Genomic DNA, 55,906 nt, shown 5'->3' with positions numbered 1-55,906 from the left:
CATACGATCCGCCTGCACTTTGGAGCCGCGCTCCCAGATCGGGTTGAGAATGGTGAGGATGTGGTCAGCCCTAATATCTCGGGCCTTCATCCGCATTACCTCAGGGTGGGGCTCTTGCATGTTCGTCTTGAGCAGCCGTTCCAACTCCTTCACGACGCCAGGTGTCGCCTTCACGCGGCGCGACTCAATGTAATCCAGGAACAAATCGTGAAAGCTTCCGCGGGCCGCTTCAATTTCGGCGAGGCGGAAACGTTCTAGCCGTTCCGCTTCTTCCAATGCGGCTGTGGCTGCACGACTAGCCGCGGCCGCTACTTGTTGCACCGAGATGTGCTCCAAGTACTTGGCAATACCGCCAGCGGCAGCCGCCTCAACTGAAATTCGCAAAGCCTCACCCCGGATACCATCCAAGCTCTGCTCGTCTGTACCCACACGCGGCTTCTTCGCAAGCGTCCCGAGAGGCAGCCGCTTGTCGCTGTCAGATGTGCGTTCCCGATAGTAGGCCTGAATAGCTCCGGAAGCTTTACGTTCGAGCAGCAAAGTCCCCTTTCCGCGAGAGCCGACCGGCTCCGACTGACGAGTCTTTACCGCATAGGCTTCCATCTCGGTCATTCGCGTACGCTTAGCCATTCTTTCCCCGTTTTCCCCATCCGTTCCCCGTTTCTCATGCAAAGGTACGCTAACAGGTGAAACATAGAAAGACACCGAATTGACTACAGACCAAGTAAAACCTGGACCAAGCAAAACAGGTGATACTTGATGAAGCGGGGCGAAGCCTCAGAGCAAACGGCTTGTAATCAGTAGTTCCCGGGTTCGACTCCTGGTGCCGCACCATTTAAAAACAAAGGCTTGCAGCGATGCAGGCCTTTGTTTTTTGTGCGAAACGTAACAAGACACGTAACAAGCCGCTTATCTAGGCGACCTCCGTGGGCGCTCAGCTCCAATTTGAGGGCAGCTTCTATGTCAACGACTCCCACCGAACCCCCTGAAATAGCTCGCCTGATGCAAACGCATGGCGACCTTTTCGATAAGCATTTCTCGCATAAGCTGGATGAACAGTCCGCCGTACTGAAAGCTCACCTCCTGATAGAGGGGTCATCCGTGACTTCAACTACCGCTCAGTTCAGAACCCAGAGCATCTGCGGGGAATACGGCTCACCTTTCAGCAAGTAGTCGGCATAGCTCGATCGCTCATGGTTATTAAAGGGTCAGGGAGCAACAGTCTCTGGGACATGACAGATCAGCTCAATAAGGCCGGTTCAGGGGGCCGGGGCACCCTCAGCCCCCTGGATCAAGGAATCAACGAACATTAAAAAACCACAGAACAAGACCCATGACAAAGCCTGCCCCTGCCATTTGCAGATAGAACGGCAGAAATGCTTTTAACAGCGCGACAATGTCATCTCCACCACTTAACCAATACCCGGCAATGTGAAAGAACGCACACATAAGCACAAGGGCCAACGCACAGGCACAAGGAAGATAAACAGCGACCCACCAGGGTTCATTTTTTCTCATTGCCGTCTCTTTTCTTCAAGTAGAAATCAGCGCCACCGTTGAACGCCCCTGACGATTCAGAATCGCCCAAATTACCGAATATGGAGGGAACGGGACTTTGCGGGGCGGGCTTGGTAATCGTCCACATCCCCGTCGGTACCCACTCATACTGCTTCGACACCGGGTTAAGCAGTTTATCCAAAGGGCCCTTGACCGCGTTACCAAAGACGAACCCCACGGACGCGCCCGCTTTACTTAACAAAGCGCCTATAAACGGATCATCGCCACCCTCTAATTCTGGGCGTCACGGGGATAAACAACGCATGGGTGTCACGTATCCTATACACGGGAATATTTTTTTCCGGTGCACCCATCAAAAGTGCGTAAGAAGTGTAAGTGAGATTTTTTATCTATCTCTATCCCTTACATTTCAATAGCTTAGAATCCCGGCGCCGGCGGGCGCATCGGCCACGGCGACAACCCGGGCAAAGCGTGGCAGGTGGTAACCGCCGGTGAGTTCAGGGAATTGTCGTTCTACGCTGCGGCGGATTGCGTCGTCCATCGGATGACCATCTGGTTGTCGATGAGCGCCACACTGGTGATGCGCTCGCCGTGATTGATCGTTGCACCTGGTCGCAACCCGGGAAGGGCTGCAATCATTGCGCTTTGGTTGCCCTGGTAGTCGTCGAACAGCTCCACCGGCAGCTGCAGCGGCGAGCGAACGCCAAAGAAGCTGTCAGCCCAACTGCCCACGAACACTTCCCCGTCACCCTGCTGCTGCCAGATGAAGTGGGGAATTTTGAAAACCCGGGCCAGGCTGTCCATGGCTTGATAGCCAGCGGCCAGACTGTAGAAAAACGGCGCCTTAACGCTGGCATACGGCTGTTCCGGGACGCGGAAGCGCAAGCCGGTGTGCTGGCCGATCTCGACCAAGGGCGCGCGCAGGTGGATGTAGCTAACGTTCCAAATCTTCGGCTTTCTGGTGTCTTCCTCTAAACCTTGAAAAGGTCCATTTCCCATACCGAAAATTCACCTTCCGACTTTTATTCCAAATTATGGGTGGCCAATAATTATGACGTATCCGTAAAACGGCATAACTGCACGAGCGGCATGATTTTGCGTCCTGAACTGGCTGCAGGAATGGCAAAACTGCCCTTCAAGCTCGGCGTTCTGAGAAAACGCGAAAGACTCACATTCCCGTACCCAGAACCGAACGCTGCAGCAGCAACGAAACAACTATTTCCCCAGTTGCACCCACCCCACCACCACGCTACCCTCCCTCGTCGCTGCCAATTCAGCGACCGGGCCTGAGAACCCGACATGATGCAGGCGCAACAGCGCCACCAATCACGATTTGCAGGCGTTTTTTTATGCCCGTAGTTTCGTGCAATGGCGGCTGTGCGTGGGAGACCTTCGGGTCTGCCGGGTTCCTGTATCTCCGGTTCTCAGCCTGCGCACAGCTGCCACCCATTCGCCTGAGAACGAACGTGGTAGCTCTCACTTGATATGGGAGTTTTACCGATGAGCGCTCCAAATCCGTCTGGCCTCACTACCCTCGGCGTTACCCCTTTTTCATTTCATTCCGACCAGCCTTTGTTCCGCGTCAACAGCGGGGTTTCCCTGCCTGAAGCGCTGTCTCACGTCTCCAATTTGCTGCATGTCGCCAAGCTGCTGGCAGAGGACGCGGCGATGATTCGGGATACGGACCGCTACGCCTGGGCTTCGCACTATCTGCAAGAAATGAGCAAGGCGGTGATTGATGATGTGGTGAAGGTGTTGGAGTCGCCGGGCAATAATCTGTAGGTGTGTCAGGTTGTGGATGTGTTGGCTGGGCCATCGCCATCGCGGGCAAGCCCGGCTCCCACATTTGATCTTTGTTGTTTGTTTTAGAGTGCCTGGCTTGAAGCCGTCACCCACAAAAACGCCCCGGGCCATCACGGTCCGGGGCGTTTTTTATTCAGCCGTATCGCTTAGTGCCCAGCACTCTGCCCACCATCCACATGCAGAATTTCCCCGGTCACAAACCCAGCCGACTCCAGGTACACAATCGCCTGCGCAATATCCCGCGCTTCACCCATGTGCCCCACCGGGTGCAGGCTACCCAACGCCGCATGCGTCTCTTCGCCATGCATCGGGGTCTTGATAATCCCTGGGCTCACCGCGTTCACCCGGATCCCGCGCTTGGCGTATTCAATCGCCAGCGACTTGGTCGCTGAGTTCAGCCCGCCTTTGGTCAGCGACGCCAGCACCGACGGCACGCCGTCGATCGCGTGGTCCACCAGGCTGGTGGTGATGTTGACGATGTGCCCGGCGCCCTGTTTGAGCATTTCGGTAATCGCCAGTTGGGTGATGTAGAAGAACCCGTTCAGGTTCACGGCCAACACGTTTACGTAGTCTTCGTGGGTGTAGCTGGTGAACGGTTTGGCGACGAAGATCCCGGCGTTGTTGATCAGGCTGTCGATGCGGCCAAACCGCGCCACGCCTTCGCGGATGACGCGCTCGGCGGTGGCCGGGTCGGCGATGTCGCCCGCTACGGTCAGGATGTCTGGATCGGTCGACGGTTTGATCGACCGGGAGGTGGCAACCACACGGTAATCCAGCTCGCGGTAAGCCTTCACTGCAGCAGCACCGAGGCCTTGGGATGCGCCGGTGATCACAACGACTTTTTTCGAATTGCTCATGATGAAACCTCTATATGAAAAATGGGATGGTTCAAGCAGCCGCGGCGGACATTTCCCGCAGCATCTGTTCGTAATAACTGACTGATTGCGACCCGGAGACCAGCTGGCGGCCGTTGAGGACCATGGCCGGCACGGAGTTGATGCCGTGCTCGCGGTAGAACACTTCAAGCTCGCGCACTTCGTTGGCGTAGGCGGTAGAGCCCAGCACCTTGCGTGCGCCTTCAATGTCCAGCCCGGCCTCGGCGGCTAAACGCGCCAGGGTTTCGTGGTCGCTGACGTTCTGGCCATCGCTGAAATACCCACGCAACAGCGACTTTTTCAGCTCGATCTGGCGACCTTGCTGCAACGCCCAAAACAGCAACCGATGTGCGTCGAAGGTGTTGTAGAAGTGGCTGCGTTTTTCCAGGTCGAAGGTGAAGCCGATGGCCTCGCCGCGCTCCATCAGCATCTTTTTACCGCTGGCGACTTCCTCGGCGCTGCGCCCGTATTTGCGCATCATGTGGGCGATGGCGTTTTCGCCTTCGGCCGGCATGTCGGGGTTGAGTTCGAAGGGTTTGAAGGTCAGCTCTACCGTCACTTCGCCCGCCAGGTTGTCGATGGCTTGCTCCAGGGCGGTGGCGCCCAGGGCGCACCACGGGCACACCACGTCGGAGATGAAGTCGATGGTGACGGGCGCGCTCATGACGGGTTTTCCGCGAGCTGTTTGCGGTACTGGGTGGTGGTGATCCCGGCATAGCCCCAGTTATCGGTGTCGACTTCCTCGATGACGATGTGGGTCAGGTCGGGGCGTTTGTTGAGGACGCGCTCGAGGGTTTCGGTGATTTCGGCAATGACCTGGGCTTTCTGCTCCGAGGTAACGCCGTCGCGGGTGATACGTACGCTGACAAATGGCATGACAAGGCTCCAGTGACGTGCCCATCGGCATGATGGGCAGGCAGTGAGGCCAATTTATGAGGTTGCTTGAGGTGGATAAAGGCGGGGCGGAGTACTTCATTAGTGATGCTATGTAATCAATCGAGACGTCCGGTGCTGCGTTTTTTTTACTGCTCCCTGGAATAACGGCCTTCCCCGCGCGTCTTGCCTACATGCTTAAGGCAGGCTGCAAACGCCTTGAGTGCTGGCCGATAACCCCTCACTTACGGACGTGCCCCACATGCTTAAATCCACATTCAAAACCCTGTTGCTGCCTACACTGATGGCCGCCGCGATGCTCACCGGCCAGGCCTATGCCGCCACCCCGGCGCTGTCGGACACCACCGTGGTGCTGGTGCACGGCGCCTTTGCCGATGGCTCCAGTTGGAACAAGGTGATTCCGTTGTTGCAGGCCAAAGGCTTGAAGGTGGTGGCGGTGCAAAACCCGCTGACGTCCCTGGCCGATGATGTGGCCGCCGCCCAGCGGGTGATTGATGCCCAGAGTGGGCGAGTGGTTCTGGTGGGCCATTCGTGGGCCGGCAGTGTGATCACACAGGGCGGCACCAGCGACAAGGTCAAGGCACTGGTTTATGTGGCCGCGTTCGCGCCGTCCGAGGGCCAGAGTTCTGCCGAGTCCGAGAAAGGCTACCCAACCCCGCCGGGTATCGAGACCATCAGTGCCGACGCTTCCGGCTACCTGTATTTGCCCGCCGCGTCCGTGGCGAAAAACTTCGCCCAGGACTTGCCTGCCGACCAGGCCAACCTGATCGCCGTGACCCAGGGGCCGATTCTGGGCAAGGCGTTCGACGATAAAATCACGGTCGCCGCCTGGAAAACCAAACCCAACTATTACATCATCGCCGCCAAGGACCGCATGATCGACCCGGGCCTGGAGCAGGCCTATGCGAAGAAAATCAATGCCACCACCACTGTGGTGCAAACCAGCCATGTGCCGATGCTGTCGCAGCCGCAAAAGGTCGCAGACGTGATCATCGCAGCCGCCAGCAAGCGCTGATCGCAGGCATAAAAAAACCCCGAACCAGTCGGGGTTTTTTATCGCCTGGAATCAGGCGCGACGCCGAATCAATTAGAAAACGTTGATTGGGTAGTCGGCGAACAGACGGATCTCGTTACCGCCCACGTTGTAGTTGCTGGCGTTGTTGGAAACGCGCAACCACGACGCACGGGCACGCAGGCTCAGGTCTTTGGCCGGGCCGCTCTGTACCACGTATTTGAACTGGTTGAAGATCTCACGCTCGGTGCCACTGCCGCGGTTGGAACCGTCGTCAATGTTGGTGCCGCGCACGTAGGCGATGTTGTAGGTCAGGCCAGGCACGCCGAAGGCGCTGAAGTCCAGGCCGTAGCCTGCTTGCCAGGAGCGCTCGTCCTTGCCGTTGAAGTCAGACCAGTAGGAGTTGGCCAGCAGGATGGTGTTGCCACCGTCGCCGATGCCGCCTGCGTTGCGGTAGCCGCCGTACAGGTAACCGGTGTCACCGGTGCTGCGCTGGTGGGCCAGGGTGAAGCTGTGCGGGCCAACGGCCCATGTGGCGCCCAGGCTCCAGATTTTGTTGTCGCGAGCGTCGGCGTCACCTTGGTTTTCCAGGGCGAAGCTACGGTCGAGCTTGGTTTTGTAGCCGTTGAAGTCGAAGGTCAACGATTGTTTCTCTGGCAGGGCCAGCACGTAGTTGACGTTGACGTATTGCTTCTTCAGCACGTCCTGCATGTTGGAAGCATAGAGCGCTGCCGACAGGCTTTCGGTGAATTTGTAGCTACCGCCGATGTAGTCGATGCTTTTCAGCGCGCCACTGTCGGAACCCTCGGCGCTCTTGCGAGCTTCCTTGGTGAAGTGACCAGCGTCCAGTTGCAGGCCGGCGATTTCTTTGGAAACGATCGAAGTACCTTCGTAGGTTTCCGACAACAGACGGGAATTGTCGTACTGCAGGACCGGCACGGCTGGCATCTGCTGACCGTATTTGATCACGGTGTTGGAGATGCGTGCCTTGACGGCTGCGCCGCCCTTGGCCAGGTCATCGGCTGCTGCACCGCTGTCGCCTTGCTTGAAGAAGTCGATACCGCCAGCGCCGCTGCGACCTTTACCACCATCCAGGCGAATGGCGTACTGGCCGATCACGTCCACACCCACACCGACGGTGCCTTGGGTGAAGCCGGATTCGAACTTGCCGATGAAGCCCTGGCCCCATTCGGCTTTGTCTTGCTTGCCGTTTTTGTAGTCGCGGCTGATGTACGCGTTGCGCGCCGCGATGTTCAGGTGGCTGTCTTCAACAAAACCCTTTGATTGGGATTGGTCGTCAGCCATTGCTTGCGTAGCGCTCAAAATCCCCAGAGCGATCAGCCCCATCCGTTGTTTCAACATTTTCTTATATTCCTTATTACTGGTTGAGTACGCGCTGTGACACCAGGCTCCGTGTTGCCTTTTCTGGTGTCGACTTTCCCAGATAAAAAAAGGCCCGCGGACGACGTGATATGCCGCGGGCCTTTTTTTATTGGGGAAGTCATGGCGGTTAGCCACAGGCGTTGGGGCGAATCCTATCCGCGCCCTTTACTGTGTGTCAATTTCGTGAATCTTCTGTATTTAGGCTAAAAAAGTCTAAGAAACATTAGATAGCCATCATCGTGCGAGGCTCTATCCAGCACTTCTCGGATCGTCACACCCTTGCAAGCCACACATTGGTGCACTCGATTGGGTGGTTTGAATCGAAATTGCGACTGTTTGTCTCAGCCAAACCGAGAAGGCTTCAGGCTTGCCCAACCAGGGGCTGATATCGAGCAACTGCAACTGGCCGTCCTGCTCCAGGGCCAACGTAGGAAAGCCCTGGCCGCCGATTTTTGCCAACCATTGGCGGCTGTCCTTGATGTGAGCGAGCGTTTCTGCACCCAGGGTTTCATCGAAAGCGGCCTCAAACGCCTGGGGATCCAAACCGATAGATTCGGCCAGACTCACCAGCACGTCGTTATCGGCGATTCGGCGACCTTCGACGTAGTGCGCCGTTTGCAAACGCGCCAGCAACTCCAGGCCGCGACCGGCGATTTTTTCGGCGGCAAGTACGGCGCTGATCGGCGGGGCCGAGTCGAACACCGCGCTATGGTCACGTAACAGGCCTTCGAAATACGCCTCGCCAAACGGTTGCCCGGTGTATTCGGCGATGCGCCGGTCGTGGGGCATTACGTAGTCACGCAACTGCGGCGAGACGGATTGGCGATTGGCCCCGGTCATCATGCCGCCGCCATGCAACTGGATCGGCACTACAGCCTGGGCAGCGTGAAGCAGCGGCTCGGCGCCGTAACACCAGCCGCACAGCGGGTCGTAAATGTAGTGAAGCGTGGCTGCCGACATGACGGGCTCCGATGGACGTTGATGCCCGGCAGATTAGTCTTACCCACAATTGTGAAAAACCCCGGATCAGCTCTCAGACTGTTTCGAGAATCGGTCGAATACCCCTGAAAAACATACGCCGTAACAGTTTTCAGAAAGGTACGTTTAGGAATAGATAACCTGCGCAAATAGTAAGCATTACCATTAGCGCACTTTTATCCTCCCAACCTTTTTGGATACACACCCCGATGCCTGCCCTGCGCCTGACGCCCATAACCCTTGGGCTTTCTGTACTGCTGTCTGCCGGTTTTGCCTGCGCGGCCACCGTCCTGCCGGAAACGTCCGTGAGCGCCGAAGCGGACGAAGACGACCCGCGCGTCAAGGAAACCAGTACCGCTACCCGCACGGCCACGCCCGTGCGCTATGTGCCCCAGGCCATCGACTCGGTGAAAACCGACAGCCTGCGTTCCTACGGCACCAATGACCTGGGCCAGGCCTTGAGCGGCGTGCCCAACGTCAGCAGCGGCGCCGACACGCGGTTCGACAGCCTGCGCATTCGCGGTTTCGACGCCAGCAACGACTTTTATCTGGACGGCATTCGCGACGACAGCCAGTACGTGCGTGACCTGCACAACATCGAACGCATCGACGTGCTCAAAGGCCCGGCGGCCGTGTTGTACGGGCGCGGCGGCCAGGGCGGCATCGTCAACCGGGTGAGCAAGCTGCCCCAGGCCGGTCGCGCCTCCAGCATCGAGGCCCAGGGCGGCAGCAATGATTTGCGCAGCCTGTATGCCGACCTCAGCACCGACCCCACCGACAACATCAGCCTGCGCCTGAATATGGGCAACCAGGACAACAACAGCTTCCGTGACGGCGTCAGCGGCAATCGCCAACTGTTTGCGCCGTCCATGAGCTGGCAACTGACCCCTGACCTGAACTGGCTGGTGCAATACGAATACAGCCGCTACAACCGCACGCCGGACCGTGGCATTCCCGGGGTCAACGGGCGCCCGGCGGATGTCAGCCGCAGCACCACTTATGGTGACAAGCGCGATTACATCGACGACAAGTCCCAGTCCCTGCGCTCCCGGCTTGCCTATGAGTTGAACGACAGTTGGCAACTGCGCCATACGCTGGGCGTGTTCACCCTCGACAGCGACTTCGATAACACCTACGCCGTCAGCTACGACCCCAAAACCAACAAGGTCGGGCGCCAGCGCTGGCAGCAGGACTTGACCACACGCAACATCCTCAACACCGTCGAACTGGAAGGCGGCTTCAGCACTTTTGGCCTGGAGCATCGCTTGCTGACCGGAGTGGAGTTGGGCAACCAGCGCCGTGACCCGAAACTCTATCGAGCTCCGCTCGCCGCTGTGCCAAGCGTGGATGTGTACAACCCCAACCCGGGCTTGCGCCACTACGGTCGCCTGCCGGCATTCAGCAGCAGTCACACCGAAGTGCAAAGCCAGGGCGTGTATGTGCAGGACCAATTGCGCCTGAACGATCAATGGCAACTGCTCGCCGGTTTGCGCTATGACCGCTTTGATGTCGAGTCCACCAACCAACTGACCAACGCCTCGGAACAGGTCGTGAGCCACAGCACCAGCCCGCGCGTGGGCCTGGTCTGGACGCCGCTGGAACACCATTCGTTCTATGCCTCGTGGAGCAAGACCTTCTCCCCGACCGGCGGCGGCCTGATCGGCATCACGCCCAACGCGGCGGGCAACGCCAACGACCTGAGCCCGGAGCTGACCAAACAGAAGGAAATCGGGGTCAAGAGCGACTGGCTCGACGACCGCCTGAGCACCACGCTGGCGGTGTACGAACTGGAACTCTACAACCGCCGCACCCGTGACCCGCTGGACCCGACCATCACCTTGCTCAGCGGCGAGCAGCGCTCCCGTGGCGTGGAGTTGACCGCTGCCGGCAAGATCGTCGGCAACTGGTATGTACGCGGTGGCGTCGGCCTGCAGGACGCCACGGTGGTGAAGGACAACAATGGTTTTGAGGGCAAGCGCATCAGCGATGTGGCCAAGCGCAATGCGAGCCTGTTCGTCACCTGGAAACCGGAGATGGGCTGGTACGCGGAAACCGGGTTGACGCTGGTGGGTGATCGTTATGCGGATAACGCCAACACCGTGGTGTTACCGGGTTATGGCCGCTGGGATGCACTGGCCGGGTTCCGGCAGAAGGAATGGGATGTAAGGGCGGCGCTGAACAATATCAACGACAAGACGTACTACGCCTCGGCGACCAGTGCGGCGCAGATTCAGTTTGGGGACCCGCGGAGCCTGGTGGTTACCGGAACATACAGTTTCTAAACAGCAACGCACTTTTCTGTGGCGAGGGAGCTTGCTCCCGTTGGGGTGCGAAGCGCCCCCAAAATAAGGCGACTGTGTTTTTTCAGATAGAACCAGTGATCTGTTTTGGGGCTGCTGCGCAGCCCAACGGGAGCAAGCTCCCTCGCCACAAGGTCCAGTGCAACATTGAAAAACAACCGTCAGTCTTTCATCAACTCACACAACGCCTGCACCTCATCCTCGCTGAACAGCCCCGCCGGGTACCGTTCGCTCATCACCCGGCGCGGGTCGGGCGTCCTGATCTGCCTCGAACCGTTTGCCTTCAACCAGAGCGCCAGCGCATGGATCGCGTCACCGTTCACCCGCAAAGGGTGGAACGTACGCGTGTACATCAGGTTGATATCGGCATTCATTTCAGCGCTCTCTCCGACGGCTTGAGCGGCTAACTTACTCAAGGTTTATGACAGAACCGCTTAGTCATACACCCTGCTCTGTGTCCCAACAGCGATACAAGAGCTATGCCAATGTGCCCGGTTTGTCGGCACATGGTCACAAAAAAGCCCACGAACCTGACGGGCCGTGGGCTTGCTGTGAGCGCCCAAACTGCGGCGCGCCCGATTGCCGCTCAACCGGGCATCAGGCTGTTACAAGTGCACTCAGTTTTTGTGCGGTGCCGGCTGTTGCTGGGTCAGGCAGTGGATGTTGCCGCCCCCCAGTAACAGTTCGCGGCCAGGCACCATCACCACTTCGTGCTGCGGGAACAGGTTCTGCAGAATCTCCTTGGCGCGGCTGTCCAGCGGGTCGTCGAAGCTCGGCGCGATGATGCCACCGTTGACGATCAGAAAGTTGACGTAGGAACCGGCCAACCGCACGGTGGGGTTGCGCTCCTGGGTGCCGTCGACCGGATCCACGCCGGCGCATTCTTCCTCGGTGGCGTACAGCGGCCCCGGGATCGGCATTTTATGCACTGTGAACGAGCGGCCCTGGGCGTCGGTGCTGCTTTGCAGTACGTCCATGGCGGCATGGCAGCGTGCGTAGTTCGGGTCTTGCGGGTCATCGGTCCAGGCCAGCAGTACTTCACCCGGGCGCACGTAGCAGCAGAAGTTATCCACATGCCCGTCGGTTTCGTCGTTGAACAGGCCGTCCGGCAGCCAGATGATCTTATCCACAGCCAGATTGGCACTGAGCACCGCTTCGATTTCCTCGCGGCCGAGGTGCGGATTGCGATTGCGGTTGAGCAGGCATTCTTCGGTGGTGATCAGAGTGCCTTCGCCGTCGACGTGAATCGAGCCGCCTTCCAGCACAAACCCTTCGGTGCGATAACGCGGGCTGCGCTCGATCTCAAGGATCTTGCCGCCCACCTGGGAATCGCGATTCCACGGCGAATACAGGCCGCCATCAAAGCCGCCCCAGGCGTTGAAGTCCCAGTTCACGCCACGCACTTCACCGCTGTTGTTGATCACGAAGGTCGGCCCGGTGTCGCGCACCCAGGCGTCGTCGCTGGACATCTCCACCAGGCGAATATTCGGCACGTCGAGGCGCGCGCGGGCGTTCTCATACTGGCCCGCCGAGACCGCCACGGTCACCGGTTCAAAGCGTGCGATGGCCTTGGCCACCGCCACGTGAGCGGCCTGCGCCGGCTTGCCGCCGAGGCGCCAGTTGTCCGGGCGCTCGGGCCAGATCATCCAGGTTTGGGTCTGTGGCGCCCATTCGGCAGGCATGTAGAAGCCGTCGGCGCGGGGGGTGCTGTGCAAAGTGGTCATGGCGATTCAGGACTCCAGGGAACCGTCGAGGGTTTTAAGCGCACCATACAGGTTCGGACGGCGGTCGCGGAACGAACCCCAGGCGCTGCGGATGTGTTCAAGTTCATCAAGGTCGAAGCGGTGCACCAGGATGCCCTCTTCGGTTTCGTTGAGTTCTTCTACTTTCTCGCCGTATTGGTTGGCGATGAAGGACGATCCGTAGAAGGTGATGTCGTAGCCGTCCTGCGCTTCGTTACCGATGCGATTGCTGGCCACCAGCGGCATCAGGTTGGCACCGGCATGGCCTTGTTGCACGCGCTGCCAATGGTCGCGGGACGAAATGCTCTTGTCGTGGGGCTCGCTGCCGATGGCGGTCGGGTAGAACAGGATTTCCGCGCCTTGCAGCGCCATGCTGCGGGCAGCTTCCGGGAACCACTGGTCCCAACAGATGCCCACGCCAATCTTCGCGTAGCGGGTATTCCATACCTTGAAGCCGGTATCACCGGGGTTGAAGTAATACTTTTCATGGTAGCCCGGGCCGTCCGGGATGTGGCTTTTCCGATAAATCCCGAGGTTGGAGCCGTCGGCGTCGATGATCGCGATGCTATTGAAACGCGCGCGGCCCGCCCGTTCGTAGAAGCTGATGGGCAGCACCACTTGCAGTTCCCGGGCTATGTTCTGGAAGTGCTTGATCGCGACGTTGTCTTCAACCGTGGTCGCCAGTTGCAGGTAGTCCGGGTTCGGCTTCTGGCAGAAGTACGGGGCCTCGAACAGCTCCTGGATCAGAATGATCTGTGCGCCCCTGGCAGCCGCCTCGCGCACCAGCCTTTCAGCGGTTTCAAGATTGGCTTCAAGGTCCCAGGAACAGGCCATCTGGGTCGCGGCAACGGTAACGATACGGCTCATGAATCATCTCCTCGGCGGCGGGCAAGTGGGTGCCTTTATAACGGATAAAAATCGGCTTTTGAAGCTAATAGTTATCCGCCCATCGAAAAATGATCATATTTTACCGATAACAATCGAGTTTTTTTATTACAGCCCTTCCTCCAATACCTTCGCCAGCATGTCGACGAAGAAATCCACGCTGCGCCGGGAAGTGACCATCGGCGGCTTGATCTTGAGGATGTTCAGATAGTCGCCGGTGGGTTGCATGAAGACTCCCAGTTCCCGCAGCCGATCGCACAGCCGCGCGGTCTCTTCAGTGGCCGGCTCCAGGGTCTGCCGGTCGCGGACCAGCTCCAGCCCCAGATAGAACCCGGAACCATGCACCGCGCCCACCAATGGATACTGTTCGACCAGCGCTTCCAACCGTGCCTTGAAGTGCCCGCCCACCACCTGGGCGTTTTCCCACAGTTTTTCTTCCTCCATCACGTCCAGCACCGCCATGCCGATGCGGCAACTCACCGGGCTGCCGCCGGACGACGAGAAGAAGTAACCCTCGGCCTCCAGCGCCTCGGCGATTTCCCGACGGGTGATCACCGCGCCCAACGGCTGGCCGTTGCCCATGCCCTTGGCCATGGTGATGATGTCCGGCACTACGCCCTGCTCTTCAAAGCCCCAGAAGAAATGGCCCATGCGGCCGTAACCCACCTGCACTTCATCGGCGATGCACACGCCACCCCGCTCCCGAACCCGTGCGTACACCTGCTGCAAATAGCCCGGCGGCAAGGAAATTCCGCCGGCATTGCCATACACCGGCTCACAAATGAAGCCCGCCAACTGGCGGTTCTGCGCGGCGATTTTCGCCAGGTTGTGTTCCACGCTGCGTACATAGTCGGGCGCACTGTCCTGCCCGCGGAACTCGCCACGATAGGTATTCGGCGCGGTCACCGGGTGCACCCAGTCCGGGCGACTGCTCAGGGCCTGAGGGTTGTCGGCGATCGAGGTCGACACCGCATCCGCCGCCACCGACCAGCCGTGGTAGGCCTCCAGCACGCTGAGCATGTCGCGCCCGCCGCTGTAGGCCCAGGCCAGGCGAATTGCCAGGTCATTGGCTTCGGTGCCGCTGTTGACCAGGAACACCCGGTCCATGGAATCCGGCGCCAGCGCCAGCAGACGCTCGGAAAATTCGGCAATCGCCGCATAGTGAAAGCGCGAGTTGGTGTTGAGCAACGACCATTGCCGCGCTGCCACCTGGGCCATGCGCGGGTGACCGTGGCCGAGCACCGCGACGTTGTTGAGCATGTCGAGGTAGGAACGGCCCTGCATGTCGATCAGGTGATTGCGCCAGCCGCGCTCGATGCGCGGCGGGTCGACGTAATAGTGCTTCTGCGAACGGGCGAAACTGGCGTCGCGGCGGGCCAGCAGGGCCTCGGGGTCCAGCTCCGGCTCGGCGTCGCAGGCCAACCCCAGCAGGGTGGCAGGGGACGGGCACAACGCTTGCCAGGCCGGCGCCCGGGACGGCGTGCAGAACAACGGCGGCTCAAGCTCGGCGCGGCACAGTTGCACCGTCAGCGGGCCGACAACCTCGCCGAGCACTTGGCCCTTTACCACCGCCGCGCCGTGCTGCAACAAGGCGTTCACGCCCCACAACCGAACGCTCAACTGCGCACTGTGCAGGCATAGCAGGCCGTCGGCGGCGTAACGCAAGGTGCCGGCAAACGGCGCCTCCACCGTGGCGCCCAGGGGCATGTGCAGCTCTACGTGAAGCGGGAAGGTGTCCGGTTCGATGGCGCTGTCGGGCTGGGTGCGGGACAGCCGATATTGGCCATAACGACTCGCGGCCAGCCCATGCACCAGGGCCGCCTCCTCTAGAAGCCGTCGATCAATACCTTCCTGCTGCCAATTCCCCGCCTCGAAATGCGGGCTGAGCACGCCCAGGTCGATCAGCGCGAACTCACGTCCAACCAGCCCCGGCAGCAACGGCGCGAACCCTTCGCCGACAATCGGCGGCAACTGGGCACCGACACTCCTCAGGATCGCCGCCTCCATCAGCTCAAAGGGCACCGATGTCGCCACGTTGAAAATTTCCCACTCATGCTCGGCGTTCTTCAGCAGGTAGGCGTTATCCGGGTCCAGGCCCTGCTGCTGTTCACTGCTCAGCACCAACACCGCAGCCCGCGCGACGATCAGCGGCCACAGCACCAGCAGCTCTTCGTGCTGCAACGGGGTAATCGCGTGGCATGCCTGGATCGCCGGCAGGATGGCGAACGGATCACCCTCGGCATGGTGCAGCAGTGCCGCACAGGTCACCGACAGGTCGGCAATGCGCCAGGTGTGCACCAGGTCGCCGAAATCGATCACACCCTGCACCTGCCAATGCCGCTGGGCGTCGCGCTGCCAGACCACGTTGTCATCGGTGATGTCCATGTGCACGGCCTGCCACGGCAGGTGATCGGCCAAAGGCCGCACACGGCGTTCCACCTGCTCGGCCACTTGCTCCAGCGCAGCCCGCTGGGGGAGATTTTCGAGGGTCGAGAGCAGATGGTTGATCAGCTCAAGGGCATGACGCGGGTCCCATTGCAGGGTGCGTTCCAGGCCCGGATGCTCGAAACCGGCCAGCGCCAGGCTCATCCGCCCGCACAGTTCGCCGAAACCTGCGATCACCTCGCGGCCCAGATGAGGCAGGTGAGTGAGCGGCTGGCCGTCTATGTAGTCCAGTAACCGCAGGTGCACGGTGTGCCCCGCGACGGTTTCGGTCAGCAGTTCTTCGCCGTCAAGGGACGTGATCACCTTGGGGACCCGCACGTCCGAATGTTCCTGCAAGTGCTTGAGGGCGGCGTGCTGGGCCTGCAACTCGACGGCGGCATAGTCGCCCCGGCAGATTTTCAGCACAAAGCGGCCTCGGTCACTGTCGATGCGGTAGTTGAGATCTTGCTGGCTGCCGAGGGACTTTAGCGCGCCGCCGAGGTCGTAATGCTGCTCCAGTAGCCGCGCCGCAGGGTCCGGTCCGACTTGCGGGCATGGCAGACTGGCGCGATGAATCAACGTGGCGAGCAACATGTGACGACCCCTGGTGTTTTTTATCAGGCGCTTATATCGCCATTGTTTACGGGGGTTACGCAACCCCTGCAAATGCGGTGTTTCGGCACGCAAATTGCCCTCGCCCCTTGCACCGCCTCGCTTCACAACTCAAGCTATGCTCCATTCGCTTAATGTCCGTCTAAGGAAAAGGGCTTCCGACATGCGCATTCTCATCACCGGCGGCGCCGGATTTATCGGTTCCGCTCTGATCCGACACCTGATTCAACACACCGAGCACGAAGTGCTCAACCTCGACAAACTGACCTATGCAGGCAATCTTGAGTCGCTGACCAGCATCGCGACCAATAGCCGCTATGAGTTCGTCCAGGCCGACATCATCGACCAGGCCACCGTCAGTGCCGTGCTGGCGCGCTTTGAGCCGCACGCGATCATGCACCTGGCGGCCGAGTCCCACGTGGACCGGTCCATCGACGGCCCGTCGGATTTTATCCAGACCAATATCGTCGGCACCTACAGCCTGCTGGAGGCCGCACGCGCCTATTGGCAGTCGCTCGAAGAGCCGGCCAAAAGCGCCTTCCGTTTCCACCACATTTCCACCGATGAAGTGTACGGCGACCTGCACGGCGTCGATGACCTCTTCACCGAAACCACACCTTACGCGCCGAGCTCGCCGTACTCCGCCAGCAAGGCCGCGTCCGATCACCTGGTGCGCGCCTGGCAGCGCACTTACGGCCTGCCGGTGCTGCTGACCAACTGCTCGAACAACTACGGGCCGTTCCACTTCCCCGAGAAGCTGATCCCGCTGGTGATCCTCAACGCCCTGGCGGGTAAACCGCTGCCGGTGTATGGCGATGGCCTGCAGGTGCGCGACTGGCTGTTCGTCGAAGACCACGCCCGTGCGCTGTTCAAAGTGGTGACTGAAGGTGTGGTGGGCGAGACCTACAACATCGGCGGCCACAACGAGCAGAAGAACATCGACGTGGTGCGCAGCATCTGCGGCCTGCTGGAAGAACTGGCGCCACAGCGCCCGGCGGGCGTCGAGAAATTCACCGACCTGATCACCTTCGTCAAGGATCGCCCGGGCCACGACCAGCGCTACGCGATCGATGCCAGCAAGATCGAGCGCGAACTGGGCTGGGTGCCCGAGGAAACCTTTGAAACCGGCCTGCGCAAAACCGTGCAGTGGTACCTCGATAACCTGGAATGGTGCCGCAGGGTGCAGGACGGCAGTTATCAGGGCGAACGACTGGGCAACACTGACATGAAGGATCTGATCGCATGATGAAGGGAATCGTATTGGCCGGTGGCTCCGGCACCCGTTTGCACCCCATTACCCTGGGCGTCTCCAAGCAGTTGTTGCCGGTGTACGACAAACCGATGATCTACTACCCGATCTCGGTGTTGATGCTGGCCGGAATCAAGGAAATCCTGGTGATCTCCACGCCGGTGGATTTGCCGCAGTACCGCAATCTGTTGGGCGATGGCAGCCAGTTTGGTGTGCGTTTCACGTACGCAGAGCAACCGTCGCCGGACGGCCTGGCCCAGGCGTTTTTGATTGGCGAAGAATTTATCGGCGATGATCCCGTATGCCTGATCCTGGGCGACAACATCTTCCACGGCCAGCACTTCGGCGACCAACTGCGCACGGCTGCCGAACGCCCATCTGGCGCTACGGTGTTCGGTTACTGGGTCAAGGACCCGGAGCGTTTTGGCGTGATCGATTTCGACAGCGAGGGCCGCGCGCTTTCCATCGAGGAAAAACCGGCGAAGCCAAAGTCGAGCTATGCCGTTACCGGCCTGTATTTCTACGACAACGACGTGATCAAGATTGCCAAGGCGGTCAAACCATCGCCACGCGGCGAACTGGAGATCACCGACGTCAACAACGCCTACCTAAAACGTGGCGACCTGCATGTGGAACGCTTCGGCCGTGGTTTCGCCTGGCTCGACACCGGCACCCACGACAGCCTGCTGGAAGCGTCGACGTACGTGCAGACTATTGAACACCGCCAGGGCCTGAAAGTGGCGTGCCTGGAAGAAATCGCCTACGAGAACGGCTGGATCGACCGCGACTATTTGTTGGAACGGGCCAAATATTTTGGCAAAACCGGCTATGGTCAATACTTGTTCACCCTCGCTGGGGAAACTAAATGAATGTAAACGCCACTGAGCTGCCCGGTGTCTTGATCATCGAGCCGAAGGTTTTTGGCGACCAACGCGGTTTTTTTTATGAGAGCTTCAACGCCCGGGCTTTCGCCCAGGCAACCGGTTTGCAACAAGAGTTTGTGCAGGACAACCACTCGCGCTCGCAACAAGGTGTGCTGCGTGGCCTGCACTATCAGGTAGAACACGCTCAAGGCAAACTGGTGCGTGTAACTGCTGGTGAAGTGCTGGACGTTGCGGTGGATATCCGCCGCAGCTCACCGCACTTCGGAAAATGGGCGAGCGTTCGCTTGTCCGCCGAGAATAATCGCCAGCTGTGGATTCCACCGGGGTTTGCCCATGGATTTGTAGTGCTCAGCGACTACGCCGAATTCCTCTACAAAACCACGGACTACTACACACCTTCCGCCGAACGGTGCATTCGCTGGGACGATTCAGAGCTCAACATCGACTGGCAACTGACCGGCACGCCAACCTTGTCCGCCAAGGACCAAAACGGTAAAAGCCTGAAAGAAGCCGACCTGTTCCCATGAGCGCCCCGTTGAAAATCCTCATCAGCGGCCAGCACGGCCAGGTCTCCCGGGAGCTGCAACAGCGCCTCCAGGGCCTGGGCGAGTTGATCGTGCTGGGCCGCGATCAGCTTGACCTGACGCATCCCGAGCAAATACGCCAGCAAGTGCGCGCCCATCGCCCGGGCTTGATCATCAACGCAGCCGCCCATACGGCCGTCGATCAAGCCGAGAGCGAGCCGGACGTGGCCTTCGCCATCAACGCCACCGCGCCCGGGATTTTCGCCGAGGAAGCCAAGGCGCTGGGCATTCCGCTGATTCACTATTCCACCGACTACGTGTTCGACGGCAGCAAGGCCGCGCCCTACAACGAGGACGATGCCACCCACCCGCTGGGCGTCTACGGTGCGAGCAAGCTGGCGGGCGAACAGGCGATCGCGGCCGTCGGCGGTGAACACCTGATCCTGCGCACCAGTTGGGTCTACTCGACCCACGGCAAGAACTTCCTGCTGACCATGCAACGCCTGCTGCAGGAAAAACCGCAGATGCGCATCGTTGCCGACCAGATCGGTGCACCGACCTGGGCCGGCACCATCGCCAACAGTACACGCGCGCTGATCGAACACTGGCAAGCGGGCCAGGCCGGGGCTTGGGGCATCTACCACCTGACCGCCCAGGGCGAGACCTCCTGGTTCGGCTTTGCCCAGGCCATTGGTGAGCAATTGCGCATCGAAGGCAAGGCGTGCGCCGAACTGGAGGCGATCCCTTCCAGCGCCTATCCAACGCCCGCCAAGCGCCCGCTGAACTCGCGCCTGGATTGCAGCCGCCTGCAACAACAGTGGCACGTCTCGCAGCCGCAATGGCACGACGCATTGCGCGAGTGTCTTGCCGAGCAGGCGTAGGCATAATGCGCCTGTACCCACAGGCGCACGACTCCCATGACTCCACCCCTTCCGCGAAGACCCCGCTGGCGCAGCCTGGCCTTGCTGGCGCTTTGCCTGGCACCGCTGTTGTGGCCTCTGGAGCACTTGGCCGAGCGTTATTACCGCAGCGAACTGGCCGGGCAGAACCGCCAGACGCTGGACCTCTACGTCGCCAACCTGCTGGGCACCCTGCATCGCTACGAAGTGTTGCCGCAGATCCTCGGCGACCTGCCGGCCCTGCGCACCGCCATCGACGCACCTCACGTCAGCACCAACCTGGTCAACGCCAACCACCTGCTCAAGGACGTCGCCGCCCAGGCCGGGGTGGAAGTGATGTACCTGATGGACACCACCGGCAAGACCCTCGCCGCGTCCAATTGGGACAAACAGGACAGCTTCGTCGGGCGTAATTTTTCCTTCCGTCCCTACTTCAGCGAAGCCATGGCCGGGCGCCTGGGGCGATTCTTCGGGCTGGGCACCACCTCGGCCAAGCGCGGCTACTTCTTCGCGGCCGCCGTGCGCGATGGCGACACGATCATCGGCGTGCTGGTGGTCAAGGTCGACCTGGACCACACCGAAAGCCTGTGGGGCAATACACCCGAACAACTGCTGGTGACCGACCACAACGGCGTGGTGATCCTCACGTCGCGCCCGCAATGGCGATTCCGCGCCACTCGGCCGCTGACCGACGAAGAACGCCGCGCCATCATCGCCATCCAGCCGTACCCGACCCGCGACCCGCAGCCGCTGAACCTCAGTTCCACGGCCTGGGTGCGCCAGTCCACCGACATCGCCGAAACCGGCTGGAAGGTCGAAATTCTCGCCCCGCGCACGTTAATCAGCCGCCCGGTGCGTACCGTGGTTGCGGTAGGGGGCGCCACCTTGCTGGTGCTGATGCTGCTGCTCGGCCTGATGATGCAGCGCCGTCGTCACTACCTGGAGCGCATCGCCTTCGAAGCCAAGGCCCGTCGCGAGCTGGAAATGCGCGTGATCGAACGGACCAGCGACCTCGAAGGCCTCAACCGGCGCCTGAAACAGGAAGTGCTGGAGCGTGAACATGCCCAGCAGGAACTGGTGCGCGCCCAGGATGACTTGGTACAGGCCGGCAAGTTGTCGGCGCTGGGCACCATGTCGGCGAGCATCAGCCACGAGCTTAACCAGCCGCTGGCCGCGATTCGCAGCTACGCGGAAAACGCCGGGATTTTGCTCGACCACGAGCGCACCGACGACGCCCGTGGCAACCTCAAGCTGATCAGCGAATTGACCGGACGCATGGCCTCGATCATCGCCCACTTGCGCGCCTTCGCCCGGCGCGACCGGCATGCGCCGGAGAGCGTGGCCCTGCAACCGGCGCTGGACGATGCGCTGGCGCTGCTGGCCAAACGGCGGCGGGCGATGGAAGTGGAGCTGATCCGCGACCTGCCCGAGGCAACCTTGTGGGTGGCCGCCGGGGAAACCCGCCTGCGCCAGGTGCTGGGCAACCTGTTGGCCAATGCCCTGGACGCCCTGACCGAAAAAGGCCCGCCGCGAAAACTCTGGTTGAGTGCCCAGACCACCGAACAGGGCGTCAACCTGTACATTCGCGACAACGGCCCGGGGTTCTGCATGGAAGCCCTGGGCCGCGCCAGCGAGCCCTTCTACACCACCAAGACCCGCACCCAGGGCCTGGGGTTGGGCCTGGCGATCTGCGACACCCTGATGCGCGCCTTTGGCGGTGAACTGTTGTTCGCCAACCACAAGGAAGGTGGCGCGCTGTTAACCTTGAAACTGCGCGCCGGAGCACCGGGTGTCAGTCTGCAACCGTCCGAGGACCGCAGTGTATGAGTATCGATAACCAGATTCAGGTGGTGTTGATCGACGATGATCCACACCTGCGTCAGGCCCTGTGCCAGACCCTGGACCTGGCCGGGCTGAAAGTACTGACCCTCGGCGAAGCCCAGGGCCTGACGTCGCGCCTGTCCCGGGATTGGCCAGGGGTGGTGGTGAGCGACATTCGCATGCCCGGCATGGACGGCCTGGAACTGTTGAGGGAGCTTCATGCCCAGGACCCGGAGCTGCCGGTGCTGCTGATCACCGGCCACGGCGACGTGCCGCTGGCGGTGCAAGCCATGCGAACCGGCGCCTATGATTTCCTGGAAAAACCCTTCGCCAGCGACGCCCTGCTCGACAGCGTGCGCCGCGCCCTGGCCCTGCGCCGCCTGGTGCTGGACAACCGCAGCCTGCGCCTGGCCCTCAGTGACCGCCAGCAATTGAGCACGCGCCTGGTGGGGCACTCACCGCAGATGCTGCGCCTGCGCGAGCAGATCGGCGCGCTGGCGGCGACCAAGGCTGATGTGCTGATCCTCGGCGAGACCGGCGCCGGCAAAGAGGTGGTGGCGCGTGCGCTGCACGACCTGTCGAACCGCCGCAGCGGCCCGTTCGTGGCGATCAACGCCGGGGCGTTGGCCGAGTCGGTGGTGGAAAGCGAGTTGTTCGGGCATGAGCCGGGTGCCTTTACCGGCGCCCAGAAGCGGCGCATCGGCAAGTTCGAATTTGCCAACGGCGGCACGCTGTTTCTGGATGAAATCGAAAGCATGAGCCTGGATGTACAGGTCAAACTGCTACGGCTGTTGCAGGAGCGCGTGGTGGAACGTCTGGGGGGCAATCAGTTGATCCCGCTGGATATCCGCATCATCGCCGCCACCAAGGAAGACCTGCGCCAGTCCGCCGACCAGGGGCGCTTCCGGGCCGACTTGTATTACCGCCTCAACGTCGCGCCGCTGCGCATTCCGCCACTGCGCGAGCGGGGCGAGGATGCGCTGATGCTGTTCCAGCACTTTGCCGACGAAGCCAGCACCCGCCACGGGCTACCCATGAAAGAGCTGCAACCGGGGCAACGCGCGCTGCTGTTGCGTCACAGCTGGCCGGGCAATGTGCGCGAGCTGCAAAACGCCGCGGAGCGTTTCGCCCTGGGCCTTGAGTTGGCGCTGGACAGCACCCCGGACAACCCTTCGGCCGGCGTCCTGACCAGCACGCCCGGCGGGTTGAGCGAACAGGTCGAGCAGTTTGAAAAAAGCCTGATCGCCGCCGAACTGGCACGCAGCCACAACTCCATGCGCAGCCTCGCCGAAGCCCTGGGCGTACCGCGCAAGACCCTGCACGACAAACTGCGCAAGCACGGGCTGAATTTCGCCGACAGCGGCAACAGTCACGCTGACGACGAATGACCCTTTTCCCCCTGCCACGAGGCCACCATGAGTCGCGATAGCCGTTACCTGGAATCGATCCTTCACCACGACATTCCCCTGACCCGGGAAATGGGCCTCAAGGTGCTCGACTGGCAGGACCGGCAACTGCAACTGCGCTTGCCGCTGGAAGCCAACATCAACCACAAGAGCACCATGTTTGGCGGCAGCCTGTATTGCGGCGCCGTACTGGCGGGCTGGGGTTGGCTGCATTTGCAGTTGCGCGAGGAAGGAATCGAAGACGGGCACATCGTGATTCAGGAAGGGCAGATCAGTTATCCGCTGCCGGTGACCACGGATGCGACGGCGGTGTGCCAGGCACCTGATGAAAAGGTGTGGAAGCGGTTTTTGGCCACCTACAAGCGTTACGGCCGGGCGCGCTTGGCGTTGGAGACGTGGATCGTCAACGAGGGCAGTGAAGAGCGGGCCGTGGCCTTTACCGGGCAGTACGTCCTGCACACATAACAAATGTGGGAGCGGGCTTGCTCGCGAATGCAATCTGTCAGTTGATACATCTGGCACTGAAAGACCGCTTTCGCGAGCAAGCCCGCTCCCACATTTTTGATCGGCGCTGTGCTTAAGATCGGGCCAGAGTCAGCAGCCGCTCACGCCACTCCGCTTTAGCCGGCAATGCCAGAAAGAACGGGTTCAACAACGACGCCCGCGCCGGGTAACTGAACGGCTGCCCATCCAGTTCAAGCACTTCACCGCCCGCTCCTTCCAGCACGCCTTGTGCCGCAGCGGTATCCCACTGCGAGGTCGGCGCCAGGCGCGGGTAGCAGTCGGCGCTGCCTTCGGCCAGCAGGCAAAACTTCAACGAACTGCCGATATTTGCCAGCTTCAATTCGCCCAATCCCACGCTCAAACCGGCCAGTAAACGCTCCTGCTCGGGGCTGCTGTGCCGACGGCTGGCAACCACGGTAAACGCCTCACCCGCTGCGGGCGTCTGGCGCACCTGAATCTGTTTGGGCGGCTCACTCACATCGGAGCGCCAGGCGCCCAGGCCGGCACCACCGAAGTAGCACCGACCACTGGTAGGCATCGATACCACGCCGAACACCACGCGGCCCTGTTCGATCAAGGCGATGTTGACGGTGAACTCCTCACTGCCGGAGATGAACTCCTTGGTGCCATCCAGCGGGTCCACCAGCCACCAGCGCTGCCAGCCAGCGCGCACACTTTGGTCGATATCGGCGTCTTCTTCCGACAGCACCGGAATGCTCGGGTCCAGGGCTGTAAGCCCGGCGAGGATCAGATGGTGGGCGGCGAGGTCGGCGGCGGTGACCGGTGAATCATCGGTCTTGGTGGTCACGGCCACGTCGGCACGCCAATACGGCAGGATGGCCTCGCCGGCCTGGCGGGCCAATTCAATCACGGGGGCAATAAACGGGTGACCCAGGAACAGTTCGCTCATGGCTGGAACGCTCCACGCTGGGTCAACAGGTCGCGTACCAGATACAGCGCCGCCAAGGCGCGGCCCTCGCTGAACTGCTCGTTCTGCGCCAACTGCGAAAGCTCCCGCAGGTTCACCCGGTCAACGCGCATCGGCTCCGGCTCGTCGCCTTCCAGGCGCTCTTCGTAAAGTTCGGTGGCCAGTACCACCTGGATTTTCTGGCTCATGTAGCCGGGGGACAGCGACAGTTCGGTGATGTGTTCCAACTGGCGGGCGCCAAAACCGGCTTCTTCCTTGAGCTCCCGGTCTGCCGCTGCCAACACGTCTTCACCCGGCTCGATCAGGCCCTTGGGCAATGACAGTTCGTACTCGTCGGTGCCGCCGCAATACTCTTCGATCAACAGCGCATGGTCCGCGTCGATCATCGCCACGATCATGACCGCGCCATAACCGGCTCCCCTGCCCACCAGGCGTTCGTAGGTCCGCTCCACGCCATTGGAAAAGCGCAATTGCAACTCCTCCACGCGGAACAAACGGCTACTGGCGACTATTTCGCGGGCGAGGACGGTGGGTTTCTGGCGCATGAGCGGCTCCTTGGCGTGATCGGGTTACTATACCGTGGCTTTTCCGATTGTCTTCGTCGGATATCTTTTCTTACATGAGTGTTCTTTATGCCTCCACTGCCCTGGCACGCCATCGACACCGTCCTGCTGGACATGGACGGCACCTTGCTCGACCTGCACTTCGACAACCACTTCTGGATGGAGCACCTGCCCCAGCGCTACGCCGAACTGCATGGCGTGAGCCGGGCCATGGCCGAAATGGAACTGCAGCCGCTGTTTGAGCGTAACGCCGGACAGTTGCAATGGTATTGCCTGGATTTCTGGAGCGCCGAACTCAAGATCCCGGTACGTGAACTCAAGTTGGAAACCGCACACCTGATCGCCTTGCGCCCGGACGCCGATACCTTCCTGGCGGCAATCAAACAGGCCGGCAAGCGGGTGCTCCTGATCACCAATGCCCATCGGGACTCGCTATCGTTAAAGCTGGAACGCATCGAACTGGCGCCTTATTTCGAGCGGCTGATCAGTTCCCATGACTACGGTTTCGCCAAGGAAAACCCGCAGTTCTGGGACGCCCTGCACGCCGACATCGCCTTCGACCCGGCCCGTAGCCTGTTTATCGATGACACCTTGCCGATCCTGCGCAGTGCCCGGGATTTTGGCGTAAGGCATTTGCTGGCCGTGAAAGAACCGGACAGCCGGAAGGGGCCTAAGGACACGGCGGAGTTTGCAGCGGTTGGGGATTATCGGGAATTGATCGTAGGTTTGTAACAACGCTGAAGATCCAATGTGGGAGCGGGCGTGCTCGCGAATGCGATGTGTCAGCCACTGAATATATTGACTGATCCACCGCATTCGCGAGCAAGCCCGCTCCCACATTTGGTCCGCGTATTACTCAGGAATACGCAGCGTCTGCCCTGGGTAGATTTTGTCCGGATGGGACAGCAGCGGCTTGTTGGCCTCGAAGATTTTGTTGTACTGGTTGGCGTTGCCATACACCGCCAGCGAAATCGCACTCAGGGTGTCGCCCTTTTTCACCACTACAAAGCGGGCGGCAGCGACAACTGGACCGGACACGGTGATCTGGTCATCAACACTCGCAACGCCAGCGATGTTGCCCAGCGCCAACAGGATTTTCTCTTTCTCTTCCTGGCTGGCGACTTCACCGGTCACGGTCACCTTGTCACCGTCAACGGTGGTTTGCACATTGGGGTTACCCAACCCGACCTTGGCCACGTGATCTTTCAACTGCTCGCTCGCGTTGGCATTACCCGGCGTCAACAGATCAATCAACTTCTCGCCTGCTTCCTTAACAAAACTGAAAATACTCATGGTGCGCTCTCCTTGGGATATGAATTCCAGATGCCAAAGACTAGACCAGTCCTACAGAATCGGGTTCCTGCCTGACCAAAGACCGGATAACTCCTACCGCTCCTGACCACAGACCCAAACGCGCTAGAATCCCCACCTGGACAACGCCCTGGAGCGAAGATGGACATCAAGCAGCTGAAATTCCTCATCGCCCTCGACGAAACCCGTCACTTCGGCCAGGCCGCTGCACGCTGCCATATCACCCAGCCGACCCTGTCGATGCGCCTGCGCAGCCTGGAAGAAGAGCTTGATCTTCCGCTGGTCAATCGTGGCCAGCGCTTCGAAGGCTTTACCGCTCCGGGTGAACGCGTGTTGGCCTGGGCACGCACGGTGCTGGCGGCGTACGACGGTCTGCAGGCCGAAGCGGCGGCCTGTCGCGGCAACCTGGTGGGTACGTTGCGCCTGGGCGTGGTGCCGTTGTCGAGCTTCGATCCGCTGGCATTGATGCAGAAACTGCATAAAGAGCACCCGAGCCTGCGCTTCGAGTTGTCAGCCCTGAGTTCCGAGCAAATCCTCGAACAACTGGCGAGCAACCGCCTGGACCTCGGCGTGTCGTACCTCGAACGCCTGGACGCCGAGCGTTTCGACTCCCTGGCCCTGGGCGAAACCCGCATGGGTCTGCTGTACGACCAACGGTTCTTCAGCTTCGGTGACAAGCCCCTGAGCTGGGAAGCGCTGATCGAACTGCCCTTGGGCATGCTCACCAGCGGCATGCACTTTCGCCAGTCCATCGACCACAATTTCCACAGCCGCGGCCTCAACCCGCAGCCGCTGTTGCAGACCGATGCCGTCCATCAATTGTTACAAGCCGTGCACGGCGGCCTGTGCTGCGCGGTGATGCCGCTGGACGGCGGCCTCGATGCGCTCACCGAGCACCTGCGCCTGCAACCCATTGAAGACGCTCACACTCTGGCCCGCCTGGGGCTGATCATGCGTCGCAGCGCACCGCGTTCGGCGTTGGCAGAAGCCTGTTTTGCGCTGTATCAGAAATCGCTGCCGGCGCCTTGATCGACGTCATCTATCGGTAGATCAGTACTGACGATTAGACGCGACCCTTTGTCGCGCCTAGTCTTACAGCTGAATACTCCCGGTGGTAATGCCCAATGAACGCCCAGCGCCCAGTTTGCGCGGCGCCCGCCCTCGAAACGCCCGCGCCCGCCGCCAGCCAGAGCTACCAGTTTTGTAATCTCGAACACACCGAATCGGCCAGCACCGCGCTCGCCGAAGAAGTGGCGTTGGCGATTGCCTACAACGACATCAGCCAGGCGGTGATGCTGGTGACGCCGACCGACCTTGAAGATTTTATTGTCGGCTTCAGCGTCGGTAGCGGCATTATCGAAGACGTTAGCGACATTTATGACCTGAAAATCAGCGGGTCGGGCTCGACCCAATACGCGCAGGTGCAGATCTCCAGCCGTGCCTTCTGGAACATGAAACAGCAGCGCCGGCAATTGGCGGGCACCAGCGGCTGTGGCCTGTGCGGCGTAGAAGCGGTGGAACAGGCGCTGCCCAACCTCAAGGTGCTGCCCGGCGCGCCCCTGCCGCCCGCCGAATGGCTGGAGGGCCTGCGCCAGCGCATCAGCGCGTTCCAGCCCTTGGGCCAATACAGCGGCGCGGTGCATGCGGCGGTGTTCATGAACAACCAGGGTGAATTGCTGCTGGGCCGCGAAGACATCGGCCGGCATAACGCCCTCGATAAGCTGATCGGCGCGCTGATTCGCCAAAAAATTCCGACCGACGGCGGCCTGGCGATTGTCACCAGTCGCTGCAGCCTCGAACTGATCCAGAAAGTATTGCGCGCAGGCATCCAGACCCTGGTCAGCCTTTCGTCGCCCACCGGCCTGGCCCTGCAATGGGCCCGCCGGCACAACCTCAATCTCATCCACCTGCCGCAGAAAAGTGCGCCGCGGGTCTATAGCCCTGCGATGGAGAATCAAGCGTGAGCACTCATCATCAAGCCGACGACAAACCCACCCCGCGCTACAAGCCCTACAAAGGCCCGGCCGGTGGCTGGGGCGCACTGATCAGCGTGGCGCAAGCCTGGCTGACCAGTGACAACGCGCTGAAAAACATCCGCATGATGCTCAAGACCAACCAGAACGGCGGCTTCGACTGCCCGGGCTGCGCCTGGGGCGACTCGCCGGAAAGCGGCATGGTCAAGTTCTGCGAGAACGGCGCCAAGGCGGTCAACTGGGAAGCCACCAAGCGCCGGGTCGACGCGGCATTCTTCGCCAAGCACAGCGTCAGCGCGCTGCTGGAGCAGAGCGACTATTGGCTTGAGTATCAGGGCCGCCTGACCGAGCCAATGAGCTACGACGCCGAAACCGACCGTTACAAGCCCATCAGTTGGGAGTCGGCGTTCGACCTGATCGGCAAGCACCTCAATGCACTGCCAAACCCGGACATGGCCGAGTTCTATACCTCGGGCCGGGCCAGCAACGAGGCGGCTTATCTGTATCAACTGTTCGTGCGCTCCTACGGCACCAACAACTTCCCGGACTGCTCGAACATGTGCCACGAAGCCAGCGGCGTGGCCCTGGCGCAAAGCGTCGGCGTGGGCAAAGGCACCGTGACCTTCGATGACTTCGAACATGCGGACGCGATTTTTGTCTGGGGCCAGAACCCGGGCACCAACCACCCACGGATGCTCGAACCGCTGCGCGAAGCGGTAAAACGTGGCGCCCAGGTGGTGTGCATCAACCCGCTGAAAGAGCGTGGGCTGGAGCGCTTCCAGCACCCGCAACACCCGCTGGAAATGCTCACCAACGGCGACAAGCCGACCAACACCGCCTACTTCCGCCCGGCACTGGGTGGCGACATGGCCATTCTGCGCGGCATGGCGAAATTCCTGCTGCTGTGGGAGCGCCAGGCCCAGGCCGAAGGCAAAGAGGCCGTGTTCGACCACGACTTCCTCAACGAACACACCGCCAACGTGCTGGATTACCTGGGCAAGATCGACGACACCTCATGGGATGAAATCGTCGAACAGTCCGGCCTGACCCTGGTGGAGATCGAGCAAGCGGCGCGCATGTACGCCAAAGGCAAGAACGTGATCATGTGCTGGGCGATGGGCATCACCCAACATCGCCACTCGGTGCCGACCATCCAGGAAATCGCCAACCTGATGCTGCTGCGCGGCAATATCGGACGCCCAGGCGCCGGCCTGTGCCCGGTGCGTGGCCACAGTAACGTGCAGGGCGACCGCACCATGGGCATCAACGAGCGGCCACCGGTGGCGTTCCTTGATTCCCTGGAGCGTCGCTTCCAGTTCCAGGTACCGCGAGACAACGGTCATAACGTGGTGGAAGCAATCCACGCCATGCTCGAAGGCCGCTCCAAAGTGTTTATCGGCCTGGGCGGCAACTTCGCCCAAGCCACGCCGGACAGCCCGCGCACCTTTGAAGCGCTGCGCAATTGCGACCTGACCGTGCAGATCAGCACCAAGCTCAACCGCAGCCACCTGATGCACGGCAAAGACGCATTGATCCTGCCGTGCCTGGGCCGTACCGACATCGACATTCAGGCCGAAGGCCCGCAAGCGGTGACCGTGGAAGACTCGTTCAGCATGGTCCACGCCTCCAACGGGCAGTTGCAGCCGCTGTCGAAGCAGATGAAATCCGAGCCTGCGATTCTCGCTGGCATTGCCGCCGCCACCCTGGGCAGCAAGCCGGTGGACTGGAACTGGCTGGTGGCCGATTACGACCGCATTCGCGACCTGATCGCCGACACCATTCCGGGCTTCAAGGACTTCAACGAGCGCCTGAAAAACCCGGGCGGTTTCTACCTGGGCAACTCCGCCGGCGCACGTCGCTGGAATACCCCGTCGGGCCGCGCCAACTTCCGCCCGAACATCCTGCCCAAGGATCTGGTGCACGAACGCACCCGCAACACCGGGCAACTGCCGGATCTGATCATGCAGTCGATGCGCTCCCACGATCAGTACAACACCACCATCTATGGCCTGGACGACCGCTATCGCGGGGTCAAGGGCCAACGGGATGTGTTGTTCGTCAATGAAGCCGACATCATCCGCCTGGGCTTCAAGCCGGGGCAGAAGGCCGACATCGTGTCGATCTGGGATGACGGCCGTGAGCGTCGGGTGAAGGGCTTTACCTTGCTGGCGTTTGATATTCCGGCCGGGCAAGCGGCGGCGTATTACCCGGAAGTGAACCCGCTGGTGCCGCTGGAAAGCACCGGGGATGGGAGCCATACGCCAACGTCGAAATTCGTGGCGATTCGCCTGGAAGCAGCGAGTGCGACCGGCTTGATCATGGCGAAGTCGGCCTAAGCGACACCTCGCCACAGGCAGCACCCGAGTTTTTCACGGGCACAAAAAAGGCCGCTTTTGCATAAAAGCGGCCGTTCCGAAGTAACTAAGGACTCGCAAAAACGACTTAAGTTCCCGATAAAAAACAACAACTTATAGAATTGTATACAACTCATACCACTGGTCGGGTTTCGATTGTTTCCGCCTCGATACAACCTCAGGATCGCGCCGTCATCCTCTTGAGGTTCCTCTATGAAGTTCTCCTCGATTCTCTTGTTGTCCCTTGGCCTGGTCAGTGGCGCAGCCATGGCCGGTGGCACCACCGAAGCCGGTGTGGGCGGCGCATTGGGCGGGGTTTTAGGTTCGGTCGTAGGTCAGCAGTTGGGCGGTAACACCGGTTCGGCCATCGGTGCAGCCCTCGGCGGCGCCGGCGGCAGTGCGGTCGGCGCAGACAAGCGCAGCCGTGGCGAAGCGGCCATTGGCGGCGCATTGGGCGCGGCCGGCGGCAACGTGGTGGGCCGCAGTGTCGGCGGCAGCACCGGCAGCCTGATCGGCGCAGCAGCCGGCGGTGGCGCCGGTGGCGCGCTGGGCAACTACATGGGCAACAAGAGCGATGACGACGACCGTCGTTACCGCGGGCGCGACGATCGCCGCTATGATCGCGATGACCATCGCGGGCGCGGGCATGCTTATGGGCATCGCAAGAACAAGCATCACTATCGCCACCGCTAAGACTGGAAATACCTTCCGGAAAACGCAGCAAAATAGTGTGGGAGCTGGCTAGCCTGCGATGCAGTCGCCTCGGTGTATCAGCCAAATCGCGGCGATGCTATCGCAGGCAAGCCAGCTCCCACATAAGCGGCGTTAAGCCACCAAGCGCTGCAAGGCACCTCGCAGCGCTTCTGGAATCGTTACCGGCTGGTTCGACGCCCGGTCCACGAACACATGCACAAACCTCCCCGCAGCACAGGCGTCCTCTTCGCCAGCCTTGAACACCGCCAGCTCATACTGCACCGAACTGTTGCCCAACTTGCCCACCCGCAGGCCGATCTCGATGCGGTCCGGAAAGGCAATCGACGCGAAGTAATCGCACGCCGAACTCACCACAAAACCCACCACCTCGCCGTCATGAATATCCAATCCGCCCTCCTCGATCAGGTAGGTATTTACCGCCGTGTCGAAGAAGCTGTAGTAGGTGACGTTATTCACATGGCCATACACATCGTTGTCGTGCCAGCGCGTGATGATCGGCTGGAAGTGACGGTAGTCGGCGCGCTGCGGCATTGAGTCAGACATGGGCAAATCTCGGGTCAGTGAATTTACAAGTCGTCCAAATGAGCTTCAGCCCATTCCCGCACTTCGGCATAGGGATATTCCTCAAGCGCAGCGAAGCCTGGAATGCTCTTCGCCTTGAGCTTGGTAAACAACGGCACGCTGATCCCGCCCAGGAACCGCGTCAAGCGCTCCGCGCCCGGCAAGTGGCCGTTGTACTCATGATGCCTGTGGATAAATTCACCGCACAGCGCCTGGAAGTTTTTATCCACAAGCGGCGGCAAGCTCGGCGGCGCTGGCAAGTGTGCAACGTTACCGTGGCACACCGAACAATGCCCGCATTGCCGGGGCGCGTTTTCATCGCCGAAATAGTGCGCCAGGCGGTAACCCAGGCACTCCTCTGTGGCGAACAGATCCAGCATGGCGTGAATCCGCGCCACCTCTGTCACCTCGTGCTGCTTGAAGCCTGTGTATAACTCCGTGCTCAGCGCGTGTGGATCGAAGTCGGTATTCAGCAGGCCGTAAACCTCGGTCATCTGCTTGCTTTCCATCTCGATCAGGCCCTGTTCCTGGAAGTAATCCAGGGCCTTCACCACCCGATTGCGCTCGGCCTGATGCTGCTGATAAAGCGCGTCGAAATCCACCGTCGCCCAGGTTTTTGCCCGTTTGCAGACCTGGATAATTGCCGCGACAAACTGCTGCCGCTCGCCGGAAAAACGTGCCAGCAGTGCTTCAGGCTCAATCAGGTACTTGAAGCGGTATTCGGCGTAAAACGCATAGCGCGGCGCGATCACGCCCTTGAGCTCAAGCTGCACCAGCAAGGTCTTCAGCGGCAGCTCGCGGATGTTGCTGTGGTCCGAAAGAGAGCGGAGTAGAAACTCCCACTGCCCTTCAGCACGGGCCGCCTGTATCTCCTCAAGGACGCGGCGAATGCCTTCCTGCTCCGGCGTGTCGCCGTACACAAAGTTTTCCAGGATATTGAGGCTGTCACGGTTAGCCAAGACCAGACAATCAGACGGCTGCCCATCACGTCCGGCACGACCGATTTCCTGGCTGTAATTCTCGATGGATTTGGGCAGGTCGAAGTGCACCACGTTGCGAATGTCGCTTTTGTCGATGCCCATGCCAAAGGCAATCGTGGCGACAATGCAATTGGACTGGCCGCCCATGAATCGCCGCTGAATGCCCTCACGCTTATCGTTGGGCAACCCTGCGTGGTAAGCCTCGGCCTGGATGCCGTTGCGATTCAAATGCTCGGCAATCTGTTCGGCGGTTTTCTGCAGGGTGACGTAGACGATACTCGGCTGATTGGCCCGCTCTTTCATCCAGGCCACCAGGCGTCGACGCTTGTCCTGGCCGGCGACGGGCTCTACCAGCAGGTTGAGGTTGGCGCGGTAAAAGCCCGTGGTGATCACATCGTCCGGCGCAATGGCGAACTTGGCCTGCATGTCGGCGATCACCTTGGGTGTGGCCGTGGCGGTCAACAGCAGCGCCTGGGGGATGCGGAACTGGCGTTGGTAGTCCGGCAGCTTCAGGTAATCCGGGCGAAAGTTGTGGCCCCATTCGGAAATACAGTGAGCCTCGTCCACCACCAGCAGCGAGATCGGCACGCTTTGCAGGAAATTGCGGAAGCGCTCGTTCTTCAAGCGCTCCACGGAAACCATCAGGATCTTCAGCTCGCCCGAACGCGCCCGGGCCATGACGTCATTGGCGTCATCCCGGCTCTGGGCCGAATCGATGCTGCCAGCGGAAATACCGTGGCGCTGCAAGAAACCCAACTGGTCCTGCATCAACGCCAGCAACGGCGACACCACCAGCGTGAGATGCGGCAGCAACACAGCGGAAAGTTGATAGCACAGGGACTTGCCGGAACCGGTGGGGAAAATCGCCGCCGCCGAACGGCCGGCCAGCACGGCGCTGATCGCCGCCTCCTGGCCCAAACGAAACTGTGGATAACCAAAGACCTGTTGGAGGGTGTTGTGCATAAGCTGTCACTCCATTGACCGCTGAACGAGCCCAAAACATAGACCAGCGCATTCAGCGAATCGAGAAAGGTCGCAAGTTAAAAAGAGTCAGGATGATACACAGCCTGGGCAATGGAGTAGGCACCAGTAGGAAACGTTCCAACCTCGCGCAGGACGCATCTCGAAACCCATTGCGCTACAATCAAGCTTCGCACCGAGAGGACGCTGTCATGGCCGAACTGACGTTTGAGCAAAAACAGGATCACTACGACAAGATCCGCCGATCCAACTACCTGGCCAGCCTGCGCCTGGAAGGGTTCGACACCCAGCCCGCCGACGTCGACAAGCCCCTGCCGACCCGCGAAGCCGTCCTCGCCAAGTACCGCAATACCCCACGCTGATGCTCGACAAATACGGCGTGGGCCAGGACCCGTACTGCTACCCCGGTAGCAGCGTCCTGCGTAACCGCCTGGATTTGTTCGACGAAGAGCGCCTGCACCAGGCCGAGCGGGAACTGTCTGAAATTGCCGTAGGCAGCCTGCCACTGTTTCCCCCGCCCTACGACCTTGAACGCCTGCAACACATCCACCGCACCCTGTTCGGAGACATCTACGACTGGGCCGGCGAACTGCGTACGGTCAACATCCAGAAAGGCGACACACTGTTCTGCACACCAGAGCGTATTCCGCCCGAAGCCGCAAAGATCGTCCAGCACATGGCGCAGGCCAACTGGTTTGTCGGCGTTACCCAGGCCGAGTTGGTGACACAGATCGCCGAGGCTTATGGCGACCTCAACGTGATCCACCCGTTTCGCGAAGGGAACGGCCGGGCGCAGCGGATTCTGTTCGAGCAGATCATCGTGAATGCCGGGTTTTCAGTGAACTGGTGGCTGGTGAAGAACGCAGCGTGGATACCAGCGAACATTGATGCGGTGGCGTGTGATTACCGGGGGTTGGAGGCGATTTTCGAACGGTGCATCAGCACCCCGCGCTAACATCGATCGCTTCCTACGCTCCGCATGGGAACGATCAGTTGACCTGTCTCGCCCATGACGTCGCGACATTCCAGAAATGCAGGCAGCATCCGTAAGAAATCCCCTCACACCCCGCGCTACTCTTCCCAAAATGCTTTCGACCAATCTCTCGCATCTCGTAGACCCACCACCGCCTGACCGAAACTAGCCTCTCTCCAACTGGCTCGGCAGAACCCTCTTGAACCTCGAAAGGACTCAACACATCGGCCACTACGGCGTCACCTTCACGGTGGTCCGCTTCAGCGTAGTACCTGGTAATCGACACACCTTGGCCAACATATGCCTGTCAGACGCGGGAGACTTCGCGAATGACGTTCACTACCGACTGACGGAGCTCTACGAAAAGATGCTGGCCGGCGACCTGCCTTGCAAGATGACAATAGCGATTTCCAAGCCGCTGACACGACCGCACGCTGATTTGCTCAATGAGCGCGGTAGCATCATTGCCTTGTTGATCGGTGGGGCTCTCGCTGCCCCCATCCATCCTTTTTCCAGATCAGCAGCTCGCATGATTGGGACCGCAGTGGGCCTGATCACGAAAAGTATCGATCGAAGCTATCACGCTGGCGACGTGGTCATTGGAATGGATGCCCAGGTCGAAGGCGGGATTGGCCCTCAGCACTCACTGTCTGCCATGGTCATACCGTTCCAAGGAGGGTGACCCTATGATCGACTATCTCCAATGGGTCGTCCTTCCCATTGCCTTGTTCTTGATAGCCCTGGCACTGTTCATCACACGAAATAAATTCCGCCTGAAACGTAACCATCCACCTCACCCACTCCGACGTGCCCCCACCATGAACCTGGCCCCCCACTTCCCCGAAGACACCGCCATGCAGCAACTCCTGCAACTGCTGCACGACGAAATCGGCCTGCCTGAACACAAGACCATCCGCCTTGAAACCTCAATCAACCTGGACCTGGGCTGCGACGGCACCGAGGCCAAGCAATTCATGGAGGCGCTGGAACAGGATTTCGCCGTCGACTTGAACGACTACGACGCTTATCGTTACTTCCAGCCTCCGGTCTTCGATGTGTTCCTGAAACGCCGAGCCAAAGGTCGCGGCGATAAAATCCCGCTGACCATCGGTATGCTCTACCTGGCTATCAAGACTCAGCGCTGGGACACCCAAACCCTGGAAAATCTCAGCTGAAGTGTGGGAGCCGGGCTTGCCCGCGATGAGGCCAGGACAGCCGACACACCTATAAGCCGATACACCGCAGCCCTCAAAAAAATAACAAGGACCTTACATGGACGTACTAATGGGCCTGCTGGCCGCCCTGCTCTGGGGCGGCACGGACTTCCTCGTGGGCCTCAACGCCCGAGCCGTCGGCGTAAAACGCGCGGTGTACTTCGGCCAGGCGTTGGGTTTCCTGATCATGACCCTGCTGCTGCTCATATTCCCGACCTTCCTCGTCAAATCCCTCGCGGCGCCTTTGAGTGTGTGGCTCCTGGGAGCCGCAGCAGCCCTGCTGACCGTCTCAGGCGCCCTTGCGCTGTCCAAGGCCTTCTCGCTGGGCAAAGCGGCCATTGTCGCGCCGCTGGTGACGTCCTACGGTGTCGTGACTACTTTGCTGTCATGGGCCAGCGGCGAACACATCAGTCTGATCCAGCTCGGCTGCATCGCCCTGTGCGTGGTGGGTGTGATCCTTTCCAGTATCCACAAGGACAACGGCGTGCCTCACAACAGCTCCAGCCGCTCAATCGCCTACGCAATGCTCGCAGCGTTGCTCTACGGCACAAGCTTTTGGGTACAAGGCCGCTACACCCTGCCGACGCTTGGCCCGGTCACGATGCTTTGGCTTGGCTATCTGGTAGGCCTGTGCGTGCTGGTGTTGATGGTGCTCAAAATCAAAGACGGCCTGAAAATCCCGCCGCTGAAAAACTGCGCAACGCTGACCGGCGCGAGCCTGATGAACCTCGGCGGGTTCTCGGCATTCTCCTGGGGCGCCATGGCCGGCTCGGTTTCCGTGGTGACGGTGATCAGTACCTTATCGGGCGGGATCGCGGCGATTCTGGGGTTTGTGTTTTTCAAGGAGCGACTGTCAGCGGTACAAGTAACCGGGGTCGTATTGGTACTGGTCGGCGCGGTGGTTTTGCACCTCGTCGACTGACCCTTCACCCACAAAAAAGCCGCCCACAAGGGGCGGCTTTTTCACAACGGCCGAATCTTACAACTTCGGACCCGCAGCCTTGATCGCATCGCTCACTTCAAACTTCTTGAAGTTCTCGATGAACAGACCCGCCAGCGCTTTCGCGGCTTCGTCGTAAGCAGCCTTGTCAGCCCAGGTGTTACGTGGGTTCAACAGGCCAGTCTCGACGCCCGGTACTGCCAACGGCACGTCCAGGTTGATGGTGTCCAGGTGCTCGGTCTCGGCACCAATCAACGCGCCGCTCTGGATCGCTGCAATCACGCCACGGGTGGTCGGGATGTTGAAGCGCTTGCCAACGCCGTAGCCGCCGCCGGTCCAGCCGGTGTTGACCAGGTAGACCTTGGAGCCGAAGCCGCGCACGCGCTTGATCAGCAGTTCTGCGTATTCACCGGCCGGACGCGGGAAGAATGGCGCGCCGAAACAGGTGGAGAAGGTCGACTTGATGCCGCCGCCCGAGCCCATTTCGGTCGAGCCCACCAGTGCGGTGTAGCCGGACAGGAAGTGGTAGGCCGCTTGTTCTTCGCTGAGGATCGACACGGGCGGCAGTACGCCGGTCAGGTCGCAGGTCAGGAAGATCACAGCGTTTGGCTCGCCACCGAGGTTTTTCTCGGAGCGCTTGGCCACGTGCTCCAGCGGGTAGGCGGCGCGGCTGTTCTGGGTCAGGCTGACGTTGGTGTAGTCGGCGTGCTTGGCATCGTCGATCACCACGTTTTCAAGCACGGTGCCGTGCTTGATGGCTTTCCAGATAACCGGCTCGTTCTTCTCGGACAGGTCGATGCACTTGGCATAGCAGCCGCCTTCGATGTTGAACACCACGCCCTCGCCCCAACCGTGTTCGTCGTCACCGATCAGGTAACGGCTTTCGTCGGCGGACAGGGTGGTTTTACCGGTGCCCGACAGGCCGAAGAACAGGGTCACGTCGCCGGCTTCGCCGATGTTGGCGGCGCAGTGCATCGGCAGTACGTCGGAAGCCGGCAGCAGGAAGTTCTGCACCGAGAACATGGCTTTTTTCATTTCACCGGCGTAACGCATGCCGGCGATCAGGACTTTTTTCTGGGCGAAATTGAGGATCACGCAACCGTCGGAGTTGGTGCCGTCACGCTCTGGCACGCATTCGAAGTTGGCCACGTTGAGCACTTGCCACTCGTCACGACCGGCCGGGTTGTACTGGGCCGGGTTGATGAACAGGCAACGACCGAACAGGTTCTGCCAGGCAGTCTGGGTGGTCATTTTCACGGCCAGGTAGTGGTCTTCTGCAGCCCCTACGTGAACGTGGGAAACGAAATGCTCTTGCGCGTTGTTGAATGCCTCGACGCGAGCCCACAGGGCATCGAACTTGTCGGCCGGGAACTTGCGGTTGATCGGGCCCCAGGCAATGGCAGCCTGGGTGGAAGGCTCTTCAACGATGAAGCGGTCGACTGGCGAACGGCCGGTACGATGACCGGTTTCTACGACCAGCGCTCCAGTATCGGCAAGCACGCCTTCACCGCGCTGCAGGGCTTCTTTGACCAGATCGTCAACACTCAGGTCAGTGTATACGGCGTTATTGGCTTGCGTCATGAGGTTCCCCGTCGGCCTATGGCCGAGTGCTCCAAACGTTTTGTAGTAGAAAGTTGCGCACTACTACCGCGAAAAAAGTGGGCCGGATTATGCCAGAAAAGCCCAAAAAGAGTAGGGCCCTCCGGTCAGAACGGCGGAAATCCGGCGTTTGTCAGGTGATTTACCTGTGCTTAAACGTTTTAGTGGCGGGTGCCTGAAGGGGTGTCTACGCCTGCGCCGGCGAATAATTGAGCAATATCGGCGGCGTCGAACAGGTAGCGCTGGTTGCAGAACTGGCAGTCGATCTCGATGTTGCCACCGTGTTCTACCACCAGGTCCTGCGCATCTTCCAGGCCCAGGCTGACGAGGGCAGTGGCCGAGCGCTCGCGAGAGCAGCTGCAGTGGAAACGCAGGGATTGCACGTCGAACAGGCGCACGGCCTCTTCGTGGTAAAGGCGGTGCAGGATGGTTTCGTTGTCCAGGCCCAACAGCTCTTCGGCTTTCAAGGTGCCGGCCAGGGCGGTGATGTGTGCCCAGCTGTCGGCGCGGTCTTCTTCATCCTTGATGCGGTCGGCCGGCAATTGTTGCAGCAGCAGGCCACGGGCGCGATGGCCATCGGCGTTGAGCCAGAAGCGGGTGCCCACTTGCTGGGACATCACGAAATAGTTGGTGAAGCAGTCGGACAGGGTTTCGCCGTCGAGGTCGACGATGCCCTGGTAACGCTGGCCTACGGTCGGATCGACGGTCAACGCCAGCACGCCGTCCGGCATCAGGTCGGCCAGGGTCGCGTCAGGGGCAATGCGGTCGGCGTCGTAACGGGCCAGGCCACGGATTTCGCGCTCGCTGGAGCACTCGATCATCAGCAGCGGGATCGGGCCTTCGGAGCGCGCTTGCAGGATCAGCAGGCCATCGAACTTCAGGGTGCCCACCAGCAGCGAGGCAGCCGCCATCAGCTCGCCGAGCAATTGCGCGACCGGCTCCGGATAGGGGTGCTTGGCAAGGACTTCGGCATAGCTGCGCTCCAGCGCGACCAGTTCGCCGCGGGCGTCGCTGTCGTCGAAGATGAAGCGTTGGGTGAAGTCGGTATCCGGTAGATCAGTCATAGGTCTGGGTATCTGAATTGATGACAAAAAGATGACAACGTTTATAGAATTACACGCTTTAGCACCATTTTGGTGCGGCCTTCTACGGGAAAACGAAGCGCTTTTAAAGCAAAGAGGAAACAGTTTATGAACAATCCGGGTTTGTTCCAAGCCAAGTGGAACCTCGGGCGATTGGCCCTGTGCAATTTACTCGCTCTGGGGCTGTTGTGTTTCTGGCTCTGGCCGGCGGGCCAAGCGCTCTGTGTGGTTTTCGACGAGTGGCTGTTTCATCTGCTCAACGACCCCTTGGCGAGCAGCCCGACGTGGCTGCATGTGTGGGCGGTGGCCAGTTTGCGGCCGTTTGACGCGGTGGTCGGGGTGATTCTGCTGACGCTGCTGATCCGCGGCGATTGGGTGTTCAAGGCGATCGAAGTACGCCAGGCGTTTTTCGGGTTCCTGGGTACTCTGCTGCTGTTGCTGTTTATCCGCATGCTGTTTTCCAAGCTGGCGGCGCAGATGGGCTGGCAACACCATAGCCCGTCGATGGTGATCAGCGGGGCGATCCAGATGAGTGACTATTTCCCCGGCCTTGAAAAAACCTGGGAACTGAAGGACCGCTCCAGCCAGAGCTTCCCGGGGGATCACGCGTCAGTGTTGTTGATCTGGGGGATGTTCATGACCGTGTTTGCCAAGCGAATCGGGCAGGTCCTGGTGATCTGGGGACTGGCATTGCTGTTCATGATGCCGCGGCTGGTAGCCGGCGCGCATTGGGGGCAAGACGATTACATCGGGGGCGTGTTGCTGGCGCTGTTGGCGTTGGGCTGGGGTTACTACACGCCGTTTGCGGCGAGGGTTTCGGGGTTTCTGTTGCGGGTGACGAGCCCCATGTTCGAGTGGTTTCAGCGGGTGCCGCTGGTTAATCGCTTGAGCGTCATTCGCAGCGCTTGACGGGATGTGGCAGGAGCCGGCCCGGCTCCTGCGGTTCGCCCGTTAATCATCATTGCCACTGCCGCGAAACTTGAACAGGTCACGTCGTTGTTTCTTGCTGGGCTTGCCATCGGTGGTCATGCCCAGGGAGCCCGCCTTGCGCATCGCCGCCGCGTTTTCGCGCTTGGCGATGCTGGCTTCGGTTTCGGTATACAACGCCTGCGCCTCGGGAGCGCCCCTGCGCACAATCGAGAGTGCCTGGACCACGACGGTTCGCTCATCAAAACCGGCACGAATCTGGAATTCGTCGCCAATGCGCGGCTCCTTGCCCGGCTTGCAACGCTCCCCGCGCCAATGCACCTTGCCACTCTCGATAGCCGCCTTGGCCAAGGCCCGCGTCTTGAAGAAGCGCGCCGCCCACAGCCACTTGTCCAAACGGACTTTTTCTTCCTCTTCCTGCTTCTGAGCCACTTGAATTCCTCGCTCTGAAAAATGTCGCAACTTTACCGTTGAAAGCCTTCAACGCATAAACCCTTGAGCTCACCTAAGATACGCCAGGTAGCATCCTGTTTTCGCGAGGTTAACGTGTGACCGACTTTCCCCTTTCACTCACCTCGCCCAAACAAGGCTGTGCGGGTTGCCAGCAAAGTGAACCCCTGGGCTTTGAGTTTGCCTTTGCGTATCAGCCTATCGTGGACCTGCGCGACCAGTCGGTCTTTGCCCATGAAGCCCTGGTGCGCGGCGTCAATGGCGAGGGCGCGCTGTCGGTGCTGGATCAGGTCAACGACAGCAATCGCTACCGTTTCGACCAGCAATGCCGCACCAAGGCGATCGCCACCGCCGCGACACTCAATATGCAGACGCACCTTTCAATCAACTTCATGCCCAATGCGGTCTATCGACCAGAACTGTGCATCCGAAGCACCCTGGAGGCGGCCCGCGCGCATAATTTTCCGTTGGATCGCCTGATTTTCGAGACACTGGAAAGCGAGCACGTAGATAACTATCGCCATTTGACGAATATTCTGCGTGAATACCGCGAATTCGGCTTCAAGACCGCCATCGACGATTTCGGGGCGGGCTATTCGGGGCTGAATCTGCTGGCCGATTTCCAACCTGACTTGATCAAACTCGACATGGCGCTGATCCGCGATGTCGACCGTGATCGTGTCCGTCAGGTGATCGTCCGGGGGATTGTCACAATCTGTGAGCAGTTGGGCGTTACTGTCATCGCCGAAGGCATCGAAAGTGCTGGCGAACGAGACTTTCTCGCCGACTGTGGAATATTTCTGATGCAGGGCTACTGGTTCGCCAAGCCTGCATTCAAAGCTTTGGCCAAGGTATCACCCGACGCCTGGGCGAATTAATTGCTGGTTATTCATATTGAAGACATTTGACCATTTGACCGTTGTGGGTCTGCGTGAGTGGGTGGCACTTCCCGACCTGGGAGTGGCGGGCCTGCGCGCAAAGATCGACACCGGCGCCAGTACCTCAAGCCTGCATGCCACCGAGATCGAGCCGTTTGAGCGCGACGGTGAAAAGTGGGTGCGCTTCACCGCGCACCTGGGCAGCGTGGTGCAACTGCGTCACCGGCGCTGTGAAGCGCCGCTGGTGGCGATGAAAACCATTAAAAGCTCCAACGGCCAGGCCCAGGTGCGGTATGTGATCAGCACCACCCTGGCCCTGGGCGATCGGGTGTGGCGTGTGGAATTCACCCTCGCCTGCCGCAAAGCCATGCGTTACCGCCTGTTGCTGGGTTCCAAGGCTCTGATTGACGGCCAGTTGGTGGTCAACCCCGGCCTCAAATACGTTCAAGACAAGCCGGTGTTCCCGGTCTCTACTACCTCTGCCACAGGTGTTGCATGAAGATCGCTGTGCTGTCGCGTAACCCGCGTCTGTATTCCACCCGTCGGCTGGTTGAGGCCGGCACCGAACGTGGCCATGAGATGGTGGTGATCGATACGTTGCGCGCCTATATGAACATTGCCAGTCATAAGCCGCAGATCCACTACCGGGGCAAACCGCTGGAAGGCTTCGATGCGGTGATCCCGCGTATCGGCGCTTCGGTGACGTTCTATGGCTGCGCAGTGTTGCGCCAGTTTGAAATGATGGGGGTGTTCCCCCTGAATGAGTCGGTGGCCATTGCCCGTTCGCGGGACAAGCTGCGCTCGTTGCAACTGCTGTCGCGCCGGGGTATTGGTTTGCCGGTGACCGGCTTCGCCCACTCACCGGACGACATTCCCGACCTGATCGAAATGGTCAACGGCGCACCCCTGGTGATCAAGGTGCTGGAAGGCACCCAGGGCATCGGCGTGGTGCTGTGCGAGACGGCGACGGCCGCCGAGTCGGTGATCGAGGCGTTCATGGGCCTCAAGCAGAACATCATGGTGCAGGAGTACATCAAGGAAGCCGGCGGTGCGGATATCCGCTGCTTCGTGGTGGGCGACAAGGTGATCGCCGCGATGAAGCGCCAGGCCAAGCCGGGAGAGTTTCGTTCCAACCTGCACCGTGGCGGTAGCGCCAGCCTGATCAAGATCACTCCGGAAGAACGCATGACGGCCCTGCGGGCAGCCAAGGTCATGGGGTTGAGTGTGGCGGGTGTGGATATCCTGCGTTCCAACCACGGGCCGCTGGTGATGGAGGTGAACTCGTCACCGGGCCTGGAAGGGATTGAGACCACCACCGGCAAGGATGTGGCGGGGATCATCATTCAGCATCTGGAGAAGAATGGTGGGCCGAATATGACGCGCACCAAAGGCAAGGGTTAAACCCCCTGTAGGAGCTGGCTTGCCTGCGATACAGGCACCTCGGTTTTTCTGGCGAACCGCGGTGATGCCATCGCGGGCAAGCCCGGCTCCCACACAAGCCCGCTCCCACATATGCTTTTTCGTTGCTGGCTAGACCGCGTCTCTAGGCAACATCAGCCCCAGCGGCAAACGCACTCGTGCCTCCAGTCCGCCGTCCGGCCGGTTGCGCAACTCAACATTGCCGCCATGCATCGAAGCAATCCGCCGCACAATCGCCAGCCCCAGGCCGGTGCCCTTGCCACCCCGGGCACGGTCGCCACGGGTGAACGGGTTGAATATGCCCTCCAGCTCCGCCGGGTCAATACCGGCGCCCCGGTCCATCACACTCAGCACCACGTAAGGCGCGCTGGTATCCCCGGAAACATACGCCGCCACTTCCACATCGGAACCGGCGTGATGCAGGGCGTTGCCAATCAGGTTGTTCAGCAACCGCTTCATCGATACCCGGCGCAACGCAAACGGCTGGATCGGCTCCAACCGCATGCGAACCTGCTCGCCGTTCTGGTTGTAGGGCGCCACCACCTCACGGACCAGGTCCGTCAGGTCGACCTCTTCCACCACCTCGTCCCGACCGTCACGGATAAACGCCAGGAACTGGTCGAGAATCGCGTCCATGTCTTCGATATCGCGAACCATGTCGTCGGTCAGGTCGGTGTGGTTGCCCATCAATTCCAGCGACAGCCGCAAGCGCGTCAGCGGCGTGCGCAGGTCATGGGACACCCCCGCCAGCATCAGCTCGCGCTCGCGCCCCGCCTGTTCGACATCCTCGGCCATCTGGTTGAAGGCGCTGTACACCTCGGTCATTTCACTCGGCGTGTCGCTGATGGGTAGCCGCACACTACGGCCCTGACCCAGCTGACGTGCAGCAAATACGAGGCGTTTGAGTGGTTGGTTGAGCTGGCGCACGAAAATCCAGGCGGACGCCGTTGAAAGCAGACCAATCGCCAGGAACCAGCCCAGCACGTTCCAGATCTTCTGCCCCCGCAAGGGATGCGGATACAGCGGCACCTTCAGCCAGTCCTCGCCCAGGCTCGGCGCCCGCACCCACAGCGCTGGCGACACATGCATGCGCAGCCGCACCTCGGTGTCTTCACCCAGTTCGGCCTGCATCTGGCGCTGATAGATTTCGCTGTAGGGCCAATGTTGCTCACCCTCGGGCACGCCTGCGCCCGCCACCCGAACCAGGGTGGCGGCCTTGGCGATCTTCTCGCGGTTCTCGGGGTCTGCGGCCCAATAGGCGCGCAAGGTCAAGGCGACACCGTGGCTGTACTGCCGGTCCACCAGCACGTCTTCGTTCATCAACAGATAAACCAGTGTCAGGGCCTTGGAAAACAGTACGACGATGAGCACCAGCCAAAGGGTGCGTGAGAAGAAACTCTGCGGGAACCACAACGGGGTTTTCATAAAAGACAGCTAGACACCTGGCAGGAGCGAGCGAGGCTCGCAGAATTGCAAACGCCGGGCAACCGGCTGACTCTTATCGAATCATCACCGGCAGGCCCGCTTCTGCAAATCATTGGTCACTTGGTTGCAGTGCCATCCGGCACAAACACGTAACCCACACCCCACACCGTCTGGATATAACGCGGCTTGGATGGATCAGGCTCGATCATCCGGCGCAGACGGGAAATCTGCACGTCGATGGACCGCTCCAGGGCGTCCCACTCGCGGCCACGGGCCAGGTTCATCAGCTTGTCGCGGGTCAGCGGCTGGCGGGCGTTCATCACCAGTGCCTTGAGCACGGCGAATTCGCCGGTGGTCAGCATGTGCACTTCATCGCCACGCTTGAGCTCACGGGTGGCCAACGACAGCTCGTAGTCACCGAAGGTCACGCTTTCGTCTTCGCTGCCGGGCGCGCCCGGTACCGGGGCGGCCTGGCGACGCAGTACGGCCTTGACCCGCGCCATCAGTTCATCCGGGTTGAACGGCTTGGCCAGGTAATCGTCGGCGCCCAGTTCCAGGCCCTTGATGCGGCTCAGCTCATCGCCCTTGGCGGTCAGCATGATGATCGGGATCTGATTGTTGGCGCCGCGCAGGCGTTTGCAGGCGGTCAGGCCGTCTTCGCCGGGCAGCATCAGGTCCAGCACCACCAGGTTGAAGACTTCACGTCCCAACAGGCGGTCCATCTGTTCGGTGTTTGGCACCGCGCGGGCACGATAGCCTTTGGAGTTGAAGAAGCGCTCCAGCAGGCTGCTCAGCCCCGGATCGTCATCAACGATGAGAATTTTTTCGCCTTCAGCAGTTTGTGCAGTGCTGCTCATTAGATGCTCCTCTTATCTCGGCGCGCATTATGGCGTAGCTGCCGTTATACGCACCGTGTGCATTGTTAGCAGATTTTTCCTCTACCGCCAGCGAACCCGCGCCTTACAACCTTGGCCGCAATCCCCCCAAGGGCGGATCGCTGGTTATAATGCGGCGCCTTTGTGCAGGGCAACGTCCGTTCGTTACCGTTTACTGCCAGGGGATTTTTTTCACCCGCTTGTAGTGATTTTTTCGATTTCGAGGGTCAATAGGCTGCCTCTTGACCCAGGCAGCGGCGCCAGTCGGGCCGCTCAACCAGCCTCGCACGCCTTGTTTTCCGGGCCTGCGAGCCTGCTTTCAGAATTTCAGGTGGTTTTATGGACAGCATCAACAGCCGCATCGCCGAGGAACTCGGTGTACGCCCACAACAGGTCGAAGCGGCCGTCGCTCTACTGGATGAAGGCTCCACGGTGCCCTTCATCGCCCGTTACCGTAAAGAAGTCACCGGCAGCCTCGATGATATCCAGTTGCGGCATCTGGAAGAGCGCCTGCGCTACCTGCGAGAACTCGACGAACGGCGTATCAGCATCCTCGCCAGCATCGAAGAGCAAGGCAAGCTGACCCCGCAACTGGAACGCGACATCAAGCTCGCCGACACCAAGACCCGCCTCGAAGACTTGTACCTGCCGTACAAGCAGAAGCGCCGCACCAAGGGCCAGATCGCCCTGGAAGCCGGCCTCGGCGAGCTGGCCGACGGCCTGTTCAACGACCCGTCCCTGGCTCCGGAAAGCGAAGCTGCGCGCTTTGTCGATGCCGAAAAAGGCGTCGCCGACGTCAAGGCAGCCCTCGAAGGCGCCAAGTACATCCTCATGGAGCGCTTCGCCGAAGACGCCAACCTGCTGGAAAAACTGCGCAACTACCTGAAACAGGAAGCCACCCTCAGTGCCCGCGTGATCGCCGGCAAGGAAGAGGAAGGCGCCAAGTTCCGCGATTACTTCGAACACGACGAGCCGCTGAAAAGCATGCCGTCCCACCGCGCACTCGCGATTTTCCGCGGTCGCAACGAAGGTATTCTGAGCTCCGCGCTGAAAGTCGGCGACGAGCTGCCGGGCACCATGCACCCGTGCGAAGGGATGATCGGTCAACAATTCGGCATCCAGAATCAGAATCGTCCTGCGGACAAGTGGCTCAGTGAAGTCGTGCGCTGGACCTGGAAGGTCAAGCTCTACACGCACCTGGAAACCGACCTGCTGGGCGAACTGCGCGACGGCGCCGAAACCGAAGCCATCAGCGTGTTCGCCCACAACCTGCATGACCTGCTGCTGGCCGCACCCGCCGGCCCGCGCGCAACCCTGGGCCTCGACCCGGGCCTGCGTACCGGTTGCAAGGTTGCCGTGGTCGACGCCACCGGCAAGCTGCTCGACCACGCCACGGTTTACCCCCACGTGCCGCACAACAAGTGGGACCAGACCATCGCGATCCTGGCCGCCCTGTGCGCCAAGCACTCGGTGGACCTGATCGCCATCGGCAACGGCACCGCCAGCCGTGAAACCGACAAGCTGGCCGCCGAGCTGATCAAAAAATACCCAGGCATGCAGATGACCAAAGTGATGGTCTCCGAGGCCGGCGCTTCGGTGTACTCCGCGTCTGAGCTGGCCTCCAAGGAATTCCCGGACCTCGACGTGTCGATCCGTGGCGCCGTGTCCATTGCTCGCCGCCTGCAGGATCCATTGGCCGAACTGGTGAAGATCGATCCGAAATCCATCGGCGTCGGCCAGTACCAGCACGACGTGTCGCAGCTGAAACTGGCGCGTGGCCTGGACGCGGTGGTTGAAGACTGCGTGAACGCCGTCGGCGTGGACGTGAACACCGCCTCCGTTGCGCTGCTGGCCCGTATCTCCGGGCTCAACGCCACCCTGGCGCAGAACATCGTGACCCACCGCGACGAAAACGGCGCCTTCAAGACCCGTGCAGCGCTGAAAAAAGTCGCACGTCTTGGCGAAAAAACCTTCGAACAGGCCGCCGGCTTCCTGCGCGTCATGAACGGTGACAACCCGCTGGATTCCTCGGCCGTCCACCCGGAAGCCTACCCGCTGGTACAACGCATTGCCGCTGAAACCGACCGCGACATCCGCTCGCTGATCGGCGACGCCGCGTTCCTCAAGCGCCTGGACCCGAAAAAGTACACCGACGAAACCTTCGGCGTGCCGACCATCACCGACATCCTGCAAGAGCTGGAGAAACCTGGCCGCGACCCGCGTCCCGAGTTCAAGACCGCCGAGTTCCAGGAAGGCGTCGAGGACCTCAAGGACCTGCAACTGGGGATGATCCTCGAAGGCGTGGTCACAAACGTGACCAACTTCGGCGCGTTTGTGGATATCGGCGTGCATCAGGACGGTTTGGTCCACATCTCTGCACTTTCGGAGAAGTTCATCAAGGACCCGCGTGAAGCGGTAAAAGCCGGTGACGTGGTCAAGGTGAAAGTCATGGAAGTCGACATCCCGCGCAAACGCGTCGGCCTGTCGATGCGCATGAGCGACACCCCCGGCGAGAAAATCGACGGTGCCCGCGGCGCACGCCCGGGATCCGCGCCACGCCAGTCCCAAGGCAGCGCACCCCGCAAGGAAACCACTGCGCCAGCCCCGGCCAATAACGCCATGGCTTCGCTGTTCGCCAACGCCAAACAACTGAAGAAACGTTAATGGAACTGCCAGCCGGCTTGACCCACAGTGCTTTCAGCGAACTCATTGGCTGCCGCCTGCAACGCCTGGAAACCGGCGTTGCCGAGGTGGCCATGACCCTGGAACCGCAGCTGCGCAACCGCGCTGGCAAGCTCCATGGCGGGGCGATCTTCAGCCTGGTGGACATTGCCATGGGGCTGGCCTGTTCCAGCTCCCATGGTTTCGACCAGCAGAGCGCGACCATCGAATGCAAAATCAACTACATCCGCGCCGTTTCCGACGGTGATGTGCTGTGCACCGCCCGGGTCATCCACCCGGGCCGGCGCACGCTGGTGGTCGAGGCTGACGTGTACCAGGACGAAAAACTGGTCGCAAAAGCACAAGGCACCTTCGCTGTCCTATAGCTCCCTGTCATCGATTTGAGTTAATTTCGGCGCTGCGAAAGTTGCGCCGAACTTTTCTTCGTGCGCGATAGCCAGATTCAAGGATGAAGCGGCACTTTCCGAGTGGGTCAATCCGGCTCGAAAACCAGGCGATAACGCCAGTTTCCACTTCACCCTTGTAGACCGTCCTGCCCACCCCCATATTGGGGCGACTGACGCGTGAAGGAATCCAACTTGAGCGAACTTCTCAACCGCCGCCTGGCATTGCTCGGCAAGCACGAACACCTCTCTTTGCTCGAGCAGTGCCTGCACGGCATCGAGCGCGAATGCCTGCGCGTCACCGGTGAGGGTCGGCTGGCACAAACGCCGCATCCCGAGGCCCTGGGCGCTGCACTGACCCACGAACAGATCACCACCGACTATTCCGAGTCGCTGCTGGAATTCATCACGCCGGCCCTGCCCAACCCGGCCGACACCCTGAGCAGCCTCGACAAGATCCACCGGTTTGCCTACAGCAAGCTCGGCAACGAGTACCTGTGGAGTCCATCGATGCCGTGCCCGTTGCCGGCCGAGGAAGATATTCCGATTGCCTACTACGGCACCTCCAATATCGGACAGCTCAAGTACGTGTATCGCAAGGGCCTGGCCCTGCGTTACGGCAAGACCATGCAGTGCATCGCCGGGATCCACTACAACTTTTCCCTGCCGGAAGACCTCTGGCCGCTGCTCAAGGAAGCGGAAGGCTTTGTGGGCACCGACCGGGACTACCAGTCCACGGCCTATATCGCGCTGATCCGTAACTTCCGCCGCTACAGCTGGCTGCTGATGTACCTGTTCGGCGCCTCGCCGGCCCTGGACGCCGGCTTCCTGCGCGGTCGCTCGCACCAGCTCGAAGTGCTGGATGCCGACACCCTGTACCTGCCTTACGCCACCAGCCTGCGCATGAGCGACCTGGGTTACCAGAGCAACGCCCAGGCCGGCCTGACGCCGTGCTACAACGACCTGGCGAGCTACACCGACAGCCTGCGCGAAGCGGTGGCAACGCCCTACGCTCCGTACGTCGAAGTCGGCACCCATAAGGACGGTGAGTGGGTACAGCTCAACACCAACATCCTGCAGATCGAAAACGAGTACTACTCCAACATCCGCCCCAAGCGCGTGACCTACACCGGCGAACGGCCGATCCAGGCGCTGATGGCCCGTGGCATTCAGTACATCGAAGTGCGCTGCCTGGACATCAACCCGTTCCTGCCAATGGGCATCGACTTGCAGGAGTCGCGCTTCCTCGACGCGTTCCTGCTGTATTGCGCGCTCAACGACAGCCCGCTGTTCGCCGACAACGAGTGCGGCAACGCCACCTCCAACTTCCTCAGTGTGGTCAAGGAAGGTCGCCGTCCGGGCCTGCAACTGCGGCGCCGTGGCGAATCCGTGGACATGAAGGAATGGGCCGCCGAGTTGCTGGAGCAGATTGCCCCACTGGCAGCCTTGCTGGACCAGAGCCAGGGCATCACTGAACACAGCCAGGCGCTGGACGCCCAGCTGGCGAAGGTCAAGGATTCATCCCTGACCCCGTCGGCCCAGGTGTTGGCGGCCATGAGCGAGCGTAAAGAGAGCTTTGCGCAGTTCTCGCTGCATCAGAGCCAGGTGCATGCGGAGCACTTTCGCAGCGAGCCGTTGAAGGCTGAGGAACAGGCACGCTTTGAGGAACTGGCGCGTAATTCGCTGGCACAGCAGGCGGAGCTGGAGCAGAACGAAGTGGGCGACTTTGACGTGTTTGTCGGCTCGTACCAGGCGAGCATCCTCGCTATCAGCAACTGACACGCCCCTGCATGAGCCGGCTTGCCGGCGATGGCGACCTCAAGAACGCCATCGCCGGCAAGCCGGCTCCTACACTGTTCATGCATCAACGCAGCGACCGCGTTTCCCCTCATAAGCTAATTCGAAAATGTTATTTATTTTCGGATTCTTAGATCATTTAGTCTTCTCACACGCCGACCTCCGGCCGCCTGATGAGGACTCCTCCCTTGAAACTGCACTTCCCCCTTCGCCTACTGGCGGCCTTGTCCCTGGCCGGCGCCAGCCTGTTTGCCCAGGCCGCCGACGTGACCATCGCTTACCAGACCACCGTTGACCCGGCGAAAGTCGCCCAGGCCGACGGCGCGTATGAAAAAGCCACCAACGCCAAGATCGACTGGCGCAAATTCGACAACGGTGCCGACATCATCGCCGCCATCGCTTCCGGCGACGTGCAGATCGGCTACCTCGGTTCCAGCCCGCTGACCGCTGCGGTTACCCGCAAGGTCCCGGTGGAAACCTTCCTGATCGCGACCCAGATCGGCGGTGCCGAAGCCCTGGTGGCGCGCAACGGTTCCGGGATCAACAGCCCGCAGGACCTGATCGGCAAGAAAGTCGCCGTGCCGTTTGTTTCCACCGGCCACTACAGCCTGCTGGCCGCGTTGAAACACTGGAACATCGACCCTTCGAAAGTGACCATCCTCAACCTCGCCCCGCCGGCGATCATCGCCGCCTGGAAGCGTGGTGATATCGACGCCACCTACGTGTGGGACCCGGCCCTGGGCGTCGCCAAGGAAAACGGCAAGGTACTGATCACCTCCGGCGAATTGGCCAAGTTCGGCGCGCCGACCTTCGATGCCTGGATCGTGCGTAAGGATTTCGCCGAGAAGCACCCGGAAATCGTCACGGCTTTTGCCAAGGTCACCCTGGATGCCTACGCCGCTTACCGCAAAGACCCACAAGCCTGGCTGGCTGACAAAGGCAACGTCGACAAACTGGTGAAGCTCTCCGGGGCCAAGGCCAGCGACATTCCGCTGCTGCTGCAAGGCAACGTCTACCCGCTGGCGGCTGACCAGGTCACCCTGCTCGGCGCACCGACCACCAAGGCCGTCACCGACACCGCCGCGTTCCTCAAGGAACAAGGCAAGGTCGACGCCGTACTGCCGGACTACGCCCCGTACGTCAGCCCAAAGTTCATCACTAACTGATACCAGGAGTTAACCGCGATGGCCTTGCTACAACTGGAGCGCATCAGCGCACAGTACCCAGGCAGCCCGGAGCCAGTACTGGCAGATATTTCCCTGAGCCTTGGGCCCCAGCAATTACTGGTGGCCCTCGGCCCTTCCGGCAGTGGCAAGACTTCGCTGTTGAACCTGATTGCCGGTTTTGTCGAACCCAGTGCCGGGCGCATCACCCTTGACGGTGTGCCGGTAAAAGGCCCCAGCGCCGAGCGCGGCGTGGTGTTCCAGGACGACGCCCTGCTGCCCTGGCAGGACGTGCTGGCCAACGTCGGCTTCGGCCTGGAACTGGCGGGCGTGCCCAAGGCCCAGCGCGAAATCCGCGCCCGGGAAATGCTTGCCCTGGTGGACCTCGCCGGTTTCGACAGCCGTCGTATCTGGCAACTCTCCGGTGGCCAGAAGCAACGTGTCGGCCTGGCCCGCGCATTGGCCGCCGACCCACGCGTATTGCTGATGGACGAACCCTTCGGCGCCCTCGATGCCTTCACCCGCGAGCAGATGCAGGAGCTGTTGCTGCAAGTCTGGCGGCGTACGGCCAAACCCGTATTCCTGATTACCCACGACATCGAAGAAGCGGTGTTCCTCGCCACGGACCTGATCCTGCTGGCGCCCAACCCCGGGCAGATCGTCGAGCGCCTGAGCCTGGACTTCGGCCAGCGTTATGCCGCCGGTGAGTCGGCACGGGCGATCAAATCCGACCCGCGCTTTATCGAAACCCGCGAACACGTGCTGGGCAAGGTGTTCTCCCAACGGCAGGTGTCCGCATGAGCAGTTACGAATTACCGGCCACGGCCGCCAAACCGGTGACCAAACCCGTGGTCCCTGTACGCCGCAGCCTGAGCACCCGCTGGATCAGCGTGCTGACCCTGGTGACGCTGGTTGCCATCTGGTGGGCCGTGACCGCCAGCGGGCTGATCGAACCGCTGTTCCTGCCACCGCCTTCTGCCGTGCTGCAAAAAGGCTGGCTGCTGGCAACTACCGGCTACATGGACTCCACCCTGTGGCAGCATCTGGGCGCGAGCCTCAAGCGTATCGGCCTGGGCCTCGGTTTTGCCGTGCTGACCGCCGTGCCGGTGGGCATTGCCATCGGCTCCAATCGCATCGCCCGGGGCATTCTGGACCCGCTGATCGAGTTCTACCGGCCGATTCCACCCCTGGCTTATCTGCCGCTGATCGTGATCTGGTGCGGCATCGGCGAGCTGTCCAAGGTGCTGCTGATCTACCTGGCGATTTTTGCGCCGATCGCCATCGCTACCGCCACCGGCGTGCGCACGGTCGACCCGGCCAAGTTGCGCGCCGCGCAGTCGTTGGGCGCCACCCGGGCCCAGTTGATTCGCCATGTGATCCTGCCGAGCGCCCTGCCCGACATCCTCACCGGCGTGCGGATTGGCCTCGGTGTGGGTTGGTCGACGTTGGTCGCCGCCGAGCTGATCGCCGCCACCAGCGGCCTGGGCTTCATGGTGCAATCCGCCGCGCAGTTCCTGGTCACCGATGTGGTGGTGCTGGGGATTCTGGTGATCGCACTGATCGCCTTCGCCATGGAAATGGGCTTGCGTGCCCTGCAGCGCAAACTGGTGCCTTGGCATGGCCAGGCACACTAAGCACATCTTCGACGAGAACCCCATGAGCAGCCTGACCGTAACGCCTCTCAGCACCGCCCTTGGCGCCCAGATCAGTGGCGTCGACATCACCCAACCGCTGACCATCGAACAGCGCGACGCCATCGAACAGGCGCTGCTCAAGCATTCGGTGCTGTTCTTCCGCAACCAGCCGATCAACCCGCAGCAACAGGCGCGGTTCGCGGCACATTTCGGCGACCTGCACATTCACCCGATCTACCCCAACGTGCCGGAACAGCCTGAAGTGCTGATCCTCGACACCGCCGTGACCGACGTGCGCGACAACGCCATCTGGCACACCGACGTGACCTTCCTGCCCACCCCCGCCCTCGGTGCAGTACTCAGCGCCAAGCTGCTGCCGGAGTTCGGCGGCGACACGTTGTGGGCCAGCGGGATTGCCGCGTATGAGGCGTTGTCCGAGCCGTTCAAAAAACTGCTGGACGGCTTGACCGCGACCCACGATTTCACGCGCTCCTTCCCGCTGGAACGCTACGGCAACACGCCGGAAGACCTGGCGCGCTGGGAAGAAGCCCGGCGCAAGAACCCGCCACTGTCCCATCCGGTGATTCGTACGCACCCGGTAAGCGGGCGCAAATCGCTGTTCGTCAGTGAAGGGTTCACCAGCAAGATCAACGAACTGGAGCCGGCGGAAAGCGAAGCGGTGCTGAAGCTGTTGTTTGCCCATGCCACCCGGCCGGAGTTCACCATTCGCTGGCGCTGGCAGGAAAATGACGTGGCGTTTTGGGACAACCGCGTGACCCAGCATTACGCCGTGGATGATTACCGGCCGCAACGGCGGGTGATGCACCGGGCGACGATTCTTGGAGATGTGCCGTTCTAACAGGCACACCACGCATCAAATGTGGGAGCGGGCTTGCTCGCGAATGCGGTGGATCAGTAATAAATTCGGTGACTGACACCCCGCATTCGCGAGTAAGCCCGCTCCCACATTGGATTGGTGTTGATGCAGGAGTCGGGCTCTGCCGCTTATTCCGCCGTAGACGGCTTCTCCCACAAGTTAATCCCGCCTTCCTGGGCGAACCGGTCAATCTCCGCCAGCTCTTGCGCACTGAAGCTCAGGTTCTGCAACGCGCCGACGTTTTCAATGATCTGCTCCGGCCGGCTCGCACCGATCAGGGCGCTGGTGACCCGCGGATCACGCAATGTCCACGCCAACGCCATCTGCGCCAGGCTCTGGCCACGGCGCTTGGCGATTTCATTCAACGCACGCGCGTGGGCAATGTTGGCCTCGGACAAATGCTTGGCCTGCAATGAACCACCACCCGGACGATTCACCCGCGCATCCGCCGGTACGCCGTTGAGGTATTTGTCGGTCAGCAAACCCTGGGCCAACGGGGTAAACGCAATCACGCCGGCGCCGAGTTCTTCGGTGACGTCCAGCAGGTCTTTTTCCACCCAGCGATTGAGCAGGTTGTAGGCCGGCTGGTGGATCAGCAGCGGAACTTTCCACTCCTGAAGCAGCGCTGCGATTTCGCGGGTTTTTACCCCGGAATAGGACGAGATCCCAATGTACAACGCCTTGCCCTGTTGCACGGCAGTGGCCAGTGCACTGGCGGTTTCTTCCAGTGGGGTGTCGGCATCAAAACGGTGGGAATAGAAAATGTCCACGTAGTCGACGCCCAGGCGTTGCAGGCTCTGGTCGAGGCTCGCCAGTACGTATTTGCGCGAACCGCCGCCCTGGCCATAAGGGCCCGGCCACATGTCCCAGCCGGCCTTGCTGGAGATGATCAGTTCATCACGGTAGTGCTTGAAGTCTTCGCGCAGCAAACGGCCAAAGTTGATCTCGGCGCTGCCGTACGGAGGGCCGTAGTTGTTGGCCAGGTCGAAGTGGTTGATACCCAGGTCGAACGCGGTGCGCAGCAAAGCGCGCTGGGTGTCGATGGGGGTGCTGTCGCCAAAGTTGTGCCACAGCCCCAGGGACAGTGCAGGCAGCACCAGTCCGCTGCGACCTACGCGGCGGTAAGGAATAGATTCATAGCGGTTTTCGGCAGCAATGTAAGTCATCGAATCCTCTCTGGTCTTATGAGCAAATAAGGCCTGGGAATAAGGATATTCCCAAGCCTTTTAAGCAGCTGAATCGCTTAAGTGTGCTTGCTCTTTGTACAGCAATTTCCTACCAGAGTGGAACGACGTAGCTCACATAGAAGCGGTTTTCATCTTGCACAGTGGCACCGGTGATATCCGGGCTGGCGTGGGCATTTCGCCAGGTTACGCCGAGGCCTTTGAGGGTGCCGGTGGGCACTTGGTATGCCACGGTGACGTTACGTTCCCATTCGCTGGTGGTGCTTTGGGTGGTGCGGATGTCATCACCGTGTGCGTAGGACGTGGCGAAGGTCAGGCCATTGAGACCG

The 55,906-nt window shown here is 60.7% G+C and carries 55 protein-coding genes and 1 pseudogene (2 of these 56 only partly in view); 31 read left to right on the top strand and 25 right to left on the bottom strand.

Features of this window, described 5'->3' with window-relative positions; translation table 11 throughout:
• The 4 genes and pseudogenes from P3C29_RS15210 to P3C29_RS15195 all read right to left on the bottom strand — a co-directional run.
• Nucleotides 1–609, bottom strand: the beginning of a protein-coding gene (locus P3C29_RS15210; protein ID WP_275964833.1) for a tyrosine-type recombinase/integrase. Its footprint begins 819 nt before the window's first position; the window shows 609 of its 1,428 coding nt (coding positions 1–609); the start codon lies at nucleotides 607–609; the stop codon falls past the left edge of the window.
• 687 nt (nucleotides 610–1,296) lie between these two features.
• On the bottom strand, nucleotides 1,297–1,515 hold the full coding sequence (locus tag P3C29_RS15205; protein ID WP_122757694.1) for a hypothetical protein: 219 nt from the start codon (nucleotides 1,513–1,515) through the stop codon (nucleotides 1,297–1,299).
• A gap of 409 nt (nucleotides 1,516–1,924) precedes the next feature.
• Nucleotides 1,925–2,056 carry a hypothetical protein gene (locus P3C29_RS15200; RefSeq protein WP_275964893.1) on the bottom strand — a complete coding sequence of 44 codons (132 nt, stop codon included), beginning with the start codon at nucleotides 2,054–2,056 and terminating at the stop codon, nucleotides 1,925–1,927.
• Nucleotides 2,029–2,457, bottom strand: a pseudogene (locus P3C29_RS15195) (hypothetical protein); the annotation flags it as partial. The gene P3C29_RS15200 and the pseudogene P3C29_RS15195, both read right to left, overlap by 28 nt.
• A 558-nt stretch (nucleotides 2,458–3,015) precedes the next feature.
• Here P3C29_RS15195 and P3C29_RS15190 point away from each other — a divergent pair.
• Nucleotides 3,016–3,297, top strand: coding sequence for a DUF3077 domain-containing protein (locus tag P3C29_RS15190; RefSeq protein ID WP_010169012.1), 282 nt, complete (start codon nucleotides 3,016–3,018; stop codon nucleotides 3,295–3,297).
• A gap of 167 nt (nucleotides 3,298–3,464) precedes the next feature.
• On the opposite strand, the gene P3C29_RS15185 is transcribed toward P3C29_RS15190, so the two are convergent.
• From P3C29_RS15185 to P3C29_RS15175, 3 genes are read right to left on the bottom strand one after another with little or no spacing between them, the layout of a single operon-like run.
• Nucleotides 3,465–4,175: an SDR family oxidoreductase gene (locus tag P3C29_RS15185; RefSeq protein ID WP_003218108.1), complete on the bottom strand. Its 711-nt coding sequence runs from the start codon at nucleotides 4,173–4,175 to the stop codon at nucleotides 3,465–3,467.
• Between the two features lie 31 nt (nucleotides 4,176–4,206).
• A complete protein-coding gene (locus P3C29_RS15180; protein ID WP_275964832.1) occupies nucleotides 4,207–4,857 on the bottom strand; it encodes a DsbA family oxidoreductase in 651 nt (216 codons plus the stop codon).
• The gene (locus P3C29_RS15175; RefSeq protein ID WP_003218111.1) at nucleotides 4,854–5,069 is read right to left on the bottom strand and encodes a 4-oxalocrotonate tautomerase family protein; all 216 of its coding nucleotides are present in this window, start codon (nucleotides 5,067–5,069) and stop codon (nucleotides 4,854–4,856) included. The genes P3C29_RS15180 and P3C29_RS15175 overlap by 4 nt, the downstream gene beginning before the upstream one ends.
• Before the next feature lie 259 nt (nucleotides 5,070–5,328).
• Here P3C29_RS15175 and P3C29_RS15170 point away from each other — a divergent pair, with 259 nt between their 5' ends.
• The gene (locus P3C29_RS15170; protein WP_275964831.1) at nucleotides 5,329–6,102 is read left to right on the top strand and encodes an alpha/beta hydrolase; all 774 of its coding nucleotides are present in this window, start codon (nucleotides 5,329–5,331) and stop codon (nucleotides 6,100–6,102) included.
• A 72-nt stretch (nucleotides 6,103–6,174) separates the two neighbouring features.
• Here the strand turns inward: P3C29_RS15170 and P3C29_RS15165 are convergent, their stop codons facing one another.
• Together P3C29_RS15165 and P3C29_RS15160 are read right to left on the bottom strand one after the other, a co-directional pair.
• Entirely contained in the window at nucleotides 6,175–7,461 is a 1,287-nt protein-coding gene (locus P3C29_RS15165) for an OprD family porin (protein WP_010169002.1), read from the bottom strand.
• Between the two features lie 270 nt (nucleotides 7,462–7,731).
• Entirely contained in the window at nucleotides 7,732–8,442 is a 711-nt protein-coding gene (locus tag P3C29_RS15160) for a DsbA family protein (protein ID WP_275964830.1), read from the bottom strand.
• 227 nt (nucleotides 8,443–8,669) lie between these two features.
• On the opposite strand from P3C29_RS15160, the gene P3C29_RS15155 reads away from it, so the two are divergent.
• Nucleotides 8,670–10,742: a TonB-dependent siderophore receptor gene (locus P3C29_RS15155; protein WP_275964829.1), complete on the top strand. Its 2,073-nt coding sequence runs from the start codon at nucleotides 8,670–8,672 to the stop codon at nucleotides 10,740–10,742.
• A 179-nt stretch (nucleotides 10,743–10,921) separates the two neighbouring features.
• Here P3C29_RS15155 and P3C29_RS15150 read toward each other — a convergent pair whose 3' ends face one another.
• The 4 genes from P3C29_RS15150 to P3C29_RS15135 form a co-directional block, all read right to left on the bottom strand.
• Nucleotides 10,922–11,134 (bottom strand): hypothetical protein, encoded by a 213-nt coding sequence (locus tag P3C29_RS15150; RefSeq protein ID WP_010168987.1) that lies wholly within the window; start codon nucleotides 11,132–11,134, stop codon nucleotides 10,922–10,924.
• 243 nt (nucleotides 11,135–11,377) lie between these two features.
• Nucleotides 11,378–12,484: an agmatine deiminase gene (gene aguA, locus P3C29_RS15145; protein WP_169386619.1), complete on the bottom strand. Its 1,107-nt coding sequence runs from the start codon at nucleotides 12,482–12,484 to the stop codon at nucleotides 11,378–11,380.
• A 6-nt stretch (nucleotides 12,485–12,490) separates the two neighbouring features.
• On the bottom strand, nucleotides 12,491–13,369 hold the full coding sequence (gene aguB, locus P3C29_RS15140; protein ID WP_275964828.1) for an N-carbamoylputrescine amidase: 879 nt from the start codon (nucleotides 13,367–13,369) through the stop codon (nucleotides 12,491–12,493).
• 126 nt (nucleotides 13,370–13,495) lie between these two features.
• On the bottom strand, nucleotides 13,496–16,405 hold the full coding sequence (locus P3C29_RS15135) for an aminotransferase (protein ID WP_275964827.1): 2,910 nt from the start codon (nucleotides 16,403–16,405) through the stop codon (nucleotides 13,496–13,498).
• A gap of 181 nt (nucleotides 16,406–16,586) precedes the next feature.
• On the opposite strand from P3C29_RS15135, the gene rfbB reads away from it, so the two are divergent.
• From rfbB to P3C29_RS15100, 7 genes are read left to right on the top strand one after another with little or no spacing between them, the layout of a single operon-like run.
• Entirely contained in the window at nucleotides 16,587–17,669 is a 1,083-nt protein-coding gene (rfbB, locus tag P3C29_RS15130) for a dTDP-glucose 4,6-dehydratase (RefSeq protein WP_275964826.1), read from the top strand.
• Nucleotides 17,666–18,541: a glucose-1-phosphate thymidylyltransferase RfbA gene (gene rfbA, locus P3C29_RS15125; protein WP_275964825.1), complete on the top strand. Its 876-nt coding sequence runs from the start codon at nucleotides 17,666–17,668 to the stop codon at nucleotides 18,539–18,541. The genes rfbB and rfbA overlap by 4 nt, the downstream gene beginning before the upstream one ends.
• Entirely contained in the window at nucleotides 18,538–19,083 is a 546-nt protein-coding gene (rfbC, locus tag P3C29_RS15120; protein ID WP_275964824.1) for a dTDP-4-dehydrorhamnose 3,5-epimerase, read from the top strand. The genes rfbA and rfbC overlap by 4 nt, the downstream gene beginning before the upstream one ends.
• Nucleotides 19,080–19,961, top strand: a complete 882-nt coding sequence (rfbD, locus tag P3C29_RS15115; RefSeq protein ID WP_275964823.1) for a dTDP-4-dehydrorhamnose reductase — start codon at nucleotides 19,080–19,082, stop codon at nucleotides 19,959–19,961. The genes rfbC and rfbD overlap by 4 nt, the downstream gene beginning before the upstream one ends.
• Before the next feature lie 36 nt (nucleotides 19,962–19,997).
• The gene (locus P3C29_RS15110) at nucleotides 19,998–21,806 is read left to right on the top strand and encodes an ATP-binding protein (RefSeq protein WP_029615810.1); all 1,809 of its coding nucleotides are present in this window, start codon (nucleotides 19,998–20,000) and stop codon (nucleotides 21,804–21,806) included.
• Nucleotides 21,803–23,188, top strand: coding sequence for a sigma-54 dependent transcriptional regulator (locus P3C29_RS15105; RefSeq protein WP_201125897.1), 1,386 nt, complete (start codon nucleotides 21,803–21,805; stop codon nucleotides 23,186–23,188). Before P3C29_RS15110 ends, P3C29_RS15105 begins: the two co-directional genes overlap by 4 nt.
• A gap of 27 nt (nucleotides 23,189–23,215) precedes the next feature.
• A complete protein-coding gene (locus P3C29_RS15100) occupies nucleotides 23,216–23,671 on the top strand; it encodes a YiiD C-terminal domain-containing protein (protein WP_275964822.1) in 456 nt (151 codons plus the stop codon).
• A 112-nt stretch (nucleotides 23,672–23,783) separates the two neighbouring features.
• Here P3C29_RS15100 and cysQ read toward each other — a convergent pair whose 3' ends face one another.
• Complete coding sequence (cysQ, locus tag P3C29_RS15095) at nucleotides 23,784–24,620, bottom strand: 3'(2'),5'-bisphosphate nucleotidase CysQ (RefSeq protein WP_275964821.1); 837 nt, start codon at nucleotides 24,618–24,620, stop codon at nucleotides 23,784–23,786.
• Nucleotides 24,617–25,183: an ADP compounds hydrolase NudE gene (gene nudE, locus P3C29_RS15090; protein WP_010168971.1), complete on the bottom strand. Its 567-nt coding sequence runs from the start codon at nucleotides 25,181–25,183 to the stop codon at nucleotides 24,617–24,619. Before nudE ends, cysQ begins: the two co-directional genes overlap by 4 nt.
• 87 nt (nucleotides 25,184–25,270) lie before the next feature.
• Here nudE and yrfG point away from each other — a divergent pair, with 87 nt between their 5' ends.
• Entirely contained in the window at nucleotides 25,271–25,933 is a 663-nt protein-coding gene (gene yrfG, locus P3C29_RS15085) for a GMP/IMP nucleotidase (RefSeq protein WP_275964820.1), read from the top strand.
• Between the two features lie 120 nt (nucleotides 25,934–26,053).
• On the opposite strand, the gene lysM is transcribed toward yrfG, so the two are convergent.
• On the bottom strand, nucleotides 26,054–26,494 hold the full coding sequence (lysM, locus tag P3C29_RS15080) for a peptidoglycan-binding protein LysM (protein ID WP_010168967.1): 441 nt from the start codon (nucleotides 26,492–26,494) through the stop codon (nucleotides 26,054–26,056).
• A 159-nt stretch (nucleotides 26,495–26,653) separates the two neighbouring features.
• Between lysM and P3C29_RS15075 the strand changes: the two genes are divergently transcribed.
• The 4 genes from P3C29_RS15075 to P3C29_RS15060 all read left to right on the top strand — a co-directional run bounded on the left by P3C29_RS15075 (nucleotide 26,654) and on the right by P3C29_RS15060 (nucleotide 31,532).
• Nucleotides 26,654–27,541, top strand: a complete 888-nt coding sequence (locus P3C29_RS15075; protein WP_010168964.1) for a LysR family transcriptional regulator — start codon at nucleotides 26,654–26,656, stop codon at nucleotides 27,539–27,541.
• A gap of 95 nt (nucleotides 27,542–27,636) precedes the next feature.
• A complete protein-coding gene (gene fdhD, locus P3C29_RS15070; RefSeq protein ID WP_201125893.1) occupies nucleotides 27,637–28,476 on the top strand; it encodes a formate dehydrogenase accessory sulfurtransferase FdhD in 840 nt (279 codons plus the stop codon).
• On the top strand, nucleotides 28,473–30,821 hold the full coding sequence (locus tag P3C29_RS15065; RefSeq protein ID WP_010168960.1) for an FdhF/YdeP family oxidoreductase: 2,349 nt from the start codon (nucleotides 28,473–28,475) through the stop codon (nucleotides 30,819–30,821). Before fdhD ends, P3C29_RS15065 begins: the two co-directional genes overlap by 4 nt.
• A 231-nt stretch (nucleotides 30,822–31,052) precedes the next feature.
• Nucleotides 31,053–31,532, top strand: a complete 480-nt coding sequence (locus tag P3C29_RS15060) for a YMGG-like glycine zipper-containing protein (RefSeq protein WP_010168957.1) — start codon at nucleotides 31,053–31,055, stop codon at nucleotides 31,530–31,532.
• Between the two features lie 132 nt (nucleotides 31,533–31,664).
• Here the strand turns inward: P3C29_RS15060 and P3C29_RS15055 are convergent, their stop codons facing one another.
• Both P3C29_RS15055 and P3C29_RS15050 read right to left on the bottom strand, forming a co-directional pair.
• Nucleotides 31,665–32,096, bottom strand: a complete 432-nt coding sequence (locus tag P3C29_RS15055; protein WP_201125892.1) for a thioesterase family protein — start codon at nucleotides 32,094–32,096, stop codon at nucleotides 31,665–31,667.
• 23 nt (nucleotides 32,097–32,119) lie between these two features.
• Complete coding sequence (locus tag P3C29_RS15050) at nucleotides 32,120–34,057, bottom strand: RecQ family ATP-dependent DNA helicase (protein ID WP_201125891.1); 1,938 nt, start codon at nucleotides 34,055–34,057, stop codon at nucleotides 32,120–32,122.
• 209 nt (nucleotides 34,058–34,266) lie between these two features.
• On the opposite strand from P3C29_RS15050, the gene P3C29_RS15045 reads away from it, so the two are divergent.
• From P3C29_RS15045 to P3C29_RS15025, 5 genes are all read left to right on the top strand, one after another.
• On the top strand, nucleotides 34,267–34,437 hold the full coding sequence (locus tag P3C29_RS15045) for a YhfG family protein (RefSeq protein ID WP_003213201.1): 171 nt from the start codon (nucleotides 34,267–34,269) through the stop codon (nucleotides 34,435–34,437).
• Nucleotides 34,437–35,030 carry a putative adenosine monophosphate-protein transferase Fic gene (locus P3C29_RS15040; protein ID WP_275964819.1) on the top strand — a complete coding sequence of 198 codons (594 nt, stop codon included), beginning with the start codon at nucleotides 34,437–34,439 and terminating at the stop codon, nucleotides 35,028–35,030. The genes P3C29_RS15045 and P3C29_RS15040 overlap by 1 nt, the downstream gene beginning before the upstream one ends.
• A 217-nt stretch (nucleotides 35,031–35,247) precedes the next feature.
• Nucleotides 35,248–35,730 (top strand): hypothetical protein, encoded by a 483-nt coding sequence (locus P3C29_RS15035; protein WP_275964818.1) that lies wholly within the window; start codon nucleotides 35,248–35,250, stop codon nucleotides 35,728–35,730.
• Between the two features lie 136 nt (nucleotides 35,731–35,866).
• A complete protein-coding gene (locus P3C29_RS15030; RefSeq protein WP_275964817.1) occupies nucleotides 35,867–36,223 on the top strand; it encodes a DUF1493 family protein in 357 nt (118 codons plus the stop codon).
• A gap of 109 nt (nucleotides 36,224–36,332) precedes the next feature.
• Nucleotides 36,333–37,184, top strand: a complete 852-nt coding sequence (locus P3C29_RS15025; RefSeq protein WP_275964891.1) for a DMT family transporter — start codon at nucleotides 36,333–36,335, stop codon at nucleotides 37,182–37,184.
• Nucleotides 37,185–37,241: 57 nt separating this feature from the next.
• Here the strand turns inward: P3C29_RS15025 and P3C29_RS15020 are convergent, their stop codons facing one another.
• Nucleotides 37,242–38,783, bottom strand: coding sequence for a phosphoenolpyruvate carboxykinase (locus P3C29_RS15020; protein WP_177009301.1), 1,542 nt, complete (start codon nucleotides 38,781–38,783; stop codon nucleotides 37,242–37,244).
• 179 nt (nucleotides 38,784–38,962) lie between these two features.
• Nucleotides 38,963–39,865, bottom strand: a complete 903-nt coding sequence (gene hslO / locus P3C29_RS15015) for an Hsp33 family molecular chaperone HslO (RefSeq protein WP_010168945.1) — start codon at nucleotides 39,863–39,865, stop codon at nucleotides 38,963–38,965.
• 126 nt (nucleotides 39,866–39,991) lie between these two features.
• Between hslO and P3C29_RS15010 the strand changes: the two genes are divergently transcribed.
• Nucleotides 39,992–40,792, top strand: a complete 801-nt coding sequence (locus P3C29_RS15010) for a phosphatase PAP2 family protein (protein WP_275964816.1) — start codon at nucleotides 39,992–39,994, stop codon at nucleotides 40,790–40,792.
• A gap of 42 nt (nucleotides 40,793–40,834) precedes the next feature.
• Here P3C29_RS15010 and P3C29_RS15005 read toward each other — a convergent pair whose 3' ends face one another.
• The gene (locus P3C29_RS15005; RefSeq protein WP_003213184.1) at nucleotides 40,835–41,242 is read right to left on the bottom strand and encodes a S4 domain-containing protein; all 408 of its coding nucleotides are present in this window, start codon (nucleotides 41,240–41,242) and stop codon (nucleotides 40,835–40,837) included.
• A 116-nt stretch (nucleotides 41,243–41,358) separates the two neighbouring features.
• Here P3C29_RS15005 and P3C29_RS15000 point away from each other — a divergent pair, with 116 nt between their 5' ends.
• Genes P3C29_RS15000 through rimK form a run of 3 tightly spaced genes read left to right on the top strand, consistent with a single transcriptional unit; the run spans nucleotide 41,359 to nucleotide 43,539 of the window.
• Entirely contained in the window at nucleotides 41,359–42,138 is a 780-nt protein-coding gene (locus tag P3C29_RS15000; protein WP_010168940.1) for an EAL domain-containing protein, read from the top strand.
• 49 nt (nucleotides 42,139–42,187) lie between these two features.
• The gene (locus P3C29_RS14995) at nucleotides 42,188–42,637 is read left to right on the top strand and encodes an ATP-dependent zinc protease (protein ID WP_177324993.1); all 450 of its coding nucleotides are present in this window, start codon (nucleotides 42,188–42,190) and stop codon (nucleotides 42,635–42,637) included.
• A complete protein-coding gene (gene rimK, locus P3C29_RS14990; protein WP_003187674.1) occupies nucleotides 42,634–43,539 on the top strand; it encodes a 30S ribosomal protein S6--L-glutamate ligase in 906 nt (301 codons plus the stop codon). Before P3C29_RS14995 ends, rimK begins: the two co-directional genes overlap by 4 nt.
• Nucleotides 43,540–43,668: 129 nt before the next feature.
• Here the strand turns inward: rimK and P3C29_RS14985 are convergent, their stop codons facing one another.
• Both P3C29_RS14985 and ompR read right to left on the bottom strand, forming a co-directional pair.
• Complete coding sequence (locus P3C29_RS14985; protein WP_003213176.1) at nucleotides 43,669–44,982, bottom strand: ATP-binding protein; 1,314 nt, start codon at nucleotides 44,980–44,982, stop codon at nucleotides 43,669–43,671.
• A gap of 116 nt (nucleotides 44,983–45,098) precedes the next feature.
• On the bottom strand, nucleotides 45,099–45,839 hold the full coding sequence (gene ompR / locus P3C29_RS14980; RefSeq protein WP_003213175.1) for a two-component system response regulator OmpR: 741 nt from the start codon (nucleotides 45,837–45,839) through the stop codon (nucleotides 45,099–45,101).
• 357 nt (nucleotides 45,840–46,196) lie between these two features.
• Here ompR and P3C29_RS14975 point away from each other — a divergent pair, with 357 nt between their 5' ends.
• The 7 genes from P3C29_RS14975 to tauD all read left to right on the top strand — a co-directional run bounded on the left by P3C29_RS14975 (nucleotide 46,197) and on the right by tauD (nucleotide 54,375).
• Nucleotides 46,197–48,521 (top strand): Tex family protein, encoded by a 2,325-nt coding sequence (locus P3C29_RS14975; RefSeq protein WP_010168933.1) that lies wholly within the window; start codon nucleotides 46,197–46,199, stop codon nucleotides 48,519–48,521.
• Nucleotides 48,521–48,904: a PaaI family thioesterase gene (locus P3C29_RS14970; protein WP_008435797.1), complete on the top strand. Its 384-nt coding sequence runs from the start codon at nucleotides 48,521–48,523 to the stop codon at nucleotides 48,902–48,904. Before P3C29_RS14975 ends, P3C29_RS14970 begins: the two co-directional genes overlap by 1 nt.
• 213 nt (nucleotides 48,905–49,117) lie before the next feature.
• Nucleotides 49,118–50,701: a glutamate--cysteine ligase gene (gene gshA / locus P3C29_RS14965; RefSeq protein WP_201125886.1), complete on the top strand. Its 1,584-nt coding sequence runs from the start codon at nucleotides 49,118–49,120 to the stop codon at nucleotides 50,699–50,701.
• Between the two features lie 206 nt (nucleotides 50,702–50,907).
• Nucleotides 50,908–51,885 (top strand): taurine ABC transporter substrate-binding protein, encoded by a 978-nt coding sequence (gene tauA / locus P3C29_RS14960; RefSeq protein WP_003213167.1) that lies wholly within the window; start codon nucleotides 50,908–50,910, stop codon nucleotides 51,883–51,885.
• A gap of 18 nt (nucleotides 51,886–51,903) precedes the next feature.
• Complete coding sequence (gene tauB / locus P3C29_RS14955) at nucleotides 51,904–52,683, top strand: taurine ABC transporter ATP-binding subunit (RefSeq protein WP_029615807.1); 780 nt, start codon at nucleotides 51,904–51,906, stop codon at nucleotides 52,681–52,683.
• Entirely contained in the window at nucleotides 52,680–53,516 is an 837-nt protein-coding gene (tauC, locus tag P3C29_RS14950; protein ID WP_275964815.1) for a taurine ABC transporter permease TauC, read from the top strand. The genes tauB and tauC overlap by 4 nt, the downstream gene beginning before the upstream one ends.
• 22 nt (nucleotides 53,517–53,538) lie before the next feature.
• Entirely contained in the window at nucleotides 53,539–54,375 is an 837-nt protein-coding gene (gene tauD, locus P3C29_RS14945; RefSeq protein WP_201126259.1) for a taurine dioxygenase, read from the top strand.
• 146 nt (nucleotides 54,376–54,521) lie between these two features.
• Here tauD and mgrA read toward each other — a convergent pair whose 3' ends face one another.
• Nucleotides 54,522–55,559, bottom strand: coding sequence for an L-glyceraldehyde 3-phosphate reductase (gene mgrA / locus P3C29_RS14940; protein ID WP_003211877.1), 1,038 nt, complete (start codon nucleotides 55,557–55,559; stop codon nucleotides 54,522–54,524).
• A 109-nt stretch (nucleotides 55,560–55,668) separates the two neighbouring features.
• A protein-coding gene (locus P3C29_RS14935; protein ID WP_275964890.1) for an OprD family outer membrane porin crosses the window boundary here: on the bottom strand, nucleotides 55,669–55,906 show its 3' end. Its footprint extends 1,091 nt past the window's final position; 238 of the gene's 1,329 nt are visible here — the last part of the coding sequence; its start codon lies off the right edge, out of view; its stop codon occupies nucleotides 55,669–55,671.

This window comes from Pseudomonas sp. 1912-s (assembly GCF_029269205.1).
GTDB lineage: Bacteria > Pseudomonadota > Gammaproteobacteria > Pseudomonadales > Pseudomonadaceae > Aquipseudomonas.
Note: the sequence above shows the minus strand (reverse complement) of the source record. Positions and strands in the feature narration are given on the sequence as shown.

Excerpts from the sequence above, each read along its gene's own strand:
- P3C29_RS15205 (WP_122757694.1), bottom strand. The coding sequence starts at position 1,515 with ATGAGAAAAAATGAACCCTGGTGGGTCGCTGTTTATCTTCCTTGTGCC.
- P3C29_RS15200 (WP_275964893.1), bottom strand. The coding sequence starts at position 2,056 with ATGGACGACGCAATCCGCCGCAGCGTAGAACGACAATTCCCTGAACTC.
- P3C29_RS15190 (WP_010169012.1), top strand. The coding sequence starts at position 3,016 with ATGAGCGCTCCAAATCCGTCTGGCCTCACTACCCTCGGCGTTACCCCT.
- P3C29_RS15185 (WP_003218108.1), bottom strand. The coding sequence starts at position 4,175 with ATGAGCAATTCGAAAAAAGTCGTTGTGATCACCGGCGCATCCCAAGGC.
- P3C29_RS15180 (WP_275964832.1), bottom strand. The coding sequence starts at position 4,857 with ATGAGCGCGCCCGTCACCATCGACTTCATCTCCGACGTGGTGTGCCCG.
- P3C29_RS15175 (WP_003218111.1), bottom strand. The coding sequence starts at position 5,069 with ATGCCATTTGTCAGCGTACGTATCACCCGCGACGGCGTTACCTCGGAG.
- P3C29_RS15170 (WP_275964831.1), top strand. The coding sequence starts at position 5,329 with ATGCTTAAATCCACATTCAAAACCCTGTTGCTGCCTACACTGATGGCC.
- P3C29_RS15165 (WP_010169002.1), bottom strand. The coding sequence starts at position 7,461 with ATGTTGAAACAACGGATGGGGCTGATCGCTCTGGGGATTTTGAGCGCT.
- P3C29_RS15160 (WP_275964830.1), bottom strand. The coding sequence starts at position 8,442 with ATGTCGGCAGCCACGCTTCACTACATTTACGACCCGCTGTGCGGCTGG.
- P3C29_RS15155 (WP_275964829.1), top strand. The coding sequence starts at position 8,670 with ATGCCTGCCCTGCGCCTGACGCCCATAACCCTTGGGCTTTCTGTACTG.
- P3C29_RS15150 (WP_010168987.1), bottom strand. The coding sequence starts at position 11,134 with ATGAATGCCGATATCAACCTGATGTACACGCGTACGTTCCACCCTTTG.
- aguA (WP_169386619.1), bottom strand. The coding sequence starts at position 12,484 with ATGACCACTTTGCACAGCACCCCCCGCGCCGACGGCTTCTACATGCCT.
- aguB (WP_275964828.1), bottom strand. The coding sequence starts at position 13,369 with ATGAGCCGTATCGTTACCGTTGCCGCGACCCAGATGGCCTGTTCCTGG.
- P3C29_RS15135 (WP_275964827.1), bottom strand. The coding sequence starts at position 16,405 with ATGTTGCTCGCCACGTTGATTCATCGCGCCAGTCTGCCATGCCCGCAA.
- rfbB (WP_275964826.1), top strand. The coding sequence starts at position 16,587 with ATGCGCATTCTCATCACCGGCGGCGCCGGATTTATCGGTTCCGCTCTG.
- rfbA (WP_275964825.1), top strand. The coding sequence starts at position 17,666 with ATGATGAAGGGAATCGTATTGGCCGGTGGCTCCGGCACCCGTTTGCAC.
- rfbC (WP_275964824.1), top strand. The coding sequence starts at position 18,538 with ATGAATGTAAACGCCACTGAGCTGCCCGGTGTCTTGATCATCGAGCCG.
- rfbD (WP_275964823.1), top strand. The coding sequence starts at position 19,080 with ATGAGCGCCCCGTTGAAAATCCTCATCAGCGGCCAGCACGGCCAGGTC.
- P3C29_RS15110 (WP_029615810.1), top strand. The coding sequence starts at position 19,998 with ATGACTCCACCCCTTCCGCGAAGACCCCGCTGGCGCAGCCTGGCCTTG.
- P3C29_RS15105 (WP_201125897.1), top strand. The coding sequence starts at position 21,803 with ATGAGTATCGATAACCAGATTCAGGTGGTGTTGATCGACGATGATCCA.
- P3C29_RS15100 (WP_275964822.1), top strand. The coding sequence starts at position 23,216 with ATGAGTCGCGATAGCCGTTACCTGGAATCGATCCTTCACCACGACATT.
- cysQ (WP_275964821.1), bottom strand. The coding sequence starts at position 24,620 with ATGAGCGAACTGTTCCTGGGTCACCCGTTTATTGCCCCCGTGATTGAA.
- nudE (WP_010168971.1), bottom strand. The coding sequence starts at position 25,183 with ATGCGCCAGAAACCCACCGTCCTCGCCCGCGAAATAGTCGCCAGTAGC.
- yrfG (WP_275964820.1), top strand. The coding sequence starts at position 25,271 with ATGCCTCCACTGCCCTGGCACGCCATCGACACCGTCCTGCTGGACATG.
- lysM (WP_010168967.1), bottom strand. The coding sequence starts at position 26,494 with ATGAGTATTTTCAGTTTTGTTAAGGAAGCAGGCGAGAAGTTGATTGAT.
- P3C29_RS15075 (WP_010168964.1), top strand. The coding sequence starts at position 26,654 with ATGGACATCAAGCAGCTGAAATTCCTCATCGCCCTCGACGAAACCCGT.
- fdhD (WP_201125893.1), top strand. The coding sequence starts at position 27,637 with ATGAACGCCCAGCGCCCAGTTTGCGCGGCGCCCGCCCTCGAAACGCCC.
- P3C29_RS15060 (WP_010168957.1), top strand. The coding sequence starts at position 31,053 with ATGAAGTTCTCCTCGATTCTCTTGTTGTCCCTTGGCCTGGTCAGTGGC.
- P3C29_RS15055 (WP_201125892.1), bottom strand. The coding sequence starts at position 32,096 with ATGTCTGACTCAATGCCGCAGCGCGCCGACTACCGTCACTTCCAGCCG.
- P3C29_RS15050 (WP_201125891.1), bottom strand. The coding sequence starts at position 34,057 with ATGCACAACACCCTCCAACAGGTCTTTGGTTATCCACAGTTTCGTTTG.
- P3C29_RS15045 (WP_003213201.1), top strand. The coding sequence starts at position 34,267 with ATGGCCGAACTGACGTTTGAGCAAAAACAGGATCACTACGACAAGATC.
- P3C29_RS15040 (WP_275964819.1), top strand. The coding sequence starts at position 34,437 with ATGCTCGACAAATACGGCGTGGGCCAGGACCCGTACTGCTACCCCGGT.
- P3C29_RS15030 (WP_275964817.1), top strand. The coding sequence starts at position 35,867 with ATGAACCTGGCCCCCCACTTCCCCGAAGACACCGCCATGCAGCAACTC.
- P3C29_RS15025 (WP_275964891.1), top strand. The coding sequence starts at position 36,333 with ATGGGCCTGCTGGCCGCCCTGCTCTGGGGCGGCACGGACTTCCTCGTG.
- P3C29_RS15020 (WP_177009301.1), bottom strand. The coding sequence starts at position 38,783 with ATGACGCAAGCCAATAACGCCGTATACACTGACCTGAGTGTTGACGAT.
- hslO (WP_010168945.1), bottom strand. The coding sequence starts at position 39,865 with ATGACTGATCTACCGGATACCGACTTCACCCAACGCTTCATCTTCGAC.
- P3C29_RS15010 (WP_275964816.1), top strand. The coding sequence starts at position 39,992 with ATGAACAATCCGGGTTTGTTCCAAGCCAAGTGGAACCTCGGGCGATTG.
- rimK (WP_003187674.1), top strand. The coding sequence starts at position 42,634 with ATGAAGATCGCTGTGCTGTCGCGTAACCCGCGTCTGTATTCCACCCGT.
- P3C29_RS14985 (WP_003213176.1), bottom strand. The coding sequence starts at position 44,982 with ATGAAAACCCCGTTGTGGTTCCCGCAGAGTTTCTTCTCACGCACCCTT.
- ompR (WP_003213175.1), bottom strand. The coding sequence starts at position 45,839 with ATGAGCAGCACTGCACAAACTGCTGAAGGCGAAAAAATTCTCATCGTT.
- P3C29_RS14975 (WP_010168933.1), top strand. The coding sequence starts at position 46,197 with ATGGACAGCATCAACAGCCGCATCGCCGAGGAACTCGGTGTACGCCCA.
- P3C29_RS14970 (WP_008435797.1), top strand. The coding sequence starts at position 48,521 with ATGGAACTGCCAGCCGGCTTGACCCACAGTGCTTTCAGCGAACTCATT.
- tauB (WP_029615807.1), top strand. The coding sequence starts at position 51,904 with ATGGCCTTGCTACAACTGGAGCGCATCAGCGCACAGTACCCAGGCAGC.
- tauC (WP_275964815.1), top strand. The coding sequence starts at position 52,680 with ATGAGCAGTTACGAATTACCGGCCACGGCCGCCAAACCGGTGACCAAA.
- tauD (WP_201126259.1), top strand. The coding sequence starts at position 53,539 with ATGAGCAGCCTGACCGTAACGCCTCTCAGCACCGCCCTTGGCGCCCAG.
- mgrA (WP_003211877.1), bottom strand. The coding sequence starts at position 55,559 with ATGACTTACATTGCTGCCGAAAACCGCTATGAATCTATTCCTTACCGC.